The sequence below is a fragment of the Massilia sp. 2TAF26 genome, assembly GCF_052115005.1.
In the GTDB taxonomy this organism is placed as follows: domain Bacteria; phylum Pseudomonadota; class Gammaproteobacteria; order Burkholderiales; family Burkholderiaceae_D; genus Telluria.
Genome location: NZ_JBFRFV010000003.1, coordinates 167,511 through 223,298, shown reverse-complemented (window position 1 = coordinate 223,298; position 55,788 = coordinate 167,511). Strand labels below are relative to the sequence as shown.

Genomic DNA, 55,788 nt, shown 5'->3' with positions numbered 1-55,788 from the left:
TCCGTATTTTTCGGTGATGTGTTCGAAGATGTCCTGCCCCTCGGGCCCCATGCCCGGGTTCAGCTCGAACGGCTGGAAATGGATGTCCGCCTGGACCTCGCCGGCGACGCGCTCGAGCGCCTTCTCCAGCGATTTCAGGCCGATCGCGCACCAGGGGCACGATACATCCGACACGAAATCGATTCTCATTTGCTTGCTCACGACTCACCACCTTCCTGGAATTGGCGCCGCCATTCATGCGGCCTGGGACATATGGTGACACATCGAACGAAAGCAGGCAGCGCGTGCACGAAAACGCCCCGTCAAAAATTCGGGGTCAGAGCACTTTTTCAGGAAATGGCCAGCGCGCAAACAGCGCCACCGGATGGCCCGCAAAAACAAAGCCCGGCCACGCGCAAGTCGCGGCAGGGCTTGAGAATGCTGCTCAGGAGCCATTGCTGAGAAAAGTGCTCTGACCCCGAATTTGCCTGAAAAAGTGCTCTGACCCCGAATTGGGGTTATTTTTTCCTGGCGGTGGCCTTGGTGGCTGCGGCCTTGCTGCCGATGCGCGATTCTTTGCCGGCCAGCAGGTTGGAGATGTTCTTGCCGTGGCGGTAGAGCAGGAGTGCGCTCATGATGACGACGGCGAACAGTTTTTCGTCCGCGCCGAACAGCAGGCCGTAGTAGAAGGGTGCGAAGACCGCGGCCACCAGCGCCGCCAGCGAGGAGTAGCGGAAGGCGTAGGCCACCACCAGCCAGGTCACCAGGGTCGCCAGGCCGAGCCAGACGTTCAGGCCCAGCAGCACGCCGAGCGCCGTGGCCACGCCCTTGCCGCCGACGAAGCGGAAGAATACCGGCCACAGGTGGCCGACGAAGACCGCCACCGCCACCAGGGCGATGCCGCCGTCCTCGACGCCGAAGCGGTCGCCGAAGTGCACCGCCAGCCATACCGCCAGCCAGCCCTTGGCGCAGTCGCCGATCAGGGTGGCGATGGCGGCTTTCTTGCTGCCGCTGCGCAGGACGTTGGTCGCGCCCGGGTTCTTGGAGCCGTAGGTGCGCGGGTCGGACAGGCCGAAGGCGCGGCTCGCCACGACCGCGAAGGAGATCGAGCCGATCAGGTAGGCCGCGATGGTGAAAACAATGGTGTAAATGGTCGAGCTGTCCATGCTGTTTCTTTCTTATATGGCTTGCGCCGGCAATTGCTCAGGCGCGTGGAATATACACCATCGGCCGAGCTGAACGCTAATCCGCCAGGGCGCATTGCACCGGCCTGGCCTTCAGCACCTCGACCAGCGCCTTCGGATCGATCCCGATCAGGAAGCCGCGCCGGCCGCCATTGATATAAATCCTGGGCAGGGACAGGATGCTCTCCTCGACGTACACCGGCATCGCCTTGCGCACGCCGAACGGCGACGTGCCGCCGACCAGGTAGCCCGAATGGCGCTGCGCCACCTCCGGCTTGCAGGGCTCGACCGACTTGCAGGGGATGGCGCGCGCCAGGTTCTTGGTCGATACCTTGCGGTCGCCATGCATCAGCACGATGAGGGGGCGCGCCGCCTCATCCTGCATCACCAGGGTCTTCACGACCGCGTGCTCGTCCACGCCCAGTTCGCGCGACGATACCGCGGTCCCGCCATGCTCCTCGTACTCGTAGGGATGTTCGGAAAATACGACCCCGTTCTTGCGCAGGAACTGCGTTGCCGGGGTCTCTGAAATGTGCTCTTTCTTGGCCATGCGTGTTACGCTAAAAACAAACGGAGGAGTTGCTTATTATGCAGCAAGAAATTCGCTTTGCCACCTTCAATGTCTGCAACCTGGCACCGCCGGGTGCGCGGCTGTACGAGAACCTGGAACCGAGTACGCCGGAAGAGTACGAAGCGAAAATCGCCTGGACCGCACACCAGATCGACATGCTGGGCGCCGACGTGATCGGCTTCCAGGAAGTCTTCTCGCAGGCCTCGCTGGCGGAGGCCCTGTCGCGCACCCGCCGCTACCGCGAAGCGATCCACGTCGGCTTCGACCCCGATCCGGGCGCCGAGAAGCTGACGCCCAGCGTCGCCCTGGTGTCGCGCCTGCCGCTCGCCGACGCCCCCGAATCCTTCCCCTATTTCCCGCCGGGAATTGCGATGCCGCCCGGGAACCGCGACCCGGAGCGCTTCACCCGCGCGCCCCTGCACGCGGCGATCGAGCTCCGGCCCGGCCTGGTGGCCGACGTGGTGGTCGTGCACCTGAAGTCGCGCCGCCCGGACTACCGCGCCAGCGACACCGGCGACGATCCCCAGCTGTTCGCGCTCGCCTCGCTGCGCTCGCTGATCCGGCGCGGCACCGAAGCCGCCGCCCTGCGCGTGCTCCTGTCGAAGCTGGGCCGCGAACGCCACCGCCCGCGGGTGGTGCTGGGCGATTTCAACGACGTCGCCGACGCCGTCACCACCGGCATCGTGCTGGGCATCGGCGCCCCCAGCGGCGACCGCCTGTACGACGCCTGCCAGCTGCAGCGCCGCCAGGACCGCCTGCGCCATGTCGGCTTTTCCAACTTGCATGAAGGTCAATACACGACCATCGACCACATCCTCGTGTCCGGGGAATTCAATGGCGAACTGGCGGGTGCGCTGGGAGAAATCGTCGACGTGGTCTACCTGAACGACCACCTCGACCTGGGCTTGCCGGAAGCCTCCGACCATGGGCAGGTGCTGGCGCGGCTGCGGCTGTTCGAGACCGGCCAGCCCGGCGATGCCTGACTGATTGTCCGGACACGCCAATCGTACAGACGTCCGATCCGCCTTTTCGACGTTTCGTCGGTCCGATTGCACGGCTCGTCGCATTCCGATAGCTGTTCGTCATCCCCATCCTTATTCTCTCATCACGCGAATAAGAGACCGGACCATCCGCCATGAAGATCGAATCCCTGCCGCCGCTGGCGCCTCCCCCCGTCGAACCGACATCCGCGCGCCGCCGCTGGCGCGTGCCCGTCATCGTCCTTGCCGTGCTGGCCGTCGCCGGCGGCGGTTATGCCTACACGCACAAAGGCAGCGCCTCTCCCGCCCCGGCGCCAGCGGCGGCGGCGGAGAAGAAGGCCACCGTGCACGAACTGTCGGCGCGCGACATCGCACGCGTGGAGGCGCGGCCGCTGGCGGTGACGCTGCCCCTGTCCGGTTCCCTCACCCCGCTGGCCCAGGCCACGGTCAAGTCCAAGGTGTCGGGCGTGGTGCTGCAGACCACGGTGCAGGAAGGCATGAACGTGACGGCCGGCCAGGTCATCGCGCGCCTGGACGACAACGAGGCGCGCGCCCGCGTCGCCCAGCAGCAGGCGGCCTTGAACGAGGCCTCGGCGCGCCTGGCGCTGGCGAAGAAGAACATGGCCAACAGCGCCGCCCTGCTCAAGCAGAACTACATCGCCCAGAACGCCTTCGACACCACGGCCAATGCGGTCGACCTGGCCCAGGCCTCGGTCGATGCCGCGCGCGCCCAGCTGGAACTGGCGCGCATCTCGCTGGCGGACACCGCGATCCGCGCGCCGATCTCCGGGGTGGTCAGCAAGCGCCACGTGCAGGCCGGCGAGAAGCTGTCGCCGGACAGCCCGGTGTTCTCCATCGTCGACCTCAAGCAGCTGACCCTGGACGCCCAGGTGCCGGCCTCCGACATCCCGCGCATCAAGGTAGGCCAGGAGGTGCAGTTCAAGGTCGACGGCTTCGGCGAGCGCAATTTCGCCGGCAAGGTCGTGCGCATCAATCCCGCCACCGAGGCGGGATCGCGCGCGATGCTGGTGTATATCGGCGTCGACAACCCGGACGGCGTGCTGCGCGCCGGGATGTTCGCGAAAGGCATGGTCACCACCGAGAAATCGGCGCCCCATGCCCTGCTACCCCTGCTGGGCGTGCGCAAGGAAGGCGGCCGCGACGTGGTCTACCGCGTCGACGGCGGCAAGGTCGAGGCCAAAGCGGTCACGCTCGGCCTGAAGAACGAGGACGACGGCCTGGTCGAGGCGATCGACGGCATCGATCCCGGCGCGCTGGTACTGGCCGTGAAGCTGGACGGCGTCAAGCCGGGCGACAAGGTCAAGCTGCCGGAAGCCACCCCGGCCACCCCGGCGAAGAAAGGCTGAACCCATGTGGATCACCCGTATCAGCATCAAGCATCCCGTCTTCGCGACCATGGTGATGGTCGGCCTGATGGTGCTCGGCCTGTTCTCCTACCGCAGCCTGGGCGTGGAAAGCATGCCGAACATCGAGATCCCGGGCGTGTGGATCGAGACCAATTATCCGGGCGCTTCGCCGGAACAGGTCGAGAACGACGTCACCCGGCCGATCGAGGAAGCGGCCAACACCGTCGGCGGCATCAAGACCATCCGCAGCAGTTCCTGGGAAGGCCGTTCGGGCGTCGGCGTCGAGTTCCAGCTGAACGTCGACATGAACCGCGCCGTGCAGGACCTGCGCGACCGCATCAGTACCTTGCGCGGCGGCTTCCCGCGCGAAGTCAAGGAACCCGTGGTCTACCGCCAGGAGAGCGAGAACGCGCAGCCGGTGCTGCAGGTGGCGCTGCTGTCCCGTGAGCGCAGCCTGCGCGACCTGTCGATGCTGGTCGACCAGGTGATCGTCAAGCGCATCCAGGCGGTGGCCGGAGTCGGCCAGGTGCGCATCAACGGCAAGCAGAACCGCCAGGTGCTGGTCGACATCCGTCCCGACCAGCTGCGCAGCCTGAACGTCGGCATCGACGAAATCATGGCCGCGATCACCGCCACCAACGCCAACCTGCCGGCCGGCCGCATCAGCCACGGCGAACGCGAGAACCTGGTGCGCATCGAAGGCAAGATGAAGGAAGCGGCCGACTTCCGCCGCATCATCGTCGCCAAGCGCGCCAACGGTCCGATCTACCTGCACCAGGTGGCCGAGATCAGCGACGGCGCCGCCGAAGAGCAATCGATCTCGCGGGTGGACGGCCAGCGCGCCCTGTCGCTGGAAATCGCCAAGGTCCAGGACGCGAATACCGTCGAGGTCGGCGTCAACGTCAAAAAGGCGATCGAGGCAATGAAGCAGACCCTGCCCAAGGACGTCGAGTTCCGCATCCTCGACGACGTATCAAGCAGGGTCCAGCACCAGGTCGACAACGTCAAGGAGACCATCGTCGAGGGCGCGGTGCTGACCATGGTGATCGTGTTCCTGTTCCTGCATTCCTGGCGCAGCACGGTGATCACCGGCCTGACCCTGCCGATCTCGGTGCTGGCCAGCTTCATCGCCATGAAGTACTTCGGCTTCACGCTGAACTTCCTGACCCTGATGGCGCTGTCGCTGTCGATCGGCCTGCTGATCGACGACGCCATCGTGGTTCGCGAGAACATCGTGCGCCATCTCGGCATGGGCAAGAGCCACGCCAGGGCCGCCGAAGACGGTACCAACGAGATCGGCCTGGCGGTGATGGCCACGACCTTCGCGATCGTCGCCGTGTTCGTGCCGATTGCCTTCATGAAAGGCATCATCGGCCGCTTCTTCCTGCAGTTCGGGATCACGGTGGCGGTGGCGGTGCTGGTGTCGCTGTTCGTCAGCTTCACACTGGACCCGATGCTGTCCTCGGTGTGGCCGGACCCGGTCAAGGATCGCTTCAAGTACGTCCCCTGGCTGGGCCGCCTGATGGCGCGCATCGACGTCGGCATCGACCGTGTGCACGGCTGGTATGCGAAGGTGCTGGGCTTCTCGCTGGCCTGGCGCAAGTCGACCCTGGCCTTCGCCTTCGCGGTGTTCGCCGGCAGCCTGCTGCTGGTGCCGATGATCGGCGGCGAATTCGTGCCCCAGGTCGACGACGGCTACGTCCAGCTGAACTTCAAGGTGCCGGTCGGCTCCAGCCTCGACTACAACGACGCCAAGGTGCGCCAGATCGAGGCCGCGCTGGGCGAGTTCAAGGAAATTGATAACATGCAGACCGTGGTCGGCGCCTGGGACGGCCGCCATACCTCGGCGATCAACCTGAAGCTGACGGACGTGCGCAAGACCCACCGCCGCTCGCAGCAGGAAATGGAAAAGGTGATCCGCGACCGCCTGGCCAGCATCGCCGGCGTCGAGATGACCGTCGGTAATCGCCCGATCTCCATCGCCATCCTCGGCAGCAACGAGGCGAATCTGGACAAGGTCGCGCACCTCCTGATCGACAAGATGAAGAAGATCAAGGGCGTGGCCGACATCCAGTACAGCCAGGAAGGCGCGAACCCGGCCACCATCGTGAAGATCAACCAGGAACTGGCGACCGACCTGGGCCTGTCGGTGCAGCAGATCGGTTCCGCCCTGCGTCCCTTCGTCGGCGGCGACCAGACCAACCGCTGGCTGGCGCCGGACGGCCAGAACTACGAGGTCAACGTGCAGCTGCCGAAGTCGGGCCGCCAGAAGGTGGCCGACCTGGCCGACCTGTCGGTCGCCTCGAGCAAGCTGGACGCGGCCGGCAATCCGATCATGGTGCCGCTGCGCCAGGTGGTCGAGTTCGTGCCCTCGACCAGCCCGCAGGTGCTCAAGCGCCAGGCGCTGGAACGCCGTGTGGCGATCAATGCCGGCCTCGAGAACCGTCCGTTGGGCGACGTCATGAAGGACGTGAACGCGGCAATGAAATCCATCGACCTGCCGGAAGGCGTGCGCTTCGACGTCGGCGGCCAGTCGCAGCAGATGGACGAGACCATGGGCGGCTTCGCCATCGCCCTGGGTATCGCGATCATCTTCATCTACCTGGTGCTGGCCTCGCAGTTCGGCAGCTTCCTGCAGCCGGTCGCGATCATGATGTCGCTGCCGCTGTCGCTGATCGGCGTGCTGCTGGCCCTGCTGGTCACGAAGAGCACCTTGAACATCTTCTCGGTGATCGGCGTCGTGATGCTGATGGGCCTGGTGACCAAGAACGCGATCCTGCTGGTGGACTTCGCCAACCAGGGCCAGCGTGAAGGCAAGTCGCAGTTCGAGGCGCTGATGGAAGCCGGCCAGGTGCGCCTGCGCCCGATCCTGATGACGACCCTGGCGATGATCTTCGGCATGCTGCCGATGGCGATCGGCCTGGGCGAAGGCGCGGAAAACCAGGCGCCGATGGGCCGCGCGGTGATCGGCGGCGTGATCACCTCGACCCTGCTGACCCTGGTGGTGGTGCCGGTGGCGTACACCTACCTGGACAGCTTTGGCAAGCGGGCCAAGCGGTGGTTCCAGAAGGGGCACGGAGTTGATCAGGAAAGCGGAGTTGCCGACGGCAAGGAACAAACCGCGTAAGTTTGCAGGTCATTCCCGCGCAGGCGGAAATAGTGCCAGTGGCACTATTTCCGCCTGCGCGGAATGACGGCTTTGAAGCTGACTAAGCCGAGTCCCGCTCCGGCTCAGCCACTTCCGCCGCATCCTCCTCGGGGGAGGCACCGCCCTCCTCCCCCTTGTGCTGCTTGGCCTCCAGCTTGCGCTTGGCCTTTTCCTCAGCCTTCTTCTTTTTCTCCAACTCACGTTGCCGTTTTTCATACTGGAAATTGGTCTTGGCCATGGTGTCCTCGTGCGTGTGGGAAGGGTATTACTAGACCATTATGACTCACCAGACCCGCCAGGTCTTGAGAATTAACCACGCGGGTGGTGCTGGGCGTGCAGGTGCTTCAAACGCTCGCGTGCCACATGGGTGTAGATCTGGGTCGTCGAAATGTCCGAATGTCCCAGGAGTAGTTGCACCACGCGCAGGTCGGCGCCGTGGTTCAAGAGGTGGGTGGCGAAGGCGTGGCGCAGCGTATGCGGCGACAGCGGCGCGGTGATGCCGGCCCTGGCCGCATGTTTCTTGATGACGATCCAGAACATCTGGCGCGTCATCGGTCCGCCGCGGCCGGTCACGAACAGGGCGTCGTCCATCTGCCCGTTCAGGATCACGCCGCGCGCCTCCTTCATGTAGCGCTCCAGCCAGTGGCGCGCCTGCTCGCCGAAGGGCACCAGCCGGGTCTTGCTGCCTTTACCCGTGATGCGCAGCACGCCGTCGTTCAGGCTCAGCTCGACCACTTTCAGTGTCACCAGTTCCGATACCCGCAGGCCGCTCGCATACATCAGCTCGAGCATGGTGCGCTCGCGCAGGCCCAGCGGGGTCGAGACGTCCGGCGCGCTCAAGAGGGCCTCGACCTGGGCTTCGGAGAGGGTGTGCACGAAGCGGGTCGGTTGCCTGGCCGAAGCCATGTTCAGGCAGGGGTCGTGGTCGATGCGGCGCTCGCGCAGCGCCATCTGGTAGAAGCGCTTCAGTACCGACAGCCGCCGGTTGGCCGAGCTGGGCTTGGTGTCCTCATGGCGCTCGGCAAAGTAGGCGGCGATGTCCTGCGGCTGCACCGCGTGCAGGTCGCTGCGCTCCGGACGCCTGGCCTCGAGCCAGCCGGCGAACAGGCGCAGGTCGCGCCGGTAGGCATCCAGCGAATTCCTGGCCAGTCCGTGCTCGAGCCAGAGGGCGTCGCAGAAGCCGTCGATCAGGGAAAGATTGATTGCTGCTGCCATGGGACGTCGGCGGGGAGCGCACCTTCGTGGCGCAGCAGCCAGCGCTTGACCGTGAGCGTGAAGCCGTGTTCGTCGTCGCTGCTGGCAAAGCCGCCCAGGCCGCCGGCCGCGGTGACGCGGTGGCAGGGAATCACCAGCGGGAACCAGTTGGCGCCGCAAGCCTGGCCCACCGCGCGCGGATGCGACTCGAGCAGCTTGGCGACCTGGCCGTAGGTACGCACGCTGCCGCGCGGGATCGCGCAGATGGCTTCCCAGACGCGGCGCTGGAATTCGCTGCCGGCATCGACCAGCGGCAAGTCGAAACGGAAGTCGGCGTCGGCGACATAGCGCACGACCTGCTCGGCGGCCTGTTCGGCCACCGCATCCTGCGGCGCTTTTTCTTCGTAATGCGGCGGCAGGTAGACCAGCTCGCGCACGCGTTGATCTTCCGTACGGATGCCCATCGCCCCGAACGGCGCCGCGACGATGGCGCTGAAAAGCTCGCTGCCCTGTTGTGTGTTCATTGATCCAGTGTAGCAAAAAAAAACGCACCCTCGTGAGGTGCGTTTTCAGTATGGGTCACGTTTGCGGCCACTCGGTCAATGCCGGCGGCATCTATAAAACGTGCGTCTCCTCATCATTCTCCGGTATTCCAATGCTGGATTACCGCTTTTTTGCTTCTCCCCAAAATTCGTATCCGGGCTTTCGAACGCACCATGGTGGTGCCAAAGCTGCGCCATCATAACGCATTCGAATAAGAATAGCGTAGTTTTTTATATACATTCACGAAATATATGTCAGCCATAAACCATTCTCGGAAGCCATAAGGAGATTGCCGGGACATAGGTTATCAACAGCAGGAAACCAATCATCGTCAGCAGCCAGGGCATCACGGCCACCGTCAGCTCGGAAATGCCCATCTTCGTGATGCCGGAGGCGACGTACAGGTTCAGGCCCACCGGCGGATGGCACATGCCGACTTCCATGTTGACCACGATGATGATGCCGAAGTGGACCGGGTCGATGCCCAACTGGGTCGCGACCGGGAACAGGATCGGCGCCATGATCAGCACGATCGACGATGGCTCCATCACATTGCCGGCCAGCAGCAGCAGCAGGTTCACCACGATCAGGAAGCCGATCGGACCCAGGCCCTGGCCGGTAAGCCAGCCGGCCATCGCCTGCGGCACGTTCTCGCTGGTCATCAGGAAGGAGAACAGCACGGCGTTGGTGATGATATACAGGAGCATCGCCGACATCGCCGCCGAATCCAGCAGCACCTTGCCGACCTGCTTCAGCTTCAAGTCCTTGTAGACGAACACCGCGATCACGAAGGCATACACCGCCGCGATGCCGGCCGCTTCGGTCGGCGTGAACACGCCGGTGTAGATACCGCCCATCACGATCACGATCAGGAACAGGCCCCAGGCGCTGCGGCGGAACGCGGTCCAGCGCTCGACCCAGGTGGCGCGCGGCATGCGCGGATAGTCGTGTTTCTTCGCCAGGAACCAGGTCGTCAGGCCAAGCATGAACGCCAGCAGCAGGCCGGGCACCACGCCCGCCATGAACAGCTGGCCGACCGAGGTATTGGTCGTGACCGAGTACATCACCATCACGATCGACGGCGGGATCAGGATGCCGAGCGCGCCCGAGGTCGTGATCACGCCGGCGCCAAAGCGCTTCGGATAGCCCTGCTTGACCATGGCCGGCAGGATGATCGAGCCGATCGCCACCACGGTCGCCGGGCTGGAACCCGATACTGCGGCGAACAGCGCGCAGGCGAACACGCCGGCCAGCGCCAGGCCGCCATGGAAGTGGCCGACCATCGAGGTGGCGAAGTTGATCATGCGCCGCGCGACCCCGCCGTGGGTGAGGAAGTTACCCGCCAGGATGAAGAGCGGGATGGCCATGATCTCGAAGTTGTCGATACCGGTGAACAGCTTCATCGCCACCGACTCGATCGGCACGTGCGTCATGGTGAACAGGAAGGTCAGCACCGTGAGGCCGAGCGCGATCGAGACCGGCATCCCGGTCAGCATCAGCAGGATCAGCAGGACAAAGATAATGGCGGCGTTCATGAGGATTTCCTTGCTTCTTCGATTTCGTCGTCCAGGCCTTCGACGTAGGCGTGGTCATGCTTCGGCAGTTCGCCATTACGGATGAAATGCCAGGTCACCTGCAGGAAGCGGAAGCACATCAGCCAGGAACCGAGGGGCAGCGCCAGGTAGACGATCCACATCGGGATTTCCATGTCGGGCGAGGTCTGCGCGGTGCCGGCCATGCGGTAGACGAAGCTGGCGCCGAGGGTGCCGATGATGCCGGTGAACAGGGCGCCGGCCAGCAGCGCCAGCACGATCAGCTTGTTGCGCCAGCGCTCGGACAGCCGGTTGACCAGCACGTCGACGCCGACGTGGATGCCGGTGCGCACGCCATACGCGGCGCCGAACTTGGCCATCCACACGAACATGATGGTACTGAGCTCCTGGGCCCAGCTGGTATTCAGGGAAATGAGCCAGTCCTGAAATGCCCCAAGGGGCAGGCCGGACAGGTAGCGGTGCAGCACCGCGATGAAGATGATGAAGGTGGCGCCGGCCATCAGGCTGGCGATGAGCCACTCTTCGAGGCGATCGAGGATTTTCATTTTGGCTTTGGGCGAGGACGCGACAGCCGTCGTTCCCGCGGAAGCGGGAACCCATGCTGAAGCTCCGGCTGCCGCACTGGCGGATCAACCGTCACGACTTCGGCAGCTCGGTATGGGTCCCCGCCTTCGCGGGGACGACGTGGGTTTATGCGGGCGACGAGGTTCTTACTGCACCGACGCAGTCGCCTTGTTGATCGAATTGATCAGATCCTGGCCAACCCGGTCCGCCATCTGCTTCTGCACCGGCAGCAGGGCCTTGCGCCATGCCGCCTGCTCTTGCGGGTTCAGGTTGTAGATGGTGGTCTTGCCCGCCTTGCGGATGGCTTCCAGGGCATGGTCGTTGTCCTGCTGGGCAATCGCCTTTTCGTACTTGGTGGCGTCGTTCATGGCCTGCTGCAGCTGGGTGCGGATGTCGGCCGGCAGGCCGTCCCAGAACTTCTTGTTGACGATGACCGCATAGCCCAGGTAGCCGTGGTTCGAGACCGTCACGTGCTTCTGCACCTCATGCATCTTCTGGGTGTACATGTTCGACGGCGGGTTCTCGGTGCCGTCCACCACGCCGGTCTGCAGCGCCTGATAGACTTCCGAGAAGGCCAGCGCCTGCGGGTTGGCGCCCAGCGCGCGCATCTGCGCGTCCAGCACCTTCGAGCTCTGGATGCGCATCTTCAGGCCGCGGAAATCGGCCGGCATGTGCAGCGGCTTGTTGGCCGACATGATCTTGAAACCGTTGTCCCAGTAGGCCAGGCCGGTGATGCCCTTCGGCTCCAGCTTCTGCAGCAGGCTCTTGCCGATCGGGCCTTCGGTCACGGTGTACAGCGCGGCCTTGTTCGGGAAGATGTACGGCAGGTCGAAGACTTCGAATTCCTTCACGCCCAGCGGACCGAACTTGGCCAGCGAGGGCGCCAGCATCTGGACCGCGCCCAGCTGCAGGGCTTCGAGTTCTTCCTTGTCCTTGTACAGCTGGCTGTTCGGGTAGACTTCGACCTTGACCCGGTGATTGGTCATCTTCTCGGCCAGTTCCTTGAAGCGCTCGGCGGCACGGCCTTTCGGCGTGTCGGTCGCCACCACGTGGCTGAACTTGATGACGATGGGGGTCTGAGCCGCTGCGCTGAACGCGAAGCCGGCGCCCGCGACCAGGGCAAGTGCTGCCACGACGGATTTGATTTTCATGAATCTCCTCTCCAATAAGAATAGGTTTTATTTTTTTATATTTGCCACGAGTCTGCTGAGCTTATTAACAACAAGCTATTGTGGAAAACCACAATTGTTCGCTCAGCAATAAAAGTATCACGTTATCGCATGAAAAACCCTTTTTCGATGCCGCGTCCCGTACCTGACGGCCCCTGGCGCTGGCTGGTGCCGGTGCTGCTGGTGCTGCTCTTCCTGCTGGTCCTGCTGTGGCTGCCCTGGCAGGCGCGCCAGATGGAGAGCAATGAGCGCCAGGAACAGCTGATCGCCGACACCCTCTGGGTCGAGCAGACCCTGCGCTTCGAACTGGCGCGCAGCGAGGAGGTGCTGGCGACCCTCGGCACCGACCTGGCCGCCGACAGCCCGCCCGCGCACGACGTGGTCGAGGCGCGCATGGCGCAGATGTTCAAGAACGGTCACGAACTGCGCCGCATCGCCTGGCTCGACGCCGGCGGCCGGCAGCTGGCCGTGCAAGGCGCCGAGCTGGCCCACGGCGCGCTGACCGCCTCCTCGCGCGATGCCCAGGAGATGGCGCGCAAGACGCATAACGGCCGCTATTCCGATCCGTATAGCCTCGGTCCGGCCAGGTACGGGCCAGATGCCGGCCTGGTCGACTACCACCTGCCGCTCTACCACGAAGGCAGGTTCGTCGGCAGCCTGGTCGCCACCTACGACTTGCAGACCCTGCTGGACGAGAACGTGCCCTGGTGGTTCGCCCAGGACAATTCGCTGTCCCTGCTCGACCGCGACGACCACGTGGTGGCCCACCGCGCCGCCGGCGGCCCCGGGCGCGGCGTCTACACCCACAAGCGCGCGCTCGACCTGCCCGGCGGCCAGATCGTGCTGGCCACCGACAGCGTCAAGGGCGCGCCCAGGCTGCTGCCCAACCTGCTGGTCGGCTCGGTGATCCTGCTGGCGCTGGGCCTGGTGCTGTCGCTGGCCGCGCTGTGGCGCCACATCGCGCGCACCATCGCCGCCGAGAACGCGCTGCGCCAGCAGATGGCCTTCCGCACGGCGATGGAAAACTCGCTGCTGACCGGCCTGCGCGCGCGCGACCTCGAAGGCCGCGTCACCTACGTCAATCCGGCCTTCTGCCGCATCGTCGGCCTGCCGGCCGGCGAACTGCTCGGCAGGACCCCGCCCATGCCCTACTGGGCGCCGGAGGAAACCGACGAGTACGAGGAGCGCTTCCGCAAGATCCTGGCCGGCCAGGCCACGCCGCAGTTCGAGACCGTGTTCCTGCGCCCCGACGGCACCCGGGTGCCGGTGCTGGTGTTCGAGGCGCCGCTGGTCGACAGCATTGGGCGCCACACCGGCTGGATGAGCTCCATCCTCGACATCACCGACCGCAAGCGCGCCGAGGAGCTGGCCCGCCAGCAGCAGGAAAAGCTGGAGACCAGCGCGCGCCTGGCGACCATGGGCGAGATCTCGTCGATGCTGGCACACGAGCTGAACCAGCCGCTGGCGGCGATCTCCAGCTACACCGCCGGCGCGCTCAACGTGCTGGGGCGCGCCAGCGACCATGCGGCCCCGCTGGATGCCGGCATGCTCAAACGCGCGCTGGAACAGGCGAATACCCAGGCGCGGCGCGCCGGCCAGATCATCCGCAGCGTGCACGAATTCGTGAAGAAGCGCGAGCCGCGCCGCGAGAGCGTGATGGTGCCGCAGGTGATCGAGGGCATCCGCGCCCTGGTCGAGCTGCAGGCGCGCCAGAGCTACGTGACCCTGCAGGTCGAAGTGCCGCCCGACCTGCCGCCGGTGCTGGCCGACCGCGTGCTGCTCGAGCAGGTGCTGCTGAACCTGACCCGCAACGCGATCGAGTCGATGCAGGACATCGACCGCGAGCGCCGCGTGCTGCGCATCGAGGCCGCGCGCATCGATACCGACGACCAGGGCCGGGTGGCGGTGTCGGTGATCGACAACGGCCACGGCATCCCCCCCGAAGTGGCCGAGCGCCTGTTCTCGCCCTTCTTCTCGACCAAGGCCGAGGGCATGGGCATGGGCCTGTCGATCTGCCGCACGGCGATCGAATTCCACGGCGGCACCCTCACCCACGCCGACAATCCCGGCGGCGGCACCGTGTTCACGTTCACCTTGCAGCAGGCGCAGGCTACAATGCCCACCTGAAGAGCAGGACTTAGGAAGGAGACTCCATGCTGCACATCGTCGACGACGAAGACGTCATCCGCGACGCCCTCGAATGGCTGGCGCAATCGCGCGGGCTGGCCGCGCGCGGCTATGCCGGCGGCCAGGCCTTTCTCGACGCCCTCGACGCCCAGTCCGGTCTTGATGCCGCCACCGGTAGCGGGACCGCCGGGGATGGCGAATGCGTGCTGCTGGACGTGCGCATGCCGGGCATGAACGGCATCGCCGTGTTCGACCAGCTGGTCGCGCGCGGCCTGCTGGCGCGCCTGCCGGTGATCTTCCTGACCGGCCATGGCGACGTGCCGATGGCCGTCGATTCGCTCAAGCGCGGCGCCTTCGACTTCTTCGAAAAACCCTTCAACGACAACCAGCTGATGGACCGCGTCGACGAAGCCCTGGCCAAATCGCGCCAGGCCGCCGCCTCCAGCGCGGTGCGCGAACGCCTGTCCACGCTGTCGGCGCGCGAACGCGAAGTGCTCGACCTGATCCTGGCCGGGAACATGAACAAGGTCGTGGCCGACAAGCTGGGCATCAGCATGCGCACGGTGGAAGTGCACCGCGCCCACATCTTCGACAAGATGCAGGTCAAGACGGCGGTCGAGCTGGCCGGCCTGTTGAAATAAAACTTCCTTCGCTTTTCGTTCCGGAACCCCGCGCACGGCAGGTTTCGCGCCCTGCTTTTCGGAAGTTCGCTTGTAAAATCAAGCTGAACACGCCATGGTCAAACTGACCATGTGAATATTTTCTTAGGGAACGCAGATGAGCGAAAAGACAATTGCAGACAAAATGTTCTTGAGGAACGCGAAATCGATGCTGATCCTGAACGGGAACGTGCATCCCGGCATGGTGTCGCAGATGCCGCCCGACCTGATCAAGGACGACCAGGACAAGGTGGATGTGGTGTTGCTGTTCGCGATGAACCGCAAGGAACTCGAACAATACTTCCCCACCGCGAAGGAGCGCATGGGCGAGAAGGGATCGCTGTGGGTGGCCTATCTGAAGCAGACCGCGTCGAAGGCCACTGATATCAATCGCGACTCAATCAACGCTTATGCGAAGGAAAACGGTATCACAGGCGTGGCGATGATCTCGATCGACGGCGACTGGTCGGCACTGCGCTTGAAGCGCATCGAGATTTAAAGCAGACTCAGGCTGCGTGACGGGCTAATGCCCAGGCGACATGCTCGCGCACCAGCGCCGACGGATGCTCCAGCCGGGCCCGCAGCGCGGCCACGATGCGCGGGTCGCCCTTGGCCCCGGCCTCAGCGGCAGCGTTCCCCATGCCTACCGCCAGATTACGCAGCCAGCGCTCATGCCCGATCCGGCGGATCGGGCTGCCCTCCATGCGGCGATTGAACTCTTCTTCTTCCCAGCCGAACAATTCCACCAGCCCGGCGGCGCCCAGGCCGTTGCGCTCGTCGAAATCCGGCAGCACGGCGCGTCGGGCGAACTTGTTCCACGGGCAGACCAGCTGGCAATCGTCGCAACCGTAGATGCGGTTGCCGATCAAGGGCCGCAGGTCTTCCGGAATGCTGCCCTTCAGTTCGATCGTCAGGTAGGAGATGCAGCGCCGCGCATCGAGGCGGCCCGGCCCCAGGATCGCGCCGGTCGGGCAGGCGGCGATGCAGGCTTCGCACTGGCCGCAATGGGCGCCGGTGGCATCGTCGACGGGCAGCGGCAGGTCGACCAGGATCTCGCCGATGAAGAAGGTCGAACCGGCCTCGCGCGACAGCAGCAGCGTGTGCTTGCCGCGCCAGCCCAGCCCCGCCTTTTCCGCCAGCGGCAATTCCATCACCGGCGCCGAATCCGTGAACACGCGGAAGCCGTACTCGCCGGCCAGGCCGCGCACGCGTTCGGCCAGTTGCTGCAGGCGGTTGCGCAGCACCTTGTGGTAGTCGCGTCCGCGGGCGTAGACGGAGACCACGGCGGCGCCCGGATCCTGCTGGCGCAGGCGTTCCCGGGCGCGCCAGTCGGCGTCCGCGCTGTTGCCACCCGAGATGGGCAGGTAGTCCATGCGGGCGACGATCGCGCGCACCGTGCCCGGCACCAGTTCCGCCGGCCGGGCGCGCTTCATGCCGTGGCTTGCCATATAATCCATCTCGCCATGGTGGCCGGCGTCCAGCCAGGCTTGCAGCCCTGCCTCGTGGCGCGCCAGGTCGACGTCCGTGATGCGCACGTCGGCAAAGCCCAGTTCCACGCCCCACGCCTTGATGGCGCGTGCGAGTTCGTTCAGGTCAGGCTGGGATGGGGACATGGCGGGACGGACACTGGCTGGTTGGTACGACAAACCCGATATTCTATTCGATGCAGCATTCATTCAACGCTTATCTTCCGGACGAAGCCGCCACCCAGGCCCTGGGCGGCGCCCTCGCGCGCGCACTGCGCCCCGGCCTCGTGATCTACCTGCACGGCGACCTCGGCGCCGGCAAGACGGCCCTCACGCGCGCCCTGCTGCACGCGGCCGGCCACAAGGGCGCGGTCAAGAGCCCGACCTATACGCTGTCCGAGCCCTACCGGATCGCGCTCGACGGCCAGGCCGTCAACCTGATCCACTACGACCTGTACCGCATGTCGAGCCCGGAAGAATTCCTCGATGCGGGCTTCCGCGAAGACTTCGACGGCAGGAACATCTGCGTCGTCGAATGGCCAGAAAAAGGCGAGCCGGTGTTGCCCCCGCCCGACGTCCGGGTGTTGCTTACGGTCAGCGGCCACGGCCGTGCTGTAGAATTGCAGGCGTTGTCTGAATTGGGCCTGCTATGCCTCGAACGCCTGCACTACCCCCCGACTCCCTGATCCCCGGTTCCCCGAAGCGCCGCGCGGTGCTGAAGGCCGGCGGCACGCTGCTGCTGTCCGTACTCGCTCCGCTGCCGGCGTCGGCCGCGCAGATCATGGCCGTGCGTGTCTGGCCGGCCGACGAGTACACCCGCGTCACGCTGGAAAACGACGGCGAGCTGAATGCCTCCCACTTCATGCTGGCCGATCCGCCGCGCCTGGTGGTCGACATCGACGGCCTGGCGCTCAACGAGACGCTGAAAAGCCTGGTCGCCAAGATCGAATCGAACGACCCCTACATCAAGCAGGTGCGGGTCGCCCAGAACCGCCCGAACGTGGTGCGCCTGGTGTTCGATCTCAAGGAAGAGGTCAAGCCCCAGGTGTTCACCATGGCCCCGGTGGGCGGCTACCGCCATCGCCTGATCTTCGACCTGTATCCGGTGCATCCGGTCGATCCCTTGTCCGCCATGATCGCCAGGGAGAACTGGTCCGAGGGCGGCGCGCGCGCCACCGAAGTGCCCGCGGCGACGCCGGCGCCGGCGCAGCAGCCGGGCGCGCCGACGGTCGGCCAGGCCGGCCCCGACGCCATCGCCAGGCTGGAAGCCGACGCCGCCCGCGCCGGCAGCACCCCGGCCCAGCCGCAGCCGACCGCACCGCAGGCCCAGCCCCAGCCGCAAGCGCCGACACAGGGCAAGAACGCGCCCGCCGGCAAGGTGATGCGGATGGTGACCATCGCCCTCGATCCCGGCCATGGCGGCGAGGATCCGGGCGCCACCGGCGCCACCGGCGTGCATGAAAAGGACATCGTGCTGGCGATCGCCAAGCGCCTGAAGGGCAAGCTGGAAGAGCTGCCGAACACGCGCGTGATGCTGACCCGCGACGCCGACTTCTTCGTGCCGCTGGGCCAGCGCGTGGAAAAGGCGAGGAAGGTGCAGGCCGACCTGTTCGTCTCGATCCACGCGGACGCCTTCATCCAGCCCTCCGCGCGCGGCTCCTCGGTCTTCGTGCTGTCGGAAAAAGGCGCGAGCTCGAGCGCGGCGCGCTGGCTGGCGGCCGACCAGAACAAGGCCGACCTGATCGGCGGCGTGAACCTCGGCACCCACGACAAGCAGCTTGCCAGCGTGCTGTTCGACCTGTCGACCACGGCGCAGATCAACGACAGCATGAAGCTCGGCAAGGCCGTGCTGAGCGAGATCGGCGGCATCAACCGCCTGCACAAGGGTTCGGTCGAGCAGGCCGGCTTCGCCGTGCTGAAGGCCCCGGACATCCCCTCGATCCTGGTCGAAACCGCCTTCATCTCGAACCCGGAAGAGGAAGCGCGGCTGAAGGACGACGCCTACCAGAACCAGCTCGCCGACGCGATCACGAAAGGCATCAAGCGCTACTTCGCGTACAATCCGCCGCTGGCGAAGAGCCGAATGACCTGATCTCAGCCTGGAGGGTTTTGACGTGAGCGTTACTACTACTCAATTCGGGCAACTGCCCGCCCTGCTGCTGCGCGCGCCGGACGGCGCCGAAGCCACCATCACCCTGTACGGCGCCCACCTGGTGTCCTGGAGGCCAGCGCACAGCGCTGGCCGCGAAGGGCAGCCCGGCGAAGCCGGGCCGGAGCGCATGTTCATGAGCAGCCTGTCCGCGCTCGACGGCAGCCGCGCCATCCGCGGCGGCGTGCCGGTGATCTTTCCGCAATTCGCAGAACGCGGCGAAGGCATGCGCCACGGCTTCGCCCGCGTCAGCACCTGGCGCGTGCTCGACAGCGGCGAGCAGGACGGCGCCGCGTTTGCCCTGCTGGGCCTGAACCAGGACGACCTGTCGCCGCAGGCTTCGAGCGCCTGGGCCTATGCCTTCGAGCTGGCGCTGCGGGTGAGCGTGCAAGGCGCCAGCCTGGCGCTGACGCTCGAAGTGCGCAACACCGGCACCCACCCGTTCTCCTTCTCCAGCGCCCTGCACACCTACCACCTGGTCGAGGACGTCGAAGCCGTGCGCATCGACGGCGTGCAGGCCGAGACCCTGGCCCTGACCGACAAGCTGGACCAGGTGTTCGAGCGCATCGCCGGGGCGATCACCTTCGACAACGGCGCCGACAAGCTGCTCTTGCAGCAGAGCGGCTTCACCGATGCGGTGGTGTGGAATCCGGGCGCGGCCGATGCCGCCGCGCTGTCCGACCTCGAAGACGAGGAGTACCGGCGCTTCGTCTGCATCGAACCGGCCCTGCTCCAGCCGCAGACCCTGGAACCGGGCGGCAGCTGGAAGGGCGAATACCGGGTGGGGCCGGCTATTTCCTGACGCGCTCGAAGCTCAGCTGGTCGATCATCCGCCACGGCTTGTCGCCGGCGTGGACTTCATAGGCCATGTGGAAGCTGTCGTTCGATTTGCGCTCGAACACGAAGCGCTCCTCGCGCAGGGGCTCGCTTGATATCGTGCGGACGAACACCACCTTGCCGTCCTGCCAGCCCTCGCTGGCGAACGTGCGCGCGCCGCCGCCGTTGTCGTTGACGGTCATGACCAGCTTGCGCGAGCCGCTCTCGATGCCCCACAGGCCGAGCGCCTTGTAGCTGTTCGGCGCGCGGTCGGTGTGGCGGTACTGCAACCACTGGCCGTCCAGTTCGGGCGTGAAGCTGACCTCGGCCTCGATCGGGCGGCCGGAGGCGAAGGCGCCCTTGCCGCTCCATTCGCCGCCGAAGAAGGCGGCCATCTCGGCGGGCACGCGGGTCGGCGCGGCAGGGGTCTGGGAAAAGGCGGGAATGGCGGCGCAGGCGAACAGCGCCGCCGCCAGGATGCGGGCAGTCAGGGTCATGGCGAGGAGCTTAGTTGGATTCCTTGATCATCCGGCCCGAGGTCGACTGCACCGGGCGCGCATTCAGCGGATACAGGCGCGAGAACAGCGCCATCTGGGCCGGCGAGGCCTGGCGCGGCTGCTTGAACACCAGCCACAGCACGCCTTCGGTGCAGGGCGGCTCGGTGAGCGAACCCATGTAAGTGAAGTATTCACGCTTTTCAGGCAGCGCATCCTTCGGGTCGATCACGATCGAGGGCGATACGACCTCGTTCTTTTCGAGCGGCAGGTTGTCCCAGATGGTCTGCACCAGGCTGTGCGGCTGGCCGCGTTCGAGCAGCACGGCGATGATCGCGATCTTGCCGTCATAGCTCTTGTGCACCAGGTGCATGACCATTTCCGTGCCCTTGCCGTTGATGCGCTCTTCCGACGGACGGTGGAAGTGGAACTGCTGCAGCTCGTAGGTCTGGTTGCCGACCGTGATGAAATTGCCGCCGCCGACCGTCACCTGGACGGTGTGGCCGTTGTTCACCTCGTTGAAGGAGGACGGGTGGTAGTCGAAACCGATCTGCTCTAGGTTGACCTTGATGCCATCGCGCAGGTCGATCGGCGACTGGCGGTTGCCGGTGCCGCACTTGGCCCAGTCGACATTGATCTTGGACCAGTTGGCCGGGCCGAGTTCGCCCTCGTAGGACCAGACGGTGCCATGCTTGGGCGCGGCGGCCAGGATCGCAGCCGCGGCGGCGGCCTTCTCTTCCTCGCGGCGCCTGGCGTCGGCGGCCTTTTTTGCGCGTGAGGCCGCGCTGGCGCGGGCCTGCTGGCGTTCGCGCAGCTCGGCCAGGCGCTCGGCGATCTTGGCCGAGAGGGCGACTTCGGCGGCTTCTTCATCCTGTGGGGCGGGTGCGGCCTTCTTGGCCGGTGCCTCTTTCTTGCCCGGCAAGGGTTCCTTGGCCGCGTCCTTGGCCATCTGTTCCTTGGTCGGCATCGAGGCCGACGCCGGCTTCGACACGGAGGCCGCCAGTCTGGCTGCCGCGGCGGGGGCAGGATCGTTCGCGCTTGCGCTCAGGACGACGCAGCTGCAAGCGAACAGGGCGATCAGGTTACGCATGGGATTCCAGTAGTGTTGCTGTCCCATGCTTTATCGGCGCGGGCAAGGGTAAACTTGAGCGCCGTAAACACACAGCGCGCCGTCGAAGCGGCGCGCTGCAGGAATGACAAGGTGCGCTTTCAGCGGCTGAGCATGCGGCGCCCGAACTTGTAGATGCCGCCCAGGGCCAGCGGCACCACGGCGGCGCCGACACCGATCAGCACGATGGCGGTCAGGTGATCGCGCACGATGGGAATGTTGCCGAAGAAGTAACCGGCGGTCACGAGACCGGCCACCCACAGGACGGCGCCGGTGATGTTGAACATCTGGAAACGCGCATGCGTCATCTCCGAAATGCCGGCCACGAAGGGAGCGAAGGTCCGCACCACCGGCACGAAGCGCGCCAGGATGATGGTCTTGCCGCCGTGCCTTTCGAAGAAATCGTGGGTGCGCTGCAGCGCATCCTTGTTCAGCCAGCGGTAATCATGGGTGAAGACGCGGTGACCGATGGCCCCGCCGATGTAATAGTTCAGGGTATTCCCGGTAACGGCGGCAATGATCAGCAGCGCCATCAACAGCGGATAACTCATCTCGCCGGTGGCGCAGAAGGCGCCGGCGATGAACAGCAGGGTGTCGCCCGGGAAGAAGAACAGCACCACGAGACCGGTCTCGCAGAACACGATCGCGAACAGGACCGCATAGACATACACACCGTACTGGGCCAGCAGGGTGCCCAAGGTCTTATCGACGTGCAGAAGCATGCCGAAGAGTTGCATCAGATCCATAATCATCCTAAATGGTAGCGCCGAATCATACCATCAGACCGTCTTCAAAAAATGGCCCCGGGGTCAAGATCATGGAGAGAATTTGTACTTTCCGGATTACAATCGTTCGAATAAGAATGACAAGGAGAGAACAATGGCTTACCGGAAGCTTCACCACGCCGTGCTGCTCGGGATTGCAGCCTTGATGGCAACGGGCGCAGGCGCCGCCGACAAGAAGGCGGAGAAGGAACTGCCGCCCAAACCCAGCGTCGGCGACGTCCTGAAAGGCTCGACACCGGGCGACTGGCGCCCGCTCGACCCCGACAACACGCTCTATATGGAGCTGCCGGGCGGCCGCGTGGTAATCGAACTGGCGCCGGACTTCGCCCCCAACCACGTCAGGAACATCAAGGCGCTGGCGCGCGAACACTATTACGACGGCCTGGCCATCATCCGCTCGCAGGACAACTTCGTCGTGCAATGGGGCGATCCGCACGAAGACGATGAGCAGGTGCGCAAGGTAAAGAGCGCGCAGAAAACCCTACCGGCCGAATTCACCGTGCCGCTGGCAAACGACCGTCACTTCGTCCGCATGCGCGACATCGACGGCTTCGCGCCCCAGATCGGCCATTCGGGCGGCTTCCCGGTCGGCCGCGATCCGAAGGCGGGCCGCACCTGGCTGGCCCATTGCTACTCCATGGTCGGCGTCGCCCGCGGCAACGAGTCCGACAGCGGCGGCGGCACCAGCCTCTACGTCGTCACCGGCCAGGCGCCGCGCCAGCTCGACCGCAACATCACCGTGGTCGGCCGGGTGGTATCGGGCATGCCGCTGCTGTCGACCCTGCCGCGCGGCCCGGCGCCGATGGGCTTCTACGAGCAGCCGGGGCAGCAGCTGCCGATCGGCGCGGTGAAGGTCGCCGCCGACGTCCCGGAAGCCGCACGCAGCCGCCTCGAAGTGATGCGCACCGACAGCGCCACCTACCAGTCCGTCCTCGAAGCCCAACGCAACCGCGGCGGCCCCTGGACCAAGTACACACCGAACTACCTCGACCTCTGCAACGCCCAAATCCCGGTACGCGAGCAAAAATAAATTCGGGGTCAGAGCACATTACCGCTGAAATTCGGGGTCAGAGCACTTTTTTGGGCAATGGTTAGAAGGTAACTCAACCGGCCAGTTTCCCTCTGCGGCACGACGGTGGCGCTACTTGAACCGGGCCGATCAGCCGTCCGGCGAAATGTGCTCTGACCCCGAATTTGCAGAAAAATGTGCTCTGACCCCGAATTTTGGAAAAATCGGACAGCCATGCTTTGCCATGTGGCGGCGAGCTATAATTTGTGAATGAACGCCCCGGCCCCCACCCACCGCCCCATCCAGCAGCTTCCTGACCAGCTCATCTCGCAGATCGCCGCCGGCGAGGTCGTCGAGCGGCCCTCGGCCGTGGTCAAGGAATTGCTGGAGAACGCACTCGATGCCGGCGCCACCCAGGTCACGATCCGTCTCGAGGAAGGCGGCGTCAAGCGCATCGCCATCACCGACAACGGCCGCGGCATTCCGCCGGAAGAGCTGCCGCTCGCACTGGCCCGCCACGCGACCTCGAAGATCGCCTCGCTGACCGACCTCGAAAACGTCAACACCCTCGGCTTCCGCGGCGAGGCGCTGGCCTCGATCGCCTCGGTGGCGGCGGTCAGCATCACCTCGCGCACGCCGAACGCGCCCCACGCCTGGGAGATCGTCGGCTCGCACCAGGGCACGGTCTCGCCCTCGTCCGGCGCCTTCGGTACCACGATCGACGTGCAGGACCTGTACTTCAACACGCCGGCGCGCCGCAAGTTCCTGAAATCCGACCAGACCGAGTACGGCCACTGCGCCGAAGTCGTGCGCCGCATCGCGCTGGCCCGTCCGGACGTCTCGTTCAGCCTGACCCACAACGGCCGCACCATCGACCACTGGAACGTCAGCGAGCCCGCCAAGCGCAGCGCCCAGATCCTCGGCAACGACTTCGCCGAGGCCAGGTTGCAGCTCGACGAAGCCGCCGGTCCGCTGCGCCTGCACGGCTACGTCGGCCTGCCGACCGCCTCCAAGGCGCGCGCCGACGGCCAGTTCTTCTACGTGAACGGCCGCTTCGTGCGCGACAAGCTGCTGGTCCACGCGGTGAAGGCCGCCTACCAGGACGTGCTGCACGGCGACCGCTTCCCCAGCTACGTGCTGTCGCTGGAGCTGGACCCCGCCATGGTCGACGTCAACGTGCACCCCTCGAAGATCGAGGTGCGCTTCCGCGACAGCCGCGCCGTCCACCAGTTCGTGTTCCACGCGGTGCAGCGCGCGCTCGCCCAGACCTCGGCCACGGCCCACGGCAACGCACCGGCGCCGGTCAGCGCGGCCGAGATCGCGCCCTCGGGCGCGTCCTGGGGTGGCGGCTTCGGGCGGGATTCCGGAATCAGCGGCACCCCGGCCTGGCGCCGCCCGCACGAGCAGACCTCGTTCGGCTCGCAGCTCACGCCCACGTCGCCGTATGCCTCGACCTTCTCGCCCTCGCCCCACCCGGCCGGCAGCCGCTGGGATGCCCAGCCTTCCGGCGCCGGCGTGGCCCAGCGCACCGAAAGCTACGGCGCCCTGTTCGCCGGCGTGAAGGACGCCGATGCCGCGCAGGCCAAGCCCGCACCGTCCGGCTTCGAAATACCGCTGCCCGCCACCACCGCACCGGCACACGACGACGACTTCCCGCTCGGCTTCGCCCTGGCCCAGCTGCACGGCATCTACATCCTCGCCCAGAACCGCAAGGGCCTGGTACTGGTCGACATGCACGCGGCCCACGAGCGCATCCTCTACGAGCAGCTGAAGAATGCCCTCGACGCCCAGGCCGGCGGCGAACAGATGCAGGTGCAGCAGATGCTGATCCCGGTGACCTTCTTCGCCGACGCCGTCGAAGTCGGCACCGCCGAAGAAAACCGCGAGACGCTGCAGGCGCTCGGCTTCGACATCACGGCGGTCTCGCCGACCACGCTGGCAGTGCGCGCCGTACCGACCCTGCTGAAGAACGCCGATGCGCAGACGCTGGCCCGCGACGTGCTGCGCGACGTACGCGAATACGGCGGCTCGCGCGTGCTGATCGAGCGCCGCAACGAGCTGCTCGGCACCCTCGCCTGCCATACCGCGGTGCGCGCCAACCGCATCCTGTCGGTGCAGGAGATGAACGCCCTGCTGCGCCAGATGGAAGCGACCGAACGCGCCGACCAGTGCAACCACGGCCGCCCGACCTGGGTGCAGCTCGAGATCTCCGCACTGGACAAGCTGTTCCTGCGCGGCCAGTAATAGCCTCGTTATTTATGAATATGAATCACAAACCGATGGCAGTCGCCATCATGGGCCCGACCGCGTCCGGCAAGACCGCCGCCGCGCTCAGCATCGCCAGGGAGATGCCGGTCGAGATCATCTCGGTCGACTCGGCCCTGGTCTATCGCGAGATGGACATCGGCACCGCCAAGCCGAGCCCCGAAGAACTGGCCAGCGTGCCGCACCACCTCATCGACATCATCGACCCGCTCGAGTCCTACTCCGTCATGCAGTTCCGCGATGACGCGATCCGGCTGGTGGCCGGGATCCAGGCGCGCGGCAAGCTGCCGCTGCTGGTCGGCGGCACGATGATGTACTTTAAAGGGCTGGTCGACGGCCTCGACGACCTGCCGACCGCCGATGCCGAGGTCCGCGCCCGCATCGATGAGGAAGCCGCGCGCATCGGCTGGCCCGGCATGCACGCCAGGCTGCGCGAACTCGATCCGGCCACGGCCGACCGCCTGGCGCCGAACGACGCCCAGCGCATCAACCGCGCGCTGGAGATCATCGAACTGTCCGGCAAGCCGATGTCCGAACTGCTGGCCAGGCGCGAGAAGACCGAGCTGCCCTTCGAACTGCTCTCGTTCGCGCTGGAGCCGTCCGACCGCGCGGTGCTGCACAAGCGCATCGCACAGCGCTTCGACCAGATGCTGGGCAGCCGCGACGACGAAGGCATCGTGGCCGAAGTGGCAAGGCTGCGCGCCCGCGGCGACCTGGACCTGAGCTTGCCGTCGATGCGCTGCGTCGGCTACCGGCAGAGCTGGGAATACCTCGACGGCCAGTACGACCGCGCACAACTGCGCGAGAACGGCATCGTCGCCACCCGCCAGCTGGCCAAGCGCCAGCTGACCTGGCTACGTTCGATGCCGGAGCGGATCGTGGTCGATTGTCTGGCGAAAGATGCAACGGCCCAGGTTCTGGGCGTGCTGGACAAGCACATTCGAAGCGCGTAACCTTGACAGTCTTGTGTGCGGACGGCATAATGCCCTCCGCTTTGGTGATATAGCTCAGCTGGTTAGAGCACAGCACTCATAATGCTGGGGTCGGTGGTTCAAGTCCACCTATCACCACCAGATTTCAAGCGAGATGGCTTGGCTCCTCAAAGGCTAGGCCATTTTGTTTTTAGTACCGTTTTAGATGGTGATATAGCTCAGCTGGTTAGAGCACAGCACTCATAATGCTGGGGTCGGTGGTTCAAGTCCACCTATCACCACCACATATAAGCCGCAAAAAGCCCAGCTCGTTGAGCTGGGCTTTTTTGCATTTCTGGGCCATATTTTGTTCTACAGAAGCACGAAAATGCCAACTAAAACTGCTGAAGGCGCCTCATAATTTCTTTACTTTTCGGAAACTTCGGTGTTAGACTATAGTTACAATAATGAAAAATCTAACAATGAATAATATTATCTTCCCGAGTATTGAGGCGACATTCACAGGATTGTCAGCTGCATTTGCTATTGTTGCGTTAGTAATTGCAACTATTTTTGTTTTCTTTAGATCTACTATTACGACTTCTGTAAAGTTGCTTGGTAGCATAATGGTCTTGGCTCTAGCATTTGCCGCACACAATGCTGCTGTTTATGCATTAGGAATCTTCATTATCGCGACTTTGGTAACTGATCTTGATTTTCTGGAGAAACTTGCAGCAATTTTTTGGAACCGAGATAAATATTGGGAATACCGTCTAGGGACAGCTTCTCCAGCCCAAGTGGCAGCGAAAGTTGCTACAGAAGCTCAGCAAGAAATTGTCGAAGAAGTCGATAATAACGGTGATTTAAAATCAGAACCCGAAACTGTGATAGTTGAGGAATCCGCAAAAAAAGAAGTAAATGTTAAATCATCAGTAAGCGATCAAAATACAGCGATTGCCGAACGCACTGATCAACCATTAAGTTTCTCCACACAGGAACAAACTGCATCAGCAGCAACGCAAAGTTATCGAACAAAAATCAATGAAACAATCGTAAAGGCATTTGCATTTGAACAATCCGCACAGCAAGCTTTGAGATTAATTTCTCACGAACTTGAAATAAAATCATTACATCCTAATGCAGTGATCTCAACACCTGATGGGCCAGTGGAAATTGACGCCATCATAGAAACCTTAAATGGGGATCTTGTCGTTGAAATAAAACACTCTAAGCGTCCACATATTTTGCTGAATGTAGTTTCGGCCTTGCGCCGCGCAACTCAAGCATATGACGCTTATGGAAAGCAGAGAGGCGTAACAAGAAAGATAATACCGGTAGCCATTCTCCCGACACTTGGTATCCAAGGGGAATGCAAGCGTGATCAAATTCTCATTCTCAGACTTGATCCCGAAACAAAGAGATTTACAAATCTTGAAGAGTTTAAGTTAGCACTACACAACTACCATTGAATTAGAGGTACAAAGTCGTCGCTTCTCACGAATCGACGACTTTTTCTTTGTTCACTGACCTTCCGGCCCAAGAGCGTGAATCCACCGCACCTCCGCCGTATCAACTTCTTCAGCATTGAAACCACCAACTCGGCGGTCTGGTCAAAATCCCTCCGGCTCAAAATCCCGTTATGCGCATGTGTATACCGTACCGGTACCACCAGATTCACGGTCGGCACCCCGCCATTGCTCTTCTGGATCTCGGCCGAATCGTCGCCATAGTCCTGCACCAAATCAAGCGGCAGCTTGCGCTCAGCCGCAGTCTGCTTCACGAAGGCGGTCAGCTTCCGATTTGTCAGCGCCGACGAGTCGTACAGGAAGATGCCCGGCCCGGCGCCTAGCTTCACCTACGTCTCTTCCGGCTTGCCGTGATGCGGCGGACCATGCCGCCCAGCTCGTCCATGTGGGCGTCGACCATGATTTTTCGGCCCTCCAGAACCTGGGGTGGCGATGATCGGGCCCATGCCGTCGTAAGTGAGCGAGCTGGCCAGCGGTTTCATCATCCCCACCAGCACGGCCCATACCGCCCCTCGAAGCTTGGCGGCCCGCGGCGGCGTCGAGCTTTTGCAGGGTTTCGGCGGTAAGATCAAGGGCGGAAGCGGCAATGGCGCGAAAGGAAGCCGCCAGCAGCGCGATGGTGGCGGTAATGCGACGGGTGGTGTTCACTTGGAATTCTCGTTATCGTTGTGTTGGCGGGCGGCGCCCCATGCTGTCGAGCATGCCAATAAAATGCCAGCCTTGCGCAAACATTCACGGAGCACCCCGATGACCGACCACACCGCCGAACCGACCCGCCGCGAAGCCGCCGCCCGCCAGGCCATCAAGAACGGCTTCGACATGGAAGACGAGGATTCCGGCGTCGCCATGTTCGTCGCCTTTCACCTAGAAGAGCTCCCGCCCGGATACTGGCAGGAGAAGATGGGAACAAGCCGCCCGGATCCCGCCGCCGTGCTCGACATCCTCGAGCTGCGCGGCTACTCAGGCGAAGACGACGACATGGAATACTTCGATTTCACCCTGCCGGGCAAGGTGACCGACTACGTCATCAGCGTGCGCTTCGACGCCAAAGGCAAGGTCGACGAGATCTCGATGGAGAGCTAGGCCATCGCCGAAGGCTGGCTGAAATGCTCAACCAGAAAATCAATGAACACCCTGCTCCGCGCCGCCTGATTCCGCCGGTTCAGGTAATACACGAACAGATCCGCCGACGGCAGCCGGTACGCCGGCAGCACGATCTTCAGCCGTCCACTCTCCACATAGCGCGCCAGGTCCCACTCCGAGCGCACCAGGATGCCGTGCCCGTCCAGCGCCCAGCCCAGCACGATGTCGCCGTCGTTGCTCGACAGCGCGCCATGCACCTTCACCACCTCGCTGTGCTCCTCTCCCTCGCCTGAATAGAAGCGCCAGACGCCGTGCGCCTCGTCGTTCTGGCGGTGCACGATGCAGCGGTGCCGCGTCAGGTCGCCCAGGCACGCCGGCACGCCATGCCGCTGCAGGTACAGGGGCGAGGCGCACAGGAAGCGCCGGTTGCTCATCACGCAGCGCGCGTTCAGGCGTTTATCCGGCAGCGCGCCGAAGCGGATCGCCAGGTCGTAGCCGCTCTCGACCAGGTCGACCGGACGGTCGGTCACTTCCATCTGCACCTCGACCTGCGGGTAGCGCTTCGCGAATTCGGAGACGATCGGTGCGATCGTGGTGCGGCCGAAGCCCAGGGTCGCGTTCACGCGCAGCAGGCCCTTGGGCGCCGCGCGGCCGCTCGACACCGCATCCTCCATCTCGCGAATGCTGGCGAGGATGCGGCCCGCGTGCGCCAGGTAGGTCTCGCCTTCGCTGGTCAGGCTGATGCGGCGCGTGGTGCGGTTCACCAGGCGCACGCCGAGCCGCGCCTCCAGCTGGGCCAGGCGCTTGGTGGCCGCGGGCGGCGTCAGGTCGAGGGCGCGCGCGGCCGCGGCCAGGCTGCCGTGGCGCGCCACCAGCGTGAAGAATTCCATGTCGGCCGTGTGGTCGGGTTTCATCCGGCATTCACCTCAAGTTAATAATCAATTCGACGCGGGGAAATTATAGACGGGGAGGCAGGGGCTAAGCTGGGGACTTCATTGACACCCACGCAGGCAGCCATCATGAGAATCGTCGAGATCCGCGAACAGACCCTCCCCATCAGCTCTTCCATCCGCAACGCCTACATCGACTTCAGCAAGATGACGCTGAGCCTGGTGGCGGTGATCACCGACGTGGTCAAGGACGGCAAGCCGGTGGTCGGCTACGGCTTCAATTCGAACGGCCGCTACGGCCAGGGCAAACTGATGCGCGAGCGCTTCATCCCGCGCATCCTGGAAGCCGAGCCAGGCTCCCTCGTCAACGACAAGGGCGACAACCTCGATCCGCACAAGATCTGGGACTGCATGTTCACCAACGAGAAGCCGGGCGGCCACGGCGAGCGCTCGGTGGCGATCGGCACCATCGACATGGCGGTGTGGGATGCGGTCGCCAAGATCGAAGGCGTGCCGCTGTTCCAGCTGCTGGCGGACCGCTACGGCAACGGCCGGCCCGACCGCAAGGTCTTCGTCTACGCGGCCGGCGGCTACTACCATCCCGGCCAGGACCATGAGGCGCTGAAGAACGAGATGCGCAGCTACATCGACCGCGGCTACACGGTGGTCAAGAAGAAGATCGGCGGCGCCTCGCTGGATGAAGACCTGCGCCGCATCGACTCCATCCTGTCCGTTCTGCAGGACGGCCAGAAGCTGGCGGTGGACGCCAACGGCCGCTTCGACCTCGACACCGCGATCCGGTACGCGAAAGCGCTGTCGCAGTACGACCTGTTCTGGTACGAGGAAGCCGGCGACCCGCTCGACTTCGAGCTGCAGGCGACCCTGCGCAACTATTACGACAAGCCGATGGCGACCGGCGAGAACCTGTTCTCGATGCAGGATGCGCGCAACCTGGTCCGCTACGGCGGCATGCGTCCGGACCGCGACTGGCTGCAGTTCGACTGCGCCCTGTCCTACGGCCTGGTCGAGTACCTGCGCACGCTGGACATGCTGCACCAGCACGGCTGGTCGCGCACTCGCTGCATTCCGCACGGCGGCCACCAGATGTCGCTGAACATCGCGGCCGGCCTCGGCCTGGGCGGCAACGAGTCCTATCCGGACCTGTTCCAGCCTTTCGGCGGCTTCCCGGATGGCGTGAAGGTGGAGAACGGCTATGTGACGATGCCGGACCTGCCGGGCATCGGCTTCGAGGGCAAGGCGGACCTGTTCCGCGAGATGCGGAAGCTGTCGGCCTGAGTCATTCCTCGCCGACGTCGGCATCTTCTCCCAGCGCGAACTCGCCGCGCTGGAAAGCCTCGAGTACGGCCTGGGCTTGCGTCAGATGCTCCTGCGGCACCAGGATGCGCACCCCGCCCAGGGCCGGCGCCAGCAGCAGGTCGGTCTGTACCAGGTTGGCATCGGCAAGCACCGCCGGGACGCCGGCTGCGACCAGGCACCCCTGCACCAGGCTGGCTTCCATGGGGATCAGATAACGCGCGAGTTCGAGCAGATCGCGGCCGGGCAGCAGCCCGGCCTCCGGCGTGCCTGCCAGCAGTGCATTCAATGCGTGTGTCATGACGGCTCCCTGAAGATCGACGGCTGTGTACTCATCTTAGCAGCATCGGCAGCGCGGACAACAGATACAGCACCACGCCGATCAGGCCGCCGACCACCGTACCGTTGATGCGGATGTACTGCAGGTCCTTGCCGATGTTGAGCTCGACCTGCTCGGACATCTCGCGGCTGTCCCAGTTCTTGACGGTGTCGGCGATGTGGCGCGTCAGGAAGCCCGCGAACTCGGGCGCCGCGCCGCGCGCCGCCAGCTCCAGGTTCTCGTTGAGCGAGGCGCGTAGTAGCGGATCCTCGGCCAGCGTGCGCCCGACCCAGGCGCCGGTCGCTTCGAGGCGCCGGCGCAGCACCGAATCTTCTTTCTCGAGGTCGGCCTTGATCCAGGCTTTCAGGTCGCCCCACAGCGAGCCGAGATAGCCGTTCAGGGTCTCGTCGCCGATCAGGTAGCGCTTGATGTCCTCGCCCTTCTCCAGGAAGGCGGGGTCGTCCTGCAGGCGCGCGATGAAGTCGGCCGTGAAGGCGTCGAAGCGCTGGCGCAGCGGGTGCTGCGGATCCTCGCTGACGCGCTTGAGGATGCCGGCGGCCAGCTTGACCGTCAGGTCCGCGCCCTTCCTGCCGATGAGTTCCGAGGGCAGCATCTTTTCCATGAAGGCGTATTCCTCGCGCAGCCAGTCGACGATGCCGTGGGCGATCACGGCCTGGGTCTCCTCGTTGGCCAGCAGTTTCGCCAGCTGGACGATGCCTTCGTCGAGCAGCTCCTGGTGGCGGCCGTCGCGGGTCACGCTCTCCAGGATGGTGCCGGCGGTCTTCGACAGGTCGACGGCTTGGATCATGCCGTGCACGGCGCGGCGCACGAAGTTCTGCACCGCGGCGTCCTCGATGAAGTCGAGCGCCCAGCCGGCCGTCCTGACCAGGTAACGTCCCAGCTGCCGGGTGTTCTCGGGGTGCGTGAGCCAGTCGGCCACCTTCTGCGCCGGGTCGTGGCGCTGGATCAGGCGCACGATGGAATCGGTGTCGAGGAATTTCTCGTGCACGAAGGCGCCCAGGTTGTCGGCGATGCGGTGCTTGTTGGCGGGGATGATCTCGGTGTGGCGCGAAACGAAGGGAATCGGGATGTGCCGGAACAGCGCGGCAACCGCGAACCAGTCGGCCAGCGCGCCCACCATCGCGGCTTCGGCGAAGGCTTTCAGCAGGCCGGTCCACCAGTTCTGTGGAAGGAACAAGGACAGCACGAACAGCGCGGCCGCGCCGCCGAAGAAGGACAGCGCCAGCCGCTTCGACTGGCGAAGTTCCGCACTCTTTGTATTCATGCCTCCATGTTAGCTCAGCCTAGACGACGCCGGCGCGCAGCAGTGCCTCGACGCTGGCCGCGCTCCAGCCCCAGTCGGCCAGCACGGCGGCGCCATCCTGGCCGGGACTGGATGGCGCCGGACCGAGCTCCGCGGGGGTGCGCGAAAAGCGCGGCGCCGGCGCCGGCTGGGTCACGCCGTCGCGCTCGACGAAGGTCGCGCGCGCCGCATTGTGCGGGTGGCGCGGCGCCTCGTCCATGTCGAGCACGGGGGCGAAGCAGACGTCGGTTCCTTCCAGCAGCGCGCACCATTCGTCGCGGGTGCGGGTGGCGAACAGCGCGGCGAAACTGCGCTTCAGCCCGGGCCAGCCGGCCTGCCGCCATTGCTTGCGGAATTGCGGATCGTCGGCGCCGCTCAGCTCCAGCAGCTGGGCATAGAACTGCGGTTCGATCGCGCCGATCGAGATGAACTTTCCATCTGCGCAAGCATAGCAGTCGTAGAAGGGAGCGCCGCCGTCGAGCAGATTGGCTTCGCGTTCATCGCTCCAGGAACCGAAGGCGCGCAGGCCATACATCATGGAACCCAGCAGCGCGGCGCCGTCCGTCATGGCGGCATCGACCACCTGGCCCCGGCCCGAACTCTTCGCTTCGAAGGCGGCGCAGACCACGCCGAAGGCCAGCATCATGGCGCCGCCGCCGAAGTCGCCGACCAGGTTCAGGGGCGGAGTCGGCGGACTGTCCGCCCGTCCCATCGCATGCAGCATGCCGGACAGCGCCACATAGTTGAGGTCATGCCCGGCCGCCTGCGCCAGCGGCCCGGTCTGGCCCCAGCCGGTAACGCGGCCATACACCAGCCGCGGGTTGCGGTCCATGCAGGGATCGGGGCCGAGCCCCAGCCTCTCCATCACGCCGGGGCGGAAGCCTTCGACCAGCACGTCGGCCTTCGCCACCAGGTCGAGCAGCAGCTGGCGGGCCCGCGGGTCCTTCAGGTCCAGCGCCAGCGAGCGCCGGCCGCGCGCCATCACATCGAACTTCGTGCCCAGCATCGGATACGGGTTCGGCGCCGCCGGATCGGGCTTGCGGTCGATGCGGATCACGTCCGCGCCCATGTCGGCCAGCATCATGGCGGCGAAGGGGCATGGGCCGATGCCGACCATTTCGATTACTTTCAATCCTTTCAGGGGTCCTGGCATGTATGTCTCGCATCACAAGGAACGGGCGATGATCTCTTTCATGATCTCGTTGGCGCCGCCATAGATGCGTTGCACGCGGGCGTCGAGATACATCTGCGCGATCGGGTACTCCAGCATGTAGCCGTAGCCGCCGAACAGCTGCACACACTGGTCCACGATCTTGCACTGCAGGTCGGTGATCCAGTACTTGGCCATCGAGGCCTGCACCGTGTCCATGCGGCCGGTCATCACATCCTGGATGCAGCGGTCGACGAATACGCGCGCAACGAAGGCCTCGGTCTTCGCCTCGGCCAGCACGAAGCGGGTATTCTGCATCTCGATCAGGGCCTGGCCGAAAGCCTTGCGCTGCTTCGCATGCTCGACCGTCAGCTTGATCGCACGCTCGATCGAGGCCACCCCGCACACGCCGACGATGGTGCGCTCGTAGGGCAGCTCGGTCATCAGCTGGGCAAAGCCGTGGCCCTCCCCACCGCCCAGCACGTTCTGCAGCGGCACGTGGGCGTCGTCGAAGAACAGCTCGCAGGTGTCCTGGCCCTTCTGTCCCACCTTCTCCAGGATGCGGCCGACGCGGAATCCGGGATTGTCCCTGGTCTCCAGCAGCAGCAGCGAAACGCCTTTCGCGCCGGCCGCCGGGTCGGTCTTGGCGACCACCAGGACCAGGTCGGCCATATAGCCGTTCGAAATGAAAGTCTTGGAACCGTTCAGGCGGTAGCCGTCCCCGGTACGGGTGGCCGTGGTGCGGATGCCCTTCAGGTCCGAGCCGGCGCCCGGTTCGGACATGGCGATGGCCGCGATCGTCTCGCCGCGCGCCAGCCGCGGCAGGTATTTGACTTTCTGCTCTTCCGTGCCCTGGTTCAGCAGGTAGTGCGCGACGATGGTGTGCACGTGCAGGCCGAAGGCGGTGTCGCCGGCATGGCAGAGCTCTTCGAACACCACGCACTGGTGGGCGAAGCTGCCGCCCGAGCCGCCGTATTCCTCGGGGATGTCGGCCAGCAGCAGGCCCATCTCGCCGGCCTTCCGCCAGACTTCACGGTCGACGTGCTGCTGTTCGCGCCAGCGCTGCTGGTGCGGGGCCACCTCATGATCGATAAAGCGGCGCACGGCATCGCGAAAGCCTTCGAGTTCGGCGTCCATCCAGGGAGAGACGTAGTCCATGTGCCCTCCTTACACGCGGTACATGGTGACGACGCAGGCGCCGCCCAGGCCCAGGTTGTGCTGCAGCGCGACCCTTGCGCCCTCGACCTGGCGCGCGCCCGCGCTGCCGCGCAGCTGGTGGGTCAGCTCGAAGCATTGCGCCAGGCCGGTGGCGCCCAGCGGATGGCCCTTCGACAGCAGGCCGCCGGACGGGTTGGTGACGACCTGGCCGCCGTAGGTGTTGTCGCCGTCGCGGATGAATTTGTCGGCGCCGCCTTCCGGGCACAGACCCAGGGCCTCGTACGTGATCAGTTCGTTGTGCGCAAAGCAGTCGTGCAGCTCGACCACGTCGAGGTCTTCGGGGCCGACGCCGGACTGGGCGTAGACCTTTTGCGCGGCTTCCCTGCTCATGTCGTAGCCGACCAGGCGCATCATGTCGTTCGCATCGAAGGTGCTCGGTCTGTCGGTGGTCATGGCCTGGGCGGCGATGTGGACGTCGGCGCGCAGGCCGTGCCTCTTTGCGAAGGCTTCCGAAACGAGCACCGCTGCGGCGGCGCCGCAGGTCGGCGGACAGGCCATCAGGCGGGTCATCACGCCGGGCCAGATCTCCGGCGCGTCCAGCACGTCCTGTTCCGTCACTTCCTTGCGGAACAGGGCCAGCGGGTTGTTGACGGCGTGGCGGCTGGCCTTGGCGCGGATGCGGGCGAAGGCGTTCAGGGGCGTGCCGTATTTTTCCATGTGGGCCAGGCCGGCGCCGCCGAAGTAGCGCAGCGCCAGCGGGATCTCAGGCTTGCCGACCAGGCGGTCGGTGACGGCGTCGAAGTCGTCGAAGGGCGCCGGACGGTCGGTGAACACCGAGGCCAATGCACCCGGGCTCATCTGCTCGAAGCCCAGCACCAGCACGCAATCCGCCGCGCCGCTCTGCACCGCCTGGCGCGCCAGGTACAGCGCCGTCGACCCGGTCGAGCAGTTGTTGTTGACGTTGACGATCGGGATGCCGGTCATGCCGACGCCGTACAGGGCCTTCTGGCCGCAGGTCGAATCGCCATACACATAGCCCACATAGGCCTGCTCGACGTCTTCGTAGGCGATGCCGGCATCTTCCAGCGCGGCGCGGGCCGCCAGGGCGCCCATCTCGTGATAGGGGCTGCTTCCGCCCGGCTTGGCGAAGGGGATCATGCCCACGCCGCTGACGAATACTTTCTGGCTCATCGCTGTCTCCTGGTTTTCTCGGTCACGCGACCGGTTTTGGACAATTATAGGTCAACTGTACTAGTCGATAAAGTATAATCGCGACATGGAAACGACACTCGACAGCACGCTGAAGAACAAGGTCTCGGGCACCACCGAGAAGGGCCTGGGCCGGGCGCAGGACATCCTGCAGGCGGCGCGCTCCCTGCTCGCCGCCGAAGGCTATGCCGGGCTGTCGATGCGGCGGGTGGCTGCGGAGGCCGGCATGAGCCTGTCGAACGTGCAGCACTACTACGGCAGCAAGGACCTGCTGCTGGAAGCGCTGCTGCTCACCACCATGGACCTGGTTCAGGGCAAGATGGACGCCATCGCCGCCGCCATGAGCGAGCGCTCGCAGCTAGAGCGCTTCCTGACCACGGTCGACATGTTCCTCGAAGAGATCACCGATCCCGTCACCCACGCGCTGTTCTTCGAGATCTGGGCGCTGGCCTCGCGCAACCCCTTCGCCTCGAAGCTGATGGACAAGATGCTGGGACGCGAGCGCAAGACCGTCTACAACCTGGTCCGCGGCCTGAACCCGGCCATTTCCGACGACGAGACCATGCGGCGCGCGGTGCTGATGGTGGCCCAGATCGAGGGCCTGATGCTGTTCCGCCTGGATAAGCGCCGCCGCCGCGCCCAGTTCGACGAGGTGCGGGCAGCGCTGCGCAAGGCACTTCTCACACTGGCAACCATGCCCTAACACGCCGCGATCTGCCGCGTTCGCATCGGATCGCCCCTTCATCCTCCGCTAATTTTTTTCGCCCCGCGGCCGGATGACGGCCCATCGTCGCTTATACTGGACAGGTTTATCTTTACAAGGAGGGCCTCGTCCGCATGCACCACAACATCAGTCTGATCACCACCATTGCCGCCGCTCTCGGCTTCGGCTTGCTGTTCGGGATGCTCGCCGTCCGCATGCGGCTGCCGGCCCTGGTCGGCTATCTCGCCGCCGGCGTCCTGATCGGCCCTGCCACGCCCGGCTTCGTGGCCGACGTTGCGCTCGCCTCCCAGCTGGCCGAGATCGGCGTGATGCTGCTGATGTTCGGTGTCGGCCTCCACTTCTCGCTCGACGACCTGCTGGAAGTGAAGGGCATCGCCCTGCCCGGCGCGATCCTGCAGATCACGGTGGCCACACTGATGGGCATCGGGGTCAGCCATCTGTGGGGCTGGAGCCTGGGTGCGGGACTGGTGTTCGGCCTGGCGCTGTCGGTGGCCAGTACCGTGGTGCTGCTGCGGGCGCTCGAAGACCGCGGCCAGCTCGATTCCTTCAACGGCCGCATCGCGGTCGGCTGGCTGGTGGTCGAAGACCTGGTCACGGTGCTGGTGCTGGTGCTGCTGCCGGCGCTGGCCGGCCCGCTGGGCGGCAACGCCGGCGGCGACGGCCACGCTGCCGGCGATTCGCTGTGGCTGGCGCTCGGCAAGACCCTGCTGTCGGTGGGCGCCTTCGTCGCCTTCATGCTGCTGGTGGGCCGCAAGCTCTTCCCCTGGTTCCTGTGGCGCGTGGCCAAGACCGGCTCGCGCGAGCTGTTCACCCTGTCCGTGATCGCGGCCGCGGTCGGCATCGCCTACGGTTCGTCGGAGCTGTTCGGCGTCTCGTTCGCGCTGGGCGCCTTCTTCGCCGGCATGGTGCTGCGCGAATCGGCGCTCTCCCACCGCGCGGCCGAGGAGACCCTGCCGCTGCGCGACGCGTTCTCCGTGCTGTTCTTCGTCTCGGTCGGCATGCTGTTCGATCCGCGCGTGCTGGTCGAGCATCCGCTCGAGCTGCTGGCGGTGGTCGCCATCATCCTGTTCGGCAAATCGCTGGCCGCCTTCGTGCTGGTGCTGGCGCTGCGCTATCCGCTCAACACGGCCATCACCGTCTCGGCCAGCCTGGCCCAGATCGGCGAGTTCTCCTTCATCCTGGCGGCACTGGGCATGTCGCTGGGCCTGCTGCCGGACCTCGGCCAGAACCTGATCCTGGCCGGCGCCATCATCTCGATCGCGGTGAACCCGTTGATGTTCAAGGCGATCAACCCGCTGCAGGACTGGCTGCGTTCGAAATCGGATCTCGCGCGCCGGCTGGAGCGCTCGGCCGACCCGCTGGCCGAACTGCCGGTGACGGTCACCCACGAACACCTGACCGGCCAGGTGGTGCTGGTCGGCTATGGCCGCGTGGGCCGGCGCATCGCCCAGGAACTGAGCAGGCAGGGCATCCATTACGTGGTGGCGGAACAGAACCGCGAAGTGGTCGAAGAGCTGCGCCGCAAGGACCAGCCGGCGGTGGCCGGCAACGCGGCCGACCCGGCGGTGCTGATCCAGGCCCACATCGCCCGCGCGTCGATGCTGGTGATCGCGACGCCGGATACCTTCCACGTGCGCGCCATGGTCGAGATAGCGAAGGCCCTGAACCCGGGCATCCGCTGCGTGGTGCGCAGCCACAACGAAGAGGAAGCGCGCCTGCTGCGCGAAGACACCGGCGGCACCGTCTTCATCGGCGAGCACGAACTGGCGGCCAGCATGTCGCGCCACGTGCTGCAGGGCCTGGCCGAAGCGCCGGTCGCGGCGCACTGAGGCATCGCCGCGGCGCACGCTTGTCCAGGCGGCAAGCGTGCGTGCCGGGCTCTTGTCATCTTGTACAGTAACTGCTCGGCCACTGCCGGACTTCGACTATCGAGATGCATCGCGCCCACCATCTGTTCGCTTATTTACTCGATCTCTTCCTCGCTTCCGATCCAGCCCTGGAGCGGCTGCGCAGCGGACTGCGCGCCCTGCTCACCGCCGCCATCCTCGCAGCCCTGTTCCTCCTCGTTCCGCGCCTGCTCGGCCTGAAATACGAGCTGACCCTGGCCGGCATCCTGGTGGCGGTGATCGCCGCGGTCGCCCTGCAGGACCCCGGAAGGAAGCAGCAACAGCGGACGATGGCCTGGGTGCCCTTCCTCGCCAGCGCCATCCTCGTCCTCGGCAGCCTGGTGGGCGACCATCCCTGGCTGAGCGGCGGCTGCTTCCTCATCATCATCTTCGCCGCCTTCCAGGCGCGCCGCTTCGGGCCGCGCGGCAGCGGCCTCGGCGCCCTCGCCTACCAGTCCTATTTCTACGCCCTGCTATTGAAGACGCCGCCGGACAAGGCGCAGTGGCTGCCCCTGTTCGTCCTGGTTGGCTGCGCCGTCGCCTATGCGATCCGCTTCTGGCTGGTACCCGAGCATCCGGGCCGCATGCTTCACAGCGAGCTGCGGGCCTGGCGCGCCCGCGTCAGGGCCCTGCTGCACGACCTGGCAGGCCAGCTGGAGCAGGGAAAGGAAGCTGGCTGCAAGCGGATCGAAGCCCAGCTCGAGCGCCTGAACGCGCAGTCGCTGGGCCTGGAAACGCGGCTCGCCGATTTCGCCTGCGACGCCGGCCGCGACGGCGGCCCGGCCGACCGGCTGCGCGGACAGGTGCTGCGCGGCGAACTGGCCGCGGAAGCCCTGGCGGCGGTCGTGCGGGCGGCCGCCAGGGCCGGCGCCGGCGAGCGGCAAGTGCTGGCGAACCGTCTGCGGACGCTGGAGCGCAGCCCCGGCGGCGACGCCGCTGCCGCTGCCGACGATAGCGAAGAAGCCGGCGCGGCCTTGCCGGCTGCGCTGCGCTGGCGGCTGGAGCAGGCGCTGCGCGTGCTGGCCTGCCTGCCCTCGCCGCGCGAGGCCTTGCCGCCGATGCGCGACGAGCGCAAGCCGCCGCCCGCCGAAGGCGCCGACAAGAAAGCGGACGACAAGGACGAGAAGCGTTCCTGGTTCGACCACACCACCCGGCGCGCGCTGCAGGCTTGCGCGGCCGCCCTTGGCGCCATCGTGGCCGGACGCGCCCTGTCGCCCTCGCACTGGTATTGGGCGGTGTTCGCCGCCTTCGTCGTCTTCACGCGCACCGTCACCATCGGGCAGACGCTGTCCGGCGCGTGGCGCCAGGTGCTGGCCACGGTGGTGGGCGTCTGCGTGGGGATCGCCGCCGCGGAGCTCGTGCATGGCAACCGCACGGTCGAACTGGTTCTGCTGTTCGCTTTCGTGGGGAGCGGCTTCTATGCTTTCCGCGGCCTGCAGAACGTGTATGTGGTGCTGCTGAGCGCGATGCTGGCGATGCTGTACGAATTGATGGGAATGAACAGCCCGGGCCTGCTGATACTCAGGCTCGAGGAAACCCTGATCGGCGCGGCAGCCGCCGTCCTCAGCGCCAGCCTGGTGCTGCCGGTCCACACCCGCGACGAATCGCGCGGCAAGAGCGCCGAGCTGCTGCGCGCCGCCGGCCGCCTGCTGCGGGCGGCATGGGCGGATCCGGATTCGCCGCCGCGGCACGAGGAGATCCGTGAACTGGACCGCAAGCTCCAGGCGCTGCGCCAGACGCTCGGCCCGGTCACCGGCGCCGAGTATCCGGGATCGAAAAAGCATCGCCGGCAGCATCTGCGGCGGCTGTCGCGCATCGCCTATTGCGTGCGTCACTGCTGCGACCTGGTCGTGAATTTCGCGCCGCAGCTGACGCGCTTGCCGGCATTGCACGCGGCTGCCCGTGCCCTGGCGCCCAGGCTGGAACAGGCGGCCGCGCTGTTCGAAGAGCCGGAGCGGCGCGATCCGCCCGATGCCGAAGAAGCGATCCGCCCCCAGGCCGGCGATGCCATCCCCTCCCAACTTGCCGCGCGCTGGCTGACGGACATCGACGACACCCTGCGCGCACTGCGGGCCGAGACCGCGAGGCCGGACAAACCATAAAAAAGGCGGACATCGCTGTCCGCCTTTCGAACCGGGCCAGGCCCGGGGTCCATCAGCTATCGTTTGCTCAGGCCACTGCTTCGCCGGTTTCCGCGCACAGCTTCAGGCTGGCGTGGCGCTGGGCCTTCAGGCCGGCCATCAGGGCATCCTTGTGCTCTTCCAGCAGGGCAAACACGGCGTCCTTGGACAGCACGTACTGTTCGAGCAGGGTGTCCTTGATGGCGACGATCACCTTCTCGTAGTCGCGGATCGCGTCCAGCGTGTAGCTGTACAGCTCATCGGATTTCTCCTCGACCTGGCGCAGGGTATGCTCGCCGGACGCGTCGTTGGCAAGCTGGCTGTAGTCGATCTTGGCGCGCGAGTACATCGACAGGCGGCCGACCATCAGGTTCAGCATCTTGGTGATCTTCTCGATGTCGTTCTGGCTGCCGACCGAGATGCCGCGGGCGCCGTAGAACAGCTCTTCCGCCGCCACGCCGCCGTACAGGCCGATCACGTCGCGCTCCAGCTCTTCCAGGGTGCGCAGCGACATGTCGTCGCCCGACTGCAGCACGTAACCCAGGGCGCCGATCTTCGACACGGCTTCGGTGCTGATCTTCAGCAGGTGCGATTTCTCCTTCACTTCGTCCAGGCTCATGCCGGCGCGCAGGAAGGGGTCGATCTGCATGAAGAAGTGGCCCAGCTCGTGCACGGCGATGCGCTCGCGCTGCTTGTGCTTCTCGGCGGTGGTGGCGCGGTCGGTCAGGCCGATGGTGGCGCGCTCATAGGCACGGAACAGCAGGTCGGTGTTGATGATGACCTTTTCCTGGATCGACAGCATCGATGCGCGCTCGACCACGGATTCCAGCAGCGCCGGGCTCAGGTTCTGGGTGATCTCGGCCACCTGGTCGAGATCGAGGTCGTTGTAATCGACCAGGCCTTCTTTTTTACGCGACAGGAAGCTGCGCAGCAGTTCCCTGCGCTCGGCCTTGTTCGGCAGGCGGAAGTTGATCTTCACCGAGAAGCGGCGCAGCATCGCTTCGTCCATCTCGGTCGAGGCATCGTCGAAGTTCGAGGCGACCACCCAGATCACGCCCTGGCCCTTGTCGCTCTTGACGCCGTCCAGCAGGCCCAGCAGGGTATTGGCGGTATCGTCTTCCCATTTCTTTTCGCTGCGGCCGCGCGGCATGAACAGGCTCTGCGCTTCATCCAGGAAGATGATGCAGCGGCCCTTGCTCGAGGCCTTGCGGTAGAGGGCGTTCAGCGCCTTCGAACCGCCGCCGACGTAACCCGATTCCAGCGCCGAACCCGAGGCCTGGATCAGCGGGATGTCCAGGCGCTTGGCCAGGTAGCCGACCAGCTTGGTCTTGCCGGTACCGGCAGGACCGGTCAGCATCACATTGAAGGGCTTGTCGATGTTGTGCTCTTTGTACAACTCGCGGTTGCGGATCATGTCTTCCAGGTGCAGCACTTCCTGCTTGATGTCTTCCATGCCGATCAGGTCGTCCATCGAGCCTTTCAGCTTGTCCGGCGAGATCATCTGGGCGCCGCCGTTCATGCCCGGGATGCCGAACTTCAGGGCGTACAGGATCAGCACCAGCACGGTCAGGTCGAGCGCATGGCGTTTCATGAAGGAGACGACGTCGGAAACGAAGCCCTCGTTTTCGTCCTGCAGCACGGCTTTGTGGGAAGCCAGGTAATCGTCCTTGGCGATCGAATACGGGATCGCGTTCTTCAGCAGGACTTCGCGCTCGAGCGACAGGTGGGAGGTGCTCGGCACCTTCACCACGTGCAGCTGCGGCGCGCCCTTGAACTTGTAGATATAACGCGGTGCGTCGGACAGGGGGCGGGCCACCAACAGGTAGTCGAGCTTGTCCTTCTGTGCGGCCAGTTCGGTGATCTCGGAGATATTCTGCGAGTGGACGACCGGCGACGGATCCTGCGGAACGTCGGCCTTGTAAACGAACCAGCCCACCAGCATACCCAACAGCACGGCAGTCAGAATACGGACATAAACATTCTTAAAGGCAATTTGGAGTCGAGCAAAATTGGGCATATATCAGTACTCTTTAATCTGAAGGTGCTTCACGACATTGATATTGCGTGCCTTCCGAAGTGCCGAGTGGACGCGAAAGGCGGCGGTGCATGGGACCGCTATGGGATGCAAACGTATGCGTCTGCTATTGTTTTGATGCCCGAAGGCAATGGGGATATGGAGACTATACCCCCAAAGAAAAGACAGGTGTATACCGTGCGATGAAAAAACTTTGGGACACAACACAACTGATCAAATTGATATCGATTTTCTTTGTGATTTCAATAAGTTAGCTAAGCAAATCGCAAAGATTCGATGATTATTTGCATGTTAAATAAGTAATTGATGGATAACTGATTCTATTTCAATAATTAAAAAATATTTAATTTTTAATTGCAGAGTAATTGCAGCTTACGTATTTAGTCATTGCTGAGTAACAGGTAACAAGACGTAACGAGCGCTTTTCCACCTGTGTTTTTGTTATGCTGAATAGGTACCCGGATGCGCTCTCCGAGGTGGACATTTGGAAGGAATGACCGTGAAACGAATCTTTCTTGCCGCAGCAATCAGTTCAGCCCTCAGCCTGCTCTTCGCCGGCGCCGCCCAGGCGGCCGCCATCGACCTCGACTCCCACGCCATCCGCTCCAATCGCATTGCCGATGTCTCGGCGGTCGCGCGTACCGAAGTGGTGTCACCGCCCTCGCCTTCCATGTCCGAACTGCCCGAACCCGAAGTGTTTGCGATGATGCTGGTGGGACTGATCCTGATCGGCTACCGCGCGAGCCGCGACAGCAGCGAGAAGTTCAAGAAATAAGTCAAGAAACACGCCTGGCCGGAAGGCCGGGAGAAGAAACGGCGCCTGCGGGGCGCCGTTGTCGTTTGGGCGGGTGCGCGCCCATGTTTTACATATGGGGACGGGATCGGAAATTACAAGGGTCCGGCGCACAGGGCGTGCAGCTTGAGCAGCGTCGCCCAGTTGCGCGACGTGGTCGCATCGCCCAGCTGTTTGCCGAGCGCAGCCGCGGCGGCGCTGGCGAGGATGCCTTCCGGGCACCATACATAGGCGGCACGCTCGCCCAGCGCGACGGCGCCGGGTTGCCAGTCGCGGCCGCACAGGGCTTCGAGCGCCTCGCGTGCCTGCGGTGTGGCATGCGGGCTGGACAGGACGAAGGCGAGCAGGCGCGAGTGGTCGCCAGCCTGGTCGAGCAAGGGGTTGCCGGCGACGATGGCCGCCAGCTCGTCGGCGTCGAGCACCAGCACGCGGGCGGCCACGCCCAGTTTCAACACCAGGGCCTCCTCGATCTCGCTGGCGACCTGGTCCTGCGGCTTGGCCGGGCCGCTGAAGACCAGGTTGCCGCTGTTGAGGACGCTGCGCACCTCGTCGTAACCCAGGTCGCCGGCCAGCTTGCGCAGGTCGGCCATGGCGACGCGTTTCGCGCGTCCGACATTCACACCCCTCAGCAGGGCAACGTAGCGTTTGCTTTTCATGGCGCGCATGGTACCGTGGCCGCGCCGTCGACGGCGCAGCGCACGGTCCTTATCGGATTACTTGAGCAGGCCTTCGTCGCGCAGCGCCTGCTGCACCGCCGGACGCGCGGCCACGCGCTGCGTATAGGCGGCAAACACCGGCCACGGCGACAGGTCGAAGTGCACGAAGCCGGCCCAGCCCAGCACCGTGAACAGGTAGGCGTCGGCCACCGTGAACTGCGAACCCATCAGGTAGTCGCGGCCTTCCAGCTGGCTGGCCAGCCAGCCGAAGCGGTTGCCGAGGTGGGTGCGCGCCGCTTCCTTCATGTCCTCGGTCGAGGTCGGGCGGAACAGCGGGCTGAAGCTCTTGTGCAGCTCGGTCGAGATGAAGTTCAGCCATTCGACCAGGCGGTAGCGCTCCAGGGTGCCGTTGGCGGGCGCCAGCTGGCGGTCCGGGACCAGGTCGGCGATGAACTGGACGATGGCCGGGCCTTCGGTCAGCACGGCGCCATCCTTCAGCTCCAGGGCGGGCACATAGCCCTTCGGATTGATTGCTAGGAAGTCGGCGCCGCTGGCGGTCTGCCTGGCGCGGATGTCGACTTTCTCGGTCGTGAAGTCCAGGCCTGCCTCGAGCAGTGCGATGTGGGGAGCGAGCGAACAGGCGCCGGGGCTGAAATACAGTTTCATGGTTGTCCTATCAAATACAAACCGGTCGAGAATACAACAGTTTGCGGTATCTTGCCGGCTGGCACGGGACCTTGATCCGTGCCGGATGGTAATATAAATACGTTAACAAAAAGCAAGAGGGAAGAATGAACGGGGCTTACCAGCTGACACCTCTCGCAGAGGCCACGCCGGGCATGGTCCTGGGCGAGGTGCTGCGCGACGGAAATGGGAATGTGCTGCTGGCGCAGGGCGTGGTGCTGACCGAGGGCATGCTGGCTTCGCTGGCGCGCCACGGGATCGAACTGCTGCCCATCCTCGGCGCCGCGCGCGCCGAAGCGCCTGTCGACCCGGCCCTGGTCCGGGAAAGGCTGGACCGGGTGTTCCGCAAGCACGAGCGCGGCAACCATGGCGACTGGGCAACCGGCATCCTGCGCCAGTACATCGAGGATTTCCGCCTGGGCCGCGAGGTGGGGCAATGAGCATGCTGTCTCCGGAACAATTGGCCCTGAGCGTACAGGATCTGCCCTCCCTGCCCGCGGTCGTCATGGAACTGCTGGGCAGCATCGAACAGGAAAACATCGATATCTCGGTGCTGGCAAAAAAAGTGTCCTATGACCAGGCACTGACGGCCAAGACCCTGCGCCTGGCAAACTCCTCCTCCTATGGCTTGCAAGTCAAGGTGGCGACGATCCAGCAGGCGATCACCTTCCTGGGCTTCCAGACCACGCGCAACCTGATCACGGCGGCGGCCGTCACCGGCTGCTTCCCGAATGGCAAGTGCCCCGGCTTCAACGACAAAGCCTTCTGGCGCCATTCGATCGCCACCGCCGTCTGCGCACGTTCGCTGGCGCGGCGCCTGCGCTTCAACCAGGATGTCGCCTTCACGGCGGGATTGCTGCACGACATAGGGCGCCTGGTACTGGTGACCGGCCATCCCCAGGCTTATGGCGAGGTACTGGCCTGGCGCCGCAGGCATGACGGCGAATGGCTGGAGGCGGAGCGCGCCGTACTGGGCATCGACCATGTGGACGCCGGCGTGGCCCTGGCGGAGCACTGGAATTTTTCGGACACGATGCGCCAGGCGATCGCGTTTCACCACGCGCCCGAGACCCCGGGCGCGGGATTTCTTGCCGCCATCGTTCACGTCGCCAACGCGGTCGTCCATGCGCTCGACCTGGCGGGCGAGGAGAATGAACTGGTACCGGCGCTGTCCAGCATCGCCTGGGATGCAATGGGCTTGAACGAAGACGCTTATCTGGACCTGTTCCGCGAGACGGAACAGCAGCTGGAAGAAATGTCGGCCATCCTGATGGCGTGAGGGTTTTCACCCTCCAGGCTCAGGACGGCCTGTAAGTGACGGCAGCGGACGCGTTCCTGACGGACGCGAGCCCGCTGCCGGGTCGAGCCGAAGTCATGACGGGACCGGCCGTCATGCCCGCGGCATCAGTGCGCATAATTACCGGACTTGGAAGCGTCGCTCTGCTCTTGCGGCTGGGCTTGTTGCTGTTGTGCAGCAGCTTGCTGTGCAGCAGCTTCTTTGGCGGCTTTTTCTTCAGGCTTCGGGCGGCCTTGGGCGTCCGACAGGCGATATTTGGTGCGGCGGTCGCCCATCAGGTCGCGCAGGTCGCGGATGCTCATGCCGGTCACTTCGTGCATACGGATCAGCAGCGACGCGCCGACCGGCAGGCGATGGTGACGGATCTTGCTGATCACCGGCGGAGCGACCTCCAGCATGCGCGACAGCGCGGCGTCGTTCTTCAGCTGCATCTTGCCGAGCAGGATGTCCAGCAAGTGGTTCGGGTTGTAGCTTTCCTGTGAAGACAGAGCGTGATGTGCCATGATTACCTCGTGAGTGGTTAAAATAGTTCTCTTACGAACTTTGTTAAAGACTTCGTTTCGTCAACATAAGTTCCCGGACACGTTACCGAACGATCAATCGACTGCGCGTTAACAACGTCACCGGACCCCGTGCGCTCCCTAACTCGCTTCCGTTACGCACTTGTATTTCGAACAAATTATCAAACTCATACGTCGCGTTCACACTCGACCTGAGCACTGAAATCATTGGCCGAAATCAAGCTATCGTCGGGAAAGCTTGTCATACAGTCATTTCAGCACATGGTGACAGATTGTGGCGCACGCAAGAGTTTTCTTGAACTAATTTTGCAATTTCCAGAACACAGGAACTATTTGATTTACAAGAAGAAATAAAAAAATCGTTCCGACAATCACAAACATAACAGTTAGCAACCAGAAATCAAGATTTAACAATGTAACTGACTGTATCAAAAATTTTATTTTGGAAATTAACCGTTCCCGGCAGTACCGAAACCAGGCGCACACGCCCTTTTCCGGGCATGTTTCCGATTTGCGGTAAACTGGAATTCACTTGTCAAAGCATCAGCCATGCAGAAAAAAGTATTCATCAAGACCTTTGGTTGCCAAATGAACGAGTACGACTCGGACAAGATGGCTGACGTGCTCGGCGCGTCCGAAGGACTCGTACGCACCGACAGCCCCGAGGATGCCGACGTCATCCTTTTCAACACCTGCTCGGTCCGCGAAAAGGCACAGGAAAAGGTCTTTTCCGATCTCGGCCGCCTGAAGGAGCTCAAGCGTGGCAAGCCGGACCTCGTGATCGGCGTCGGCGGCTGCGTCGCCTCCCAGGAAGGCGAGGCGATCGTCAAGCGCGCGCCCCACGTCGACGTGGTGTTCGGCCCGCAGACCCTGCACCGCCTGCCGCAAATGATCCAGGCGCGGCGCGCCAGCGGCGCGGCCCAGGTCGACATCAGCTTCCCGGAAATCGAAAAGTTCGACCACCTGCCCCCGGCCAAGGTCGAGGGCCCGGTCGCCTATGTCTCGATCATGGAAGGCTGCAGCAAGTACTGCAGCTACTGCGTGGTGCCCTACACCCGCGGCGAGGAAGTCTCGCGCCGCTTCGAGGACGTGCTGACCGAAGTCGCCGGCCTCGCCGCCCAGGGCGTGAAGGAGATCATGCTGCTGGGCCAGAACGTGAACGCCTACCGCGGCCTGATGGACGGTGGCGAGGGCGCGGCGCAGTTTGCCGATTTTGCCCTGTTGCTCGAATACGTGGCGGCGATCCCCGGCGTCGAGCGCCTGCGCTTCGTCACCAGCCACCCGAAGGAATTCACCCAGCGCCTGATCGACGCCTATGCCAAGATCCCGCAGCTGGTGAACCACCTGTATCTGCCGGTGCAGCACGGTTCCGACCGCATCCTGCAGGCCATGAAGCGCGGCTACACCGGCCTCGAATACAAATCCATCATCCGCCGCATCAAGGCGGTGCGCCCGAACATCTCGATCTCCTCGGACTTCATCGTCGGCTTCCCCGGCGAGAGCGATGCCGACTTCGAAGCGATGATGAAGCTGGTGGAAGACGTCGGCTTCGACAACAGCTTCAGCTTCATCTTCAGCAAGCGCCCCGGCACCCCGGCCGCCAACCTCGAAGACGATACCCCGCACGAGGTCAAGCTGGCGCGCCTGCAGCGCCTGCAGGCCCGGATCGACCTGAACACCCGCAAGACCAGCGCGAGCATGGTCGGCACCGTGCAGCGCATCCTGGTCGAAGGTCCGGCCAAGAAGGGCCAGGGAGAACTGGCCGGCCGCACCGAGAACAACCGCGTCGTCAACTTCGCCCCCGGCGAGCCTGGTGAAACGCTGGTCGGCCAGCTGGTCGACGTGCGCATCACCGAAAGCCTGGATTACACCCTGCGCGGCGACCTGGTCGCCAGCCTTGACTCGATTGCCAAAGCCAGTTGAAAACGCCTACCCAGCCTTCGTATTTCTTCCCCGAGCCGCTCGATAACACGCGGCTCGCCCACCTCTGCGGCCCGCTCGACGAAAACCTGCGCCAGATCTCGGCCGCCCTCGACGTCACGATCTTCCGCCGCGGCGAGAAGTTCATCGTCAGCGGCACCAATGCCGAACGCGCGGTCGAGCTGCTCGAACGCTTCTACGCGGTGGCCAACAAGGTCGTGCCGATCGAAGAGGTGCAGCTGGCCCTGGTGGAGCAGCGCGCCGGCCTGAAGCCGGCCGCCGCCGATGCCCCCGCCGCGTCCGAAGCGAAAAAAGAGCCGGGCGAAACGGTCAGCGCGGAAGCGGAAAACCTCGAACGCGACGAAGCCGGCGAGCTCGTCAGCCCGATGCTGAAGACCCGCCGCAGCGACCTGCGCGGCCGCACGCCGCACCAGATCCAGTACCTGAAGGCGGTGCTCGAGCACGACATCAGCTTCGGCATCGGTCCGGCCGGCACCGGCAAGACCTATCTCGCGGTCGCCTGCGCCGTCGATGCGCTGGAGCGCGACGCCGTCAAGCGCATCATCCTGACCCGCCCGGCCGTCGAAGCCGGCGAGCGCCTCGGCTTCCTGCCGGGCGACTTCGCCCAGAAGGTCGATCCCTACCTGCGTCCGCTGTACGACGCGCTGTACGACCTGCTCGGTTTCGACCGCACCCAGAAGCTGTTCGAGAAGCAGGTGATCGAGATCGCCCCGCTGGCCTTCATGCGCGGCCGCACCCTGAACCACGCGTTCGTGATCCTGGACGAAGCCCAGAACACGACGGTCGAGCAGATGAAGATGTTCCTGACCCGGATCGGCTTCGGCAGCAAGGCCGTGGTCACCGGCGACGTGACCCAGGTCGACCTGCACAAGACCCAGCGCAGCGGCCTGGTCGACGCGGTGCACGTACTGAAGGACGTGCGCGGCATCGCCTTCACCCAGTTCTCCAGTGCCGACGTGGTGCGCCATCCGCTGGTCGGACGCATCGTCGATGCCTATGAAAAATCCGCGTCGATGCAGGAGCTTGGCGCCCTGCCCGGCGTGGCCAAACCCGTGACCCGAAATGCAAGAAAAAAAGCATAAACTCGAACTCGACGTCCAGTACGCCGACACCCGCCTGGAAGCCACGATCACGCCCGCGATGATCGAACGCTGGGTCCAGGCCTCCCTGCTCGGCCCGGCCGAACTGGCGATCCGCTTCGTCGACGCCGCCGAAGGCCAGCAGCTCAACCGCGACTACCGCGGCAAGGACTACGCCACCAACGTGCTGACCTTCGCCTACAACGAAGGCGCCGAGATCGACGACGACGAGCCTACCCAGGCCGACATCGTCCTCTGCACCGACGTGCTGGAGCGCGAGGCCGAGGAGCAGAAGAAAACGGTCGAGGAACACGTGGCTCACCTGGTGGTACACGGCGTGCTGCACGCGCAGGGCTTCGACCACGAGAACGACGAAGAGGCCGAGGAGATGGAGCAGCTGGAGCGCGACATCATGGAGGCGCTCGCGTATCCGGATCCGTACGCGGAGGATTAATCATTAACCCGTCGTTCCCGCGCAGGCGGGAACCCAGGTTTCTACGATCCGCCGCTAAACTTGGATCCCCGCCTTCGCGGGGACGACGGTTTTCGGGCCACAGGCCTTATCAAGCCTTCTTGAGCTGCTCCCCAATCGGCAGCTTCCGCACCCGCTTGCCGGTCGCCGCGAACACCGCATTCGCGATCGCCGGCGCAATCCCCGAGGTCCCCGGCTCGCCGATCCCGCCCGGCTCGTCGTGGCTGTTGACGATGTACACCTCCACCGTCGGCGCCTCGTTCATCCGCATCACGCGGTAGTCGCCGAAGTTGGTCTGCTGCACCCGGCCCTTGTCGAGGGTGATCTCGTCCCACAGCGCGGCGCTGGCGCCGAACACGATGCCGCCTTCCATCTGGGCGATGATGGTGTCCGGGTTGATGTTCTGGCCGCAGTCGACCGCGCACACCACGCGGTGCACGCGCACGTCGCCGTCCGGGCCGACCGAGACTTCCGCCACCTGCGACATATAGCTGCCGAAGGCAAACTGCGCCGACACGCCGCGGCCGACCTTGCGGCCGGCGATCGGCCTCAAAGGCCGGCCCCAGCCCGCCTTCCCGGCCGCCAGGTTCAGTACCGCCAGCGTACGCGGCGACTTTTGCAGCAGCGCGCGCCGGAACGCAACCGGGTCGGTCTTGCTCGCATACGCCAGCTCGTCGATGAAGCTCTCGACCACGAAGACATTGTGGGTCGGACCGACGCCGCGCCAGAACGCGGTCGGCACGCCGGGCGGCTCGTGGCGCACGTACTCGACCCGCATGTCGGGAATCGTGTACTGCAGGTCGGCGGCGGCTTCCACGGCGTCCGGGTCGACGCCGTTCTTGACCATCGGCGGCGCGAAGCGCGCCATGATCGAGGAGCCGGTCACGCGGTGGAACCAGGCCAGCGGCATGCCCTTGTCGTCGAGCTTGGCCGACAGGCGGTCATAATAATAGGGGCGGTACATATCGTGCTGGATGTCTTCCTCGCGGGTCCAGATGACCTTCAGCGGCCCCTTGGCCAGCTTGGCGAAGGCCACCGCCTGGATCACGTTGTCGACTTCCAGCCGCCGCCCGAAGCCGCCGCCCAGGTAATGGTTGTGCACCTTCACCTTCTCGAGCGGCAGGCCGGTGATCTTGGCCGCCGCTCCCTGCGCCAGCGCCGGCACCTGGGTGCCGACCCACAGCTCGCAGGCATCCGCGCGCAGGTCGACCGTGCAGTTCATCGGCTCCATGGTCGCGTGGGCCAGGAAGGGCATCTCGTAGATGGCGTCGATGCGGCGCCCGCCGTCCTGGCCGAGCACCTTCAGGGCATCGCCCTTGTTGGTGGCGATCGCCCCGGTGCCCTGCGAGACCTTGGCCATGTCGGCCACGATCGAGGCCGTGCTGACCTTGGCGTTGGGGCCGTCGTCGAAGCGCGGCGCGGCGGCCAGCAGGCCCTGTTTCGCGGTCCAGAAATTGTCGGCGACGACCGCCACCGCGCCTTCGATGCGCAGCACCTGGCGCACGCCCTTGACCGCCATCGCCTTCTGCTCGTCCACCGCCGCCACCTTGCCGCCCGTGACCGGCGAGGCCATCACCGCCGCGATGCCCATGTCCGGCAGGCGCGCGTCGATGCCGAACAGGGCCTGGCCGTTCACCTTGACCGGCGAATCCAGGCGCTTCATCGACTTGCCGATCAGGGTGAAGTCGGCCGCGTCCTTCAGTGTCACGGTCTTGGGGAACTGCAGCTTCGAGGCGGCGTCGACGAATTCGCCGAAATGGCCCGAGCGGTTCGAGGCATCGTGGCGCACGGTGCCGCCGACCACCTTCAGCTCCTTCTCGTCCACCTTCCAGGTCTGGGCGGCGGCCTGCACCAGCACCGTGCGCACCTTGGCGCCGGCCTCGCGCAGCGGCTTCCAGGCGCCGCGCACCGAGGTCGAACCGCCGGTTACCTGGCCGCCCAGCATCGGATCGGCATACAGGCTGTTGTCGGCCGGCGCCTGCTCCAGCTTCACCTTCGACAGGTCGGCGCCCAGCTCCTCGGCCAGCAGCATCGGCATCGAGGTGAAGGTGCCCTGCCCCATCTCGACCTTGTGGATGATGAGGGTGACCAGGCCGTCGCGGTCGATGCGGATGAAGGCGTCGTGGGCCAGGCCGGCCGGCTCGGATGCCGCGGTGGCGGCCTGGCCAACCGCGGTCTCGGACGGTTTCTCCTTGCGGTCGTTGTGCCCATCCTTGCCGTCACCCGTGCGATGACAGCCGAACAGCGAGAAGCCGAACACCAGGCTGCCGCCCGCCACCGCGCCGGCTTTCATGAAGCCGCGGCGCGAACCCGATACTTTTTCCTTGGTTTCCATGTGCGCTCCTCGGTTCAGGCCTTGCGGGGTGCTTGCGGCTGGGCGGCCGGGGCCACCGCGGGCGACGGGATGCCGGCCGCGATCTTGATCGCCTTGCGGATCCGTCCATAGGTGCCGCAGCGGCAGATATTGCCGGCCATGGCGCTGTCGATGTCGGCGTCGCTCGGCTTCGGCGTAGCCTGCAGCAGCGCGGTGGCCGACATGATCTGGCCGGACTGGCAGTAGCCGCACTGCACCACGTCGACCTGGCGCCACGCGTCCTGCACCCTTGCTCCGACCGGATCGTTGCCGATCGCCTCGATGGTCGTGATCTTCTTGCCGGCCGCCGCCGAGACGGGCGTCACGCAGGAGCGGATCGGCTGGCCGTCCAGGTGCACGGTGCAGGCGCCGCACAGGGCGACGCCGCAGCCGAACTTGGTGCCGGTCAGTCCCATCACGTCGCGGATGGCCCACAGCAGGGGCATGTCGTCGGGGATGTCGAGATTGGTGGTGGTGCCGTTGATGTCCAGGGCGGGCATGAATAACTCCTTCGGTAGCGAATGAACAACTATAAGACAAGCGGCGGACAGAAGGGCGCACACATTCGCCGGGCTAGGTGAGCTGCATAAAAAACAGGCATCCGCGCTTTTGGTGTATCCTAATGCCCATCGCAACAACGGCTTCACGCCAACTATGCCCGAGCACCCTGCTGACGTCCGTAACGACGTCAAAACCCACCGGTCGCTGTTCGAACGGCTGACCGCCCTGATCTCCCCCGAGCCCGAAAATCGCGCCGAGCTGCTCGAAGTGCTGCACGACGCCCACGAACGCAACCTCATCGACGCCGATGCCCTCTCCATGATCGAGGGCGTGTTCCAGGTATCCGACCTGTCGGTGCGCGACATCATGGTCCCGCGTTCGCAGATGGACGTCATCGACATCACCAAGCCGATCGAGGAATGGCTGCCGATCGTGCTCGAGACGGCGCACTCGCGCTTCCCCGCCATCGAGGGCGAGCGCGACAAGGTGGTCGGGATCCTGCTGGCCAAGGACCTGCTGCGCTACTACGCCGAGGAATCCTTCGACGTGCGCGACATGCTGCGCCCGGCCATCTTCATCCCCGAATCGAAGCGCCTGAACGTGCTGCTGCGCGACTTCCGCGCGAACCACAACCACATGGCCATCGTGGTCGACGAGTACAGCGGCGTGGCCGGCCTGATCACCATCGAGGACGTGCTGGAGCAGATCGTCGGCGACATCGAGGACGAGTACGACTTCGACGAGGAAGAGGACAACGTCCTGTCGATCAAGGAAGGCCAGTTCGGCCCGCGCTGGCGCGTCAAGGCCCTCACCGAGATCGACCAGTTCAACGAAGAGATCGGGGTCGACCTGCCCGAGGACGACGTCGACACCATCGGCGGCCTGGTTGCCAGCCACCTGGGCCGCATGCCGCACAAGGGCGAGGTCTTCGACCTGGACAACCTGCGCTTCGAGGTGCTGCGCGCCGACGCGCGCCAGATCCATGTACTGCTGGTCGAAAAGCTGCCTTCGCGCGACGGTGACGCCGATCACGACTGAATGTCGTCGTCCTCGCGCAGGCGGGGAGTCGTTTCCGGCAATGCCGGGAACGACAAATTAGCTAATGAATTGGACCCACGCTTGATCCTGCGCCGCCGTACCCAGACCGCCACCGCGCCCGACCCGGCGCTGCGCGGCACCCGCCCCTCCCCCATCGGCCTCGCCCTTGCCGCCATCGCCGGCGCGGCGAGCCTGTTCTCCTTCGAACCCTTCGGCTGGTGGCCGCTGCAGTTCCTCTGCCTGGCCTACTTCTTCTACCAGGTCGGCATGGGCAGCTCGCCCCGCCGTGCGCTGTGGCTCGGCTGGGCTTTCGGCTTCGGCTGGTCGATTGGCGGCATGCACTGGCTGTATATCGCCCTGAACCGTTTCGGCGGCCTGGCCGCGCCGCTGTCGGCCGCCGCCATCGCCCTGCTCGGTCTCTACATGGGCCTGTTCGCAGCGTTCGCGGCAGGCGCCTCGAGCTGGTTGCGCAAGCGCTGGTCGCTGCCGGTGCCGGCCTTCTTGCTGCTGGTATTCCCGGTGCTGTGGGGCGTGTCGGAATGGATGCGCGGCTGGGTCTTCACCGGCTTTCCCTGGGCCGCTTCCGGCTATGCGCACAACACCGCGCCCCTCGCCGGTTTCGCGCCCATCCTCGGCGTCTACGGCATCGGCGTGCTGGTGGCCCTGTGCGCCTCCTGCCTGGTGATGCTGACCCAGCGCCGACGCCTGCCGGCGCTCGGCCTGGCGGCCGGCGTGCTGCTTGCCGGCTGGGGCCTCGGCCACGTGGAGTGGACCCATCCGGCCGGCCAGCCGATCAGCGTGCGCCTGCTGCAGGGGGACATCCGCCAGGACGAGAAATTCGCCTCCGCCTACCTGAACCAGATCCTGACGCGCTACCGCGACATGATCACGGCCGCGCCGGCCGACCTGATCGCCGCGCCGGAGACCGCCATTCCCGTGTTCCCGCAACAGCTGCCGCCGGACTATCTGGCCGGCTTTGGCGACTATGCGAAGCGCAGCGGCAGCTTCCTCATGTTCGGCATCCCGCTGGCCGACGGTCCCGACGCCTATGCCAACAGCGTGGCCGGCATCGGTCCGCAGGGCCAGACCTACCGCTACGACAAGCACCACCTGGTGCCTTTCGGCGAATTCATCCCGGCCGGCTTCCGCTGGTTCACGAACCTGATGAACATCCCGCTGGGCGACTTCACCCGCGGCCAGGCGGTGCAGGCGCCGTTTGCCGTGAAGGACCAGCTGGTGCTGCCCAACGTCTGCTACGAAGACGTGTTCGGCGAAGAGATCGCCAGGCAGCTGCGCGACGCCCCCCGTCCGGCCACGCTGCTGCTGAACGTGTCGAACCTGGCCTGGTATGGCGAGTCGGTGGCGATCCCGCAGCACCTGCAGATCTCGCGCATGCGCTCGCTCGAGACCGGGCGACCGATGCTGCGCGCGACGAACAACGGCGCCACCGCCATCATCGACGGCCGCGGCAATGTCCAGCAGGTGATTCCCTACTACCGCCAGGACGTCCTGACGGCCAGGGTGCAGGGCATGGCCGGCAGCACGCCGTATATCCGCTTCGGCAATCTGGCCTTCCTGGCGCTCGGCGCCCTGATGCTGCTGGGCGCCTGGCTGACCGGACGTTCGCGCCGGATGCCGAAGAAAAGTGACCAAACCGCCGGCTGATTTCGCGATTCGTTTCGAGTCAGCCGTGAA

Annotated in this window: 53 protein-coding genes and 2 tRNA genes (1 of these 55 cut by a window edge); 28 read left to right on the top strand and 27 right to left on the bottom strand. The window is 64.9% G+C overall.

The features are described 5' to 3' along the window. The 3 genes from AB4Z32_RS04690 to ybaK all read right to left on the bottom strand — a co-directional run. Positions 1–189 carry the beginning of a DsbA family oxidoreductase gene (locus AB4Z32_RS04690; protein WP_441934752.1) on the bottom strand. It extends 462 nt beyond the left edge of the window, so 189 of the gene's 651 nt are visible here — the first part of the coding sequence; its start codon is at positions 187–189; its stop codon lies off the left edge, out of view. 308 nt (positions 190–497) lie between these two features. Then, positions 498–1,145: a glycerol-3-phosphate 1-O-acyltransferase PlsY gene (gene plsY / locus AB4Z32_RS04685; protein WP_441934751.1), complete on the bottom strand. Its 648-nt coding sequence runs from the start codon at positions 1,143–1,145 to the stop codon at positions 498–500. 76 nt (positions 1,146–1,221) lie between these two features. Further along, positions 1,222–1,713, bottom strand: a complete 492-nt coding sequence (gene ybaK, locus AB4Z32_RS04680; RefSeq protein ID WP_441934750.1) for a Cys-tRNA(Pro) deacylase — start codon at positions 1,711–1,713, stop codon at positions 1,222–1,224. Positions 1,714–1,751: 38 nt separating this feature from the next. Here ybaK and AB4Z32_RS04675 point away from each other — a divergent pair, with 38 nt between their 5' ends. The 3 genes from AB4Z32_RS04675 to AB4Z32_RS04665 all read left to right on the top strand — a co-directional run bounded on the left by AB4Z32_RS04675 (position 1,752) and on the right by AB4Z32_RS04665 (position 7,208). Continuing rightward, positions 1,752–2,717: an endonuclease/exonuclease/phosphatase family protein gene (locus AB4Z32_RS04675; protein WP_441934749.1), complete on the top strand. Its 966-nt coding sequence runs from the start codon at positions 1,752–1,754 to the stop codon at positions 2,715–2,717. Positions 2,718–2,869: 152 nt separating this feature from the next. Beyond that, positions 2,870–4,081, top strand: coding sequence for an efflux RND transporter periplasmic adaptor subunit (locus AB4Z32_RS04670; RefSeq protein WP_441934748.1), 1,212 nt, complete (start codon positions 2,870–2,872; stop codon positions 4,079–4,081). Positions 4,082–4,085: 4 nt separating this feature from the next. Continuing rightward, positions 4,086–7,208, top strand: a complete 3,123-nt coding sequence (locus AB4Z32_RS04665) for an efflux RND transporter permease subunit (protein ID WP_441934747.1) — start codon at positions 4,086–4,088, stop codon at positions 7,206–7,208. Positions 7,209–7,290: 82 nt separating this feature from the next. Here the strand turns inward: AB4Z32_RS04665 and AB4Z32_RS04660 are convergent, their stop codons facing one another. From AB4Z32_RS04660 to AB4Z32_RS04635, 6 genes are all read right to left on the bottom strand, one after another. Next, the gene (locus AB4Z32_RS04660) at positions 7,291–7,467 is read right to left on the bottom strand and encodes a hypothetical protein (RefSeq protein ID WP_441934746.1); all 177 of its coding nucleotides are present in this window, start codon (positions 7,465–7,467) and stop codon (positions 7,291–7,293) included. Between the two features lie 71 nt (positions 7,468–7,538). After that, the gene (xerD, locus tag AB4Z32_RS04655; RefSeq protein ID WP_441934745.1) at positions 7,539–8,444 is read right to left on the bottom strand and encodes a site-specific tyrosine recombinase XerD; all 906 of its coding nucleotides are present in this window, start codon (positions 8,442–8,444) and stop codon (positions 7,539–7,541) included. Then, positions 8,417–8,947, bottom strand: a complete 531-nt coding sequence (locus AB4Z32_RS04650; RefSeq protein WP_441934744.1) for a methylated-DNA--[protein]-cysteine S-methyltransferase — start codon at positions 8,945–8,947, stop codon at positions 8,417–8,419. The genes xerD and AB4Z32_RS04650 overlap by 28 nt, the downstream gene beginning before the upstream one ends. 273 nt (positions 8,948–9,220) lie before the next feature. Beyond that, positions 9,221–10,501, bottom strand: a complete 1,281-nt coding sequence (locus AB4Z32_RS04645; RefSeq protein ID WP_441934743.1) for a TRAP transporter large permease — start codon at positions 10,499–10,501, stop codon at positions 9,221–9,223. Continuing rightward, positions 10,498–11,064 carry a TRAP transporter small permease gene (locus AB4Z32_RS04640; protein ID WP_441934742.1) on the bottom strand — a complete coding sequence of 189 codons (567 nt, stop codon included), beginning with the start codon at positions 11,062–11,064 and terminating at the stop codon, positions 10,498–10,500. Before AB4Z32_RS04640 ends, AB4Z32_RS04645 begins: the two co-directional genes overlap by 4 nt. Before the next feature lie 165 nt (positions 11,065–11,229). Further along, positions 11,230–12,234, bottom strand: a complete 1,005-nt coding sequence (locus tag AB4Z32_RS04635) for a TRAP transporter substrate-binding protein (RefSeq protein ID WP_441934741.1) — start codon at positions 12,232–12,234, stop codon at positions 11,230–11,232. 129 nt (positions 12,235–12,363) lie between these two features. Here AB4Z32_RS04635 and AB4Z32_RS04630 point away from each other — a divergent pair, with 129 nt between their 5' ends. The 3 genes from AB4Z32_RS04630 to AB4Z32_RS04620 all read left to right on the top strand — a co-directional run bounded on the left by AB4Z32_RS04630 (position 12,364) and on the right by AB4Z32_RS04620 (position 15,537). After that, a complete protein-coding gene (locus tag AB4Z32_RS04630; RefSeq protein ID WP_441934740.1) occupies positions 12,364–14,379 on the top strand; it encodes a sensor histidine kinase in 2,016 nt (671 codons plus the stop codon). Positions 14,380–14,405: 26 nt separating this feature from the next. After that, entirely contained in the window at positions 14,406–15,020 is a 615-nt protein-coding gene (locus AB4Z32_RS04625; RefSeq protein WP_441934739.1) for a response regulator transcription factor, read from the top strand. Between the two features lie 187 nt (positions 15,021–15,207). Next, the gene (locus AB4Z32_RS04620; RefSeq protein ID WP_441934738.1) at positions 15,208–15,537 is read left to right on the top strand and encodes a DUF3052 family protein; all 330 of its coding nucleotides are present in this window, start codon (positions 15,208–15,210) and stop codon (positions 15,535–15,537) included. A 7-nt stretch (positions 15,538–15,544) separates the two neighbouring features. On the opposite strand, the gene queG is transcribed toward AB4Z32_RS04620, so the two are convergent. Beyond that, entirely contained in the window at positions 15,545–16,651 is a 1,107-nt protein-coding gene (queG, locus tag AB4Z32_RS04615) for a tRNA epoxyqueuosine(34) reductase QueG (RefSeq protein ID WP_441934737.1), read from the bottom strand. A gap of 50 nt (positions 16,652–16,701) precedes the next feature. Here queG and tsaE point away from each other — a divergent pair, with 50 nt between their 5' ends. From tsaE to AB4Z32_RS04600, 3 genes are read left to right on the top strand one after another with little or no spacing between them, the layout of a single operon-like run. After that, complete coding sequence (gene tsaE / locus AB4Z32_RS04610) at positions 16,702–17,190, top strand: tRNA (adenosine(37)-N6)-threonylcarbamoyltransferase complex ATPase subunit type 1 TsaE (RefSeq protein ID WP_441934736.1); 489 nt, start codon at positions 16,702–16,704, stop codon at positions 17,188–17,190. Continuing rightward, positions 17,154–18,596, top strand: coding sequence for an N-acetylmuramoyl-L-alanine amidase (locus AB4Z32_RS04605; RefSeq protein ID WP_441934735.1), 1,443 nt, complete (start codon positions 17,154–17,156; stop codon positions 18,594–18,596). Before tsaE ends, AB4Z32_RS04605 begins: the two co-directional genes overlap by 37 nt. Positions 18,597–18,618: 22 nt before the next feature. Then, positions 18,619–19,455, top strand: a complete 837-nt coding sequence (locus AB4Z32_RS04600; RefSeq protein WP_441934734.1) for a D-hexose-6-phosphate mutarotase — start codon at positions 18,619–18,621, stop codon at positions 19,453–19,455. Here the strand turns inward: AB4Z32_RS04600 and AB4Z32_RS04595 are convergent. The 3 genes from AB4Z32_RS04595 to AB4Z32_RS04585 form a co-directional block, all read right to left on the bottom strand. Then, positions 19,445–19,966, bottom strand: a complete 522-nt coding sequence (locus AB4Z32_RS04595) for a hypothetical protein (RefSeq protein WP_441934733.1) — start codon at positions 19,964–19,966, stop codon at positions 19,445–19,447. The two genes, AB4Z32_RS04600 and AB4Z32_RS04595, sit on opposite strands and share 11 nt — an antisense overlap. A 10-nt stretch (positions 19,967–19,976) precedes the next feature. Then, positions 19,977–21,053, bottom strand: a complete 1,077-nt coding sequence (locus tag AB4Z32_RS04590; protein ID WP_441934732.1) for a carbonic anhydrase — start codon at positions 21,051–21,053, stop codon at positions 19,977–19,979. Between the two features lie 119 nt (positions 21,054–21,172). Beyond that, positions 21,173–21,817, bottom strand: a complete 645-nt coding sequence (locus AB4Z32_RS04585; RefSeq protein WP_441934731.1) for a VTT domain-containing protein — start codon at positions 21,815–21,817, stop codon at positions 21,173–21,175. Between the two features lie 133 nt (positions 21,818–21,950). On the opposite strand from AB4Z32_RS04585, the gene AB4Z32_RS04580 reads away from it, so the two are divergent. The 6 genes from AB4Z32_RS04580 to AB4Z32_RS04555 all read left to right on the top strand — a co-directional run bounded on the left by AB4Z32_RS04580 (position 21,951) and on the right by AB4Z32_RS04555 (position 27,510). Further along, complete coding sequence (locus tag AB4Z32_RS04580) at positions 21,951–22,886, top strand: peptidylprolyl isomerase (RefSeq protein ID WP_441934730.1); 936 nt, start codon at positions 21,951–21,953, stop codon at positions 22,884–22,886. Between the two features lie 249 nt (positions 22,887–23,135). After that, the gene (mutL, locus tag AB4Z32_RS04575; RefSeq protein WP_441934729.1) at positions 23,136–25,109 is read left to right on the top strand and encodes a DNA mismatch repair endonuclease MutL; all 1,974 of its coding nucleotides are present in this window, start codon (positions 23,136–23,138) and stop codon (positions 25,107–25,109) included. Between the two features lie 20 nt (positions 25,110–25,129). Beyond that, positions 25,130–26,083, top strand: a complete 954-nt coding sequence (gene miaA, locus AB4Z32_RS04570; RefSeq protein ID WP_441934728.1) for a tRNA (adenosine(37)-N6)-dimethylallyltransferase MiaA — start codon at positions 25,130–25,132, stop codon at positions 26,081–26,083. Positions 26,084–26,126: 43 nt separating this feature from the next. Next, positions 26,127–26,203 (top strand) — tRNA-Met (locus tag AB4Z32_RS04565). A gap of 66 nt (positions 26,204–26,269) precedes the next feature. After that, a tRNA-Met gene (locus tag AB4Z32_RS04560) sits at positions 26,270–26,346 on the top strand. 177 nt (positions 26,347–26,523) lie between these two features. Further along, complete coding sequence (locus tag AB4Z32_RS04555; RefSeq protein WP_441934727.1) at positions 26,524–27,510, top strand: hypothetical protein; 987 nt, start codon at positions 26,524–26,526, stop codon at positions 27,508–27,510. Here AB4Z32_RS04555 and AB4Z32_RS04550 read toward each other — a convergent pair. Together AB4Z32_RS04550 and AB4Z32_RS04545 are read right to left on the bottom strand one after the other, a co-directional pair. Then, positions 27,501–27,896: a hypothetical protein gene (locus AB4Z32_RS04550; RefSeq protein WP_441934726.1), complete on the bottom strand. Its 396-nt coding sequence runs from the start codon at positions 27,894–27,896 to the stop codon at positions 27,501–27,503. The two genes, AB4Z32_RS04555 and AB4Z32_RS04550, sit on opposite strands and share 10 nt — an antisense overlap. Further along, on the bottom strand, positions 27,893–27,985 hold the full coding sequence (locus AB4Z32_RS04545; RefSeq protein WP_441934841.1) for a hypothetical protein: 93 nt from the start codon (positions 27,983–27,985) through the stop codon (positions 27,893–27,895). The genes AB4Z32_RS04550 and AB4Z32_RS04545 overlap by 4 nt, the downstream gene beginning before the upstream one ends. Positions 27,986–28,314: 329 nt before the next feature. Here AB4Z32_RS04545 and AB4Z32_RS04540 point away from each other — a divergent pair, with 329 nt between their 5' ends. Next, positions 28,315–28,650: a DUF2004 domain-containing protein gene (locus tag AB4Z32_RS04540; protein WP_441934725.1), complete on the top strand. Its 336-nt coding sequence runs from the start codon at positions 28,315–28,317 to the stop codon at positions 28,648–28,650. Here the strand turns inward: AB4Z32_RS04540 and AB4Z32_RS04535 are convergent. After that, positions 28,647–29,564, bottom strand: coding sequence for a LysR substrate-binding domain-containing protein (locus tag AB4Z32_RS04535; protein WP_441934724.1), 918 nt, complete (start codon positions 29,562–29,564; stop codon positions 28,647–28,649). The genes AB4Z32_RS04540 and AB4Z32_RS04535 overlap by 4 nt on opposite strands. Before the next feature lie 105 nt (positions 29,565–29,669). Here AB4Z32_RS04535 and AB4Z32_RS04530 point away from each other — a divergent pair, with 105 nt between their 5' ends. Next, positions 29,670–30,836: a mandelate racemase/muconate lactonizing enzyme family protein gene (locus AB4Z32_RS04530; protein ID WP_441934723.1), complete on the top strand. Its 1,167-nt coding sequence runs from the start codon at positions 29,670–29,672 to the stop codon at positions 30,834–30,836. A gap of 1 nt (position 30,837) precedes the next feature. Here AB4Z32_RS04530 and AB4Z32_RS04525 read toward each other — a convergent pair whose 3' ends face one another. From AB4Z32_RS04525 to AB4Z32_RS04505, 5 genes are read right to left on the bottom strand one after another with little or no spacing between them, the layout of a single operon-like run. Continuing rightward, complete coding sequence (locus AB4Z32_RS04525) at positions 30,838–31,155, bottom strand: putative signal transducing protein (RefSeq protein WP_441934722.1); 318 nt, start codon at positions 31,153–31,155, stop codon at positions 30,838–30,840. A 31-nt stretch (positions 31,156–31,186) separates the two neighbouring features. Then, a complete protein-coding gene (locus tag AB4Z32_RS04520; protein WP_441934721.1) occupies positions 31,187–32,458 on the bottom strand; it encodes a DUF445 domain-containing protein in 1,272 nt (423 codons plus the stop codon). 19 nt (positions 32,459–32,477) lie between these two features. Next, on the bottom strand, positions 32,478–33,629 hold the full coding sequence (locus tag AB4Z32_RS04515; protein WP_441934720.1) for a CaiB/BaiF CoA transferase family protein: 1,152 nt from the start codon (positions 33,627–33,629) through the stop codon (positions 32,478–32,480). 12 nt (positions 33,630–33,641) lie between these two features. Further along, complete coding sequence (locus AB4Z32_RS04510) at positions 33,642–34,784, bottom strand: acyl-CoA dehydrogenase family protein (protein ID WP_441934719.1); 1,143 nt, start codon at positions 34,782–34,784, stop codon at positions 33,642–33,644. 9 nt (positions 34,785–34,793) lie between these two features. Further along, the gene (locus AB4Z32_RS04505; protein WP_441934718.1) at positions 34,794–35,975 is read right to left on the bottom strand and encodes a lipid-transfer protein; all 1,182 of its coding nucleotides are present in this window, start codon (positions 35,973–35,975) and stop codon (positions 34,794–34,796) included. An 85-nt stretch (positions 35,976–36,060) separates the two neighbouring features. Between AB4Z32_RS04505 and AB4Z32_RS04500 the strand changes: the two genes are divergently transcribed. From AB4Z32_RS04500 to AB4Z32_RS04490, 3 genes are all read left to right on the top strand, one after another. Beyond that, positions 36,061–36,696, top strand: a complete 636-nt coding sequence (locus AB4Z32_RS04500; RefSeq protein ID WP_441934717.1) for a TetR/AcrR family transcriptional regulator — start codon at positions 36,061–36,063, stop codon at positions 36,694–36,696. A gap of 134 nt (positions 36,697–36,830) precedes the next feature. After that, positions 36,831–38,546: a YbaL family putative K(+) efflux transporter gene (ybaL, locus tag AB4Z32_RS04495; RefSeq protein ID WP_441934716.1), complete on the top strand. Its 1,716-nt coding sequence runs from the start codon at positions 36,831–36,833 to the stop codon at positions 38,544–38,546. A gap of 104 nt (positions 38,547–38,650) precedes the next feature. Continuing rightward, entirely contained in the window at positions 38,651–40,705 is a 2,055-nt protein-coding gene (locus AB4Z32_RS04490; protein ID WP_441934715.1) for an FUSC family protein, read from the top strand. Between the two features lie 67 nt (positions 40,706–40,772). Here AB4Z32_RS04490 and AB4Z32_RS04485 read toward each other — a convergent pair whose 3' ends face one another. Next, on the bottom strand, positions 40,773–42,740 hold the full coding sequence (locus AB4Z32_RS04485) for an AAA family ATPase (RefSeq protein ID WP_441934714.1): 1,968 nt from the start codon (positions 42,738–42,740) through the stop codon (positions 40,773–40,775). Positions 42,741–43,257: 517 nt separating this feature from the next. On the opposite strand from AB4Z32_RS04485, the gene AB4Z32_RS04480 reads away from it, so the two are divergent. Beyond that, positions 43,258–43,533 carry a hypothetical protein gene (locus AB4Z32_RS04480; protein WP_441934713.1) on the top strand — a complete coding sequence of 92 codons (276 nt, stop codon included), beginning with the start codon at positions 43,258–43,260 and terminating at the stop codon, positions 43,531–43,533. Between the two features lie 113 nt (positions 43,534–43,646). Here the strand turns inward: AB4Z32_RS04480 and AB4Z32_RS04475 are convergent, their stop codons facing one another. Both AB4Z32_RS04475 and gstA read right to left on the bottom strand, forming a co-directional pair. Next, on the bottom strand, positions 43,647–44,207 hold the full coding sequence (locus AB4Z32_RS04475) for a DUF1697 domain-containing protein (protein WP_441934712.1): 561 nt from the start codon (positions 44,205–44,207) through the stop codon (positions 43,647–43,649). Positions 44,208–44,264: 57 nt separating this feature from the next. Then, entirely contained in the window at positions 44,265–44,873 is a 609-nt protein-coding gene (gene gstA, locus AB4Z32_RS04470) for a glutathione transferase GstA (protein WP_441934711.1), read from the bottom strand. Between the two features lie 125 nt (positions 44,874–44,998). Here gstA and AB4Z32_RS04465 point away from each other — a divergent pair, with 125 nt between their 5' ends. Both AB4Z32_RS04465 and AB4Z32_RS04460 read left to right on the top strand, forming a co-directional pair. Then, a complete protein-coding gene (locus AB4Z32_RS04465; protein WP_441934710.1) occupies positions 44,999–45,331 on the top strand; it encodes a hypothetical protein in 333 nt (110 codons plus the stop codon). After that, complete coding sequence (locus tag AB4Z32_RS04460; protein ID WP_441934709.1) at positions 45,328–46,170, top strand: HDOD domain-containing protein; 843 nt, start codon at positions 45,328–45,330, stop codon at positions 46,168–46,170. The genes AB4Z32_RS04465 and AB4Z32_RS04460 overlap by 4 nt, the downstream gene beginning before the upstream one ends. Before the next feature lie 125 nt (positions 46,171–46,295). On the opposite strand, the gene AB4Z32_RS04455 is transcribed toward AB4Z32_RS04460, so the two are convergent. Beyond that, positions 46,296–46,691: a hypothetical protein gene (locus tag AB4Z32_RS04455; RefSeq protein ID WP_441934708.1), complete on the bottom strand. Its 396-nt coding sequence runs from the start codon at positions 46,689–46,691 to the stop codon at positions 46,296–46,298. A 567-nt stretch (positions 46,692–47,258) separates the two neighbouring features. On the opposite strand from AB4Z32_RS04455, the gene miaB reads away from it, so the two are divergent. From miaB to ybeY, 3 genes are read left to right on the top strand one after another with little or no spacing between them, the layout of a single operon-like run. Further along, complete coding sequence (gene miaB / locus AB4Z32_RS04450) at positions 47,259–48,632, top strand: tRNA (N6-isopentenyl adenosine(37)-C2)-methylthiotransferase MiaB (protein WP_441934707.1); 1,374 nt, start codon at positions 47,259–47,261, stop codon at positions 48,630–48,632. Continuing rightward, on the top strand, positions 48,629–49,732 hold the full coding sequence (locus AB4Z32_RS04445) for a PhoH family protein (protein WP_441934706.1): 1,104 nt from the start codon (positions 48,629–48,631) through the stop codon (positions 49,730–49,732). The genes miaB and AB4Z32_RS04445 overlap by 4 nt, the downstream gene beginning before the upstream one ends. Next, positions 49,713–50,183, top strand: coding sequence for an rRNA maturation RNase YbeY (ybeY, locus tag AB4Z32_RS04440; protein WP_441934705.1), 471 nt, complete (start codon positions 49,713–49,715; stop codon positions 50,181–50,183). The genes AB4Z32_RS04445 and ybeY overlap by 20 nt, the downstream gene beginning before the upstream one ends. A gap of 109 nt (positions 50,184–50,292) precedes the next feature. On the opposite strand, the gene AB4Z32_RS04435 is transcribed toward ybeY, so the two are convergent. Further along, positions 50,293–52,536, bottom strand: a complete 2,244-nt coding sequence (locus AB4Z32_RS04435) for a molybdopterin cofactor-binding domain-containing protein (protein WP_441934704.1) — start codon at positions 52,534–52,536, stop codon at positions 50,293–50,295. Positions 52,537–52,550: 14 nt separating this feature from the next. Beyond that, on the bottom strand, positions 52,551–53,054 hold the full coding sequence (locus tag AB4Z32_RS04430) for a (2Fe-2S)-binding protein (protein ID WP_441934703.1): 504 nt from the start codon (positions 53,052–53,054) through the stop codon (positions 52,551–52,553). A gap of 154 nt (positions 53,055–53,208) precedes the next feature. Between AB4Z32_RS04430 and AB4Z32_RS04425 the strand changes: the two genes are divergently transcribed. Both AB4Z32_RS04425 and lnt read left to right on the top strand, forming a co-directional pair. Then, entirely contained in the window at positions 53,209–54,093 is an 885-nt protein-coding gene (locus AB4Z32_RS04425) for an HlyC/CorC family transporter (protein WP_441934702.1), read from the top strand. An 81-nt stretch (positions 54,094–54,174) separates the two neighbouring features. After that, entirely contained in the window at positions 54,175–55,758 is a 1,584-nt protein-coding gene (gene lnt, locus AB4Z32_RS04420) for an apolipoprotein N-acyltransferase (RefSeq protein ID WP_441934701.1), read from the top strand. Positions 55,759–55,788 lie beyond the last annotated feature (30 nt).

Coding starts and splice junctions, on each gene's coding strand:
- AB4Z32_RS04540 (WP_441934725.1), top strand. CDS start 28,315: ATGACCGACCACACCGCCGAACCGACCCGCCGCGAAGCCGCCGCCCGC.
- AB4Z32_RS04675 (WP_441934749.1), top strand. CDS start 1,752: ATGCAGCAAGAAATTCGCTTTGCCACCTTCAATGTCTGCAACCTGGCA.
- AB4Z32_RS04430 (WP_441934703.1), bottom strand. CDS start 53,054: ATGCCCGCCCTGGACATCAACGGCACCACCACCAATCTCGACATCCCC.
- AB4Z32_RS04475 (WP_441934712.1), bottom strand. CDS start 44,207: ATGAAAAGCAAACGCTACGTTGCCCTGCTGAGGGGTGTGAATGTCGGA.
- AB4Z32_RS04455 (WP_441934708.1), bottom strand. CDS start 46,691: ATGGCACATCACGCTCTGTCTTCACAGGAAAGCTACAACCCGAACCAC.
- AB4Z32_RS04630 (WP_441934740.1), top strand. CDS start 12,364: ATGAAAAACCCTTTTTCGATGCCGCGTCCCGTACCTGACGGCCCCTGG.
- AB4Z32_RS04520 (WP_441934721.1), bottom strand. CDS start 32,458: ATGAATACAAAGAGTGCGGAACTTCGCCAGTCGAAGCGGCTGGCGCTG.
- AB4Z32_RS04595 (WP_441934733.1), bottom strand. CDS start 19,966: ATGACCCTGACTGCCCGCATCCTGGCGGCGGCGCTGTTCGCCTGCGCC.
- miaA (WP_441934728.1), top strand. CDS start 25,130: ATGAATCACAAACCGATGGCAGTCGCCATCATGGGCCCGACCGCGTCC.
- AB4Z32_RS04555 (WP_441934727.1), top strand. CDS start 26,524: ATGAATAATATTATCTTCCCGAGTATTGAGGCGACATTCACAGGATTG.
- AB4Z32_RS04530 (WP_441934723.1), top strand. CDS start 29,670: ATGAGAATCGTCGAGATCCGCGAACAGACCCTCCCCATCAGCTCTTCC.
- AB4Z32_RS04425 (WP_441934702.1), top strand. CDS start 53,209: ATGCCCGAGCACCCTGCTGACGTCCGTAACGACGTCAAAACCCACCGG.
- AB4Z32_RS04620 (WP_441934738.1), top strand. CDS start 15,208: ATGCTGATCCTGAACGGGAACGTGCATCCCGGCATGGTGTCGCAGATG.
- AB4Z32_RS04435 (WP_441934704.1), bottom strand. CDS start 52,536: ATGGAAACCAAGGAAAAAGTATCGGGTTCGCGCCGCGGCTTCATGAAA.
- xerD (WP_441934745.1), bottom strand. CDS start 8,444: ATGGCAGCAGCAATCAATCTTTCCCTGATCGACGGCTTCTGCGACGCC.
- AB4Z32_RS04660 (WP_441934746.1), bottom strand. CDS start 7,467: ATGGCCAAGACCAATTTCCAGTATGAAAAACGGCAACGTGAGTTGGAG.
- AB4Z32_RS04505 (WP_441934718.1), bottom strand. CDS start 35,975: ATGAGCCAGAAAGTATTCGTCAGCGGCGTGGGCATGATCCCCTTCGCC.
- AB4Z32_RS04465 (WP_441934710.1), top strand. CDS start 44,999: ATGAACGGGGCTTACCAGCTGACACCTCTCGCAGAGGCCACGCCGGGC.
- queG (WP_441934737.1), bottom strand. CDS start 16,651: ATGTCCCCATCCCAGCCTGACCTGAACGAACTCGCACGCGCCATCAAG.
- AB4Z32_RS04665 (WP_441934747.1), top strand. CDS start 4,086: ATGTGGATCACCCGTATCAGCATCAAGCATCCCGTCTTCGCGACCATG.
- AB4Z32_RS04585 (WP_441934731.1), bottom strand. CDS start 21,817: ATGGATCTGATGCAACTCTTCGGCATGCTTCTGCACGTCGATAAGACC.
- AB4Z32_RS04670 (WP_441934748.1), top strand. CDS start 2,870: ATGAAGATCGAATCCCTGCCGCCGCTGGCGCCTCCCCCCGTCGAACCG.
- AB4Z32_RS04535 (WP_441934724.1), bottom strand. CDS start 29,564: ATGAAACCCGACCACACGGCCGACATGGAATTCTTCACGCTGGTGGCG.
- AB4Z32_RS04525 (WP_441934722.1), bottom strand. CDS start 31,155: ATGACACACGCATTGAATGCACTGCTGGCAGGCACGCCGGAGGCCGGG.
- AB4Z32_RS04640 (WP_441934742.1), bottom strand. CDS start 11,064: ATGAAAATCCTCGATCGCCTCGAAGAGTGGCTCATCGCCAGCCTGATG.
- AB4Z32_RS04650 (WP_441934744.1), bottom strand. CDS start 8,947: ATGAACACACAACAGGGCAGCGAGCTTTTCAGCGCCATCGTCGCGGCG.
- AB4Z32_RS04510 (WP_441934719.1), bottom strand. CDS start 34,784: ATGGACTACGTCTCTCCCTGGATGGACGCCGAACTCGAAGGCTTTCGC.
- ybeY (WP_441934705.1), top strand. CDS start 49,713: ATGCAAGAAAAAAAGCATAAACTCGAACTCGACGTCCAGTACGCCGAC.
- AB4Z32_RS04490 (WP_441934715.1), top strand. CDS start 38,651: ATGCATCGCGCCCACCATCTGTTCGCTTATTTACTCGATCTCTTCCTC.
- AB4Z32_RS04485 (WP_441934714.1), bottom strand. CDS start 42,740: ATGCCCAATTTTGCTCGACTCCAAATTGCCTTTAAGAATGTTTATGTC.
- ybaK (WP_441934750.1), bottom strand. CDS start 1,713: ATGGCCAAGAAAGAGCACATTTCAGAGACCCCGGCAACGCAGTTCCTG.
- miaB (WP_441934707.1), top strand. CDS start 47,259: ATGCAGAAAAAAGTATTCATCAAGACCTTTGGTTGCCAAATGAACGAG.
- AB4Z32_RS04580 (WP_441934730.1), top strand. CDS start 21,951: ATGGCTTACCGGAAGCTTCACCACGCCGTGCTGCTCGGGATTGCAGCC.
- plsY (WP_441934751.1), bottom strand. CDS start 1,145: ATGGACAGCTCGACCATTTACACCATTGTTTTCACCATCGCGGCCTAC.
- AB4Z32_RS04635 (WP_441934741.1), bottom strand. CDS start 12,234: ATGAAAATCAAATCCGTCGTGGCAGCACTTGCCCTGGTCGCGGGCGCC.
- AB4Z32_RS04590 (WP_441934732.1), bottom strand. CDS start 21,053: ATGCGTAACCTGATCGCCCTGTTCGCTTGCAGCTGCGTCGTCCTGAGC.
- AB4Z32_RS04625 (WP_441934739.1), top strand. CDS start 14,406: ATGCTGCACATCGTCGACGACGAAGACGTCATCCGCGACGCCCTCGAA.
- AB4Z32_RS04645 (WP_441934743.1), bottom strand. CDS start 10,501: ATGAACGCCGCCATTATCTTTGTCCTGCTGATCCTGCTGATGCTGACC.
- gstA (WP_441934711.1), bottom strand. CDS start 44,873: ATGAAACTGTATTTCAGCCCCGGCGCCTGTTCGCTCGCTCCCCACATC.
- tsaE (WP_441934736.1), top strand. CDS start 16,702: ATGCAGCATTCATTCAACGCTTATCTTCCGGACGAAGCCGCCACCCAG.
- AB4Z32_RS04605 (WP_441934735.1), top strand. CDS start 17,154: ATGCCTCGAACGCCTGCACTACCCCCCGACTCCCTGATCCCCGGTTCC.
- AB4Z32_RS04515 (WP_441934720.1), bottom strand. CDS start 33,629: ATGCCAGGACCCCTGAAAGGATTGAAAGTAATCGAAATGGTCGGCATC.
- AB4Z32_RS04500 (WP_441934717.1), top strand. CDS start 36,061: ATGGAAACGACACTCGACAGCACGCTGAAGAACAAGGTCTCGGGCACC.
- ybaL (WP_441934716.1), top strand. CDS start 36,831: ATGCACCACAACATCAGTCTGATCACCACCATTGCCGCCGCTCTCGGC.
- mutL (WP_441934729.1), top strand. CDS start 23,136: ATGAACGCCCCGGCCCCCACCCACCGCCCCATCCAGCAGCTTCCTGAC.
- AB4Z32_RS04460 (WP_441934709.1), top strand. CDS start 45,328: ATGAGCATGCTGTCTCCGGAACAATTGGCCCTGAGCGTACAGGATCTG.